Source organism: Stenotrophomonas sp. GD03958 (genome assembly GCF_029839005.1).
GTDB lineage: Bacteria > Pseudomonadota > Gammaproteobacteria > Xanthomonadales > Xanthomonadaceae > Stenotrophomonas > Stenotrophomonas hibiscicola.
Genome location: NZ_JAOBZT010000031.1, coordinates 1 through 44,386 on the forward strand (window position 1 = coordinate 1; position 44,386 = coordinate 44,386).

The following is a 44,386-nucleotide window of genomic DNA, read 5'->3' on the forward strand; positions in this document are numbered from 1 at the left end:
AACCCTGGTCTTGCCGTGTGCGCAGGACAGCGCACACGAGCAAGCGGCGACCGAGCTTACATGGACGTACTTGCAGCGTCCCCCTCAACCGGACCCACCCCGCCAACCCACGGAAAGCCAGCTTTTGACGTTGACGTTGCTCCGGCTTGTAGCGGGTGCAGGGCTGCAAAGCCCTGCAACAAAACCCTCCTTGACCGTAGCCCGTCCGCCACGGAGAATTCCGCGATTAATTCTCATTTGCTGTTGCGCAGGATGCGGGCGGCAGCCTTCGGGGCCCCCTCCTTCGATGTTCAAGAACGTCCTGTTCCAACTGCACTGGCTGCTGGGCATCACCGCCGGCGCCGTACTGGCCGTGATGGGCCTCAGCGGCGCCGTGCTGTCCTTCGAGGATGAGCTGCTGCGAGCGGCCAACCCCGGCTTCGCCGAGATCGCTGAACACCATGCTGATGGCCAGCTTCCGCTCGAACTCAGCGAACTGGCACCGCTGCTGCAGGCCGGCGGTGATCGCCCCCTGCAGCGCCTGCGCGTGGATGCCACCGGCCAGCGACCGTCGGTGGCGCGCTTTGCTGGCGGCAAGGAACACTGGGTGTACTTCGACCCCTACAGCGGTGAGCGCTTCAGTGCCTTGCGTGGGCAGGCGTTCTTCGACTTCGTCGAGGACCTGCACCGCCACCTCGCCGCGGGCGAGCGCGGCAAGTGGATCACCGGCAGCTGTGCGATCGCGCTGCTGTTCTTCACCCTGTCCGGTCTTTACCTGCGCTGGCCGCGCCGCTGGTGGCACTGGCGCAGCTGGCTGGCGGTGGAATGGAAACGCAGCGGCCGTGGCTTCCTGTGGAGCCTGCACTCGGTGGTCGGCACCTGGATGCTGCTGATCTACCTGATGAGTGCGCTGACCGGCCTGTGGTGGTCCTTCGACTGGTATCGCAGTGCCGCCAATACGCTGCTGGGCGTCGCACCGGCCGCCAAGCACAAGGTCGCCACCGGCGCCGCCCTGAACCTGGAGCGCATCGAAGCCACGCTGTATGCCCTGCCCGGCGTGCACACCGGCTACATCGACCTGCGCCTGCCGGAGAAACCGGGGCAGGTACTGAATGTGCGCGTGATGGCCGGTGACCCGTCGCAGCGCGGTGGGCGGCATGACCGCGCGCACGATCTGCTGCAGCTGGATCCGGCCAGCGGGGCCATCCTCGATTCACGCCCCTACGCGCGCCAGGGCACCAGAGGACAGCTGGCCACCAGCGTGTTCGCATTGCACTCGGGCAGTTACTTCGGCATGCCCGGGCGGGTGGTGGTGATGCTCAGCAGCCTGGGCATGAGCCTGTTCTTCATCACTGGCTGGCTGCTGTACCTGGACCGGCGCCGCAGCCAGCGCGCTGCGCGCGGGCTGCGCAAGTCGCTACCAACAACACCTGCAGATGGCGATGGCACGCCGTGGCTGGTGGTGCATGCCAGCCAGAGCGGACTGGGCGAACAACTCGCATGGCGCGCTGCCGCGCAGCTGCAAGCATCCGGCCATGCAGTGCAGGTTCTGCCCCTGGCCCGCGTCGATGCCGCGCGGCTGGCACGCACCGCACAGGCATTGTTCGTGCTGAGCACCTTTGGTGATGGCGAACCTCCGGATGCGGCGCGGGGCGCTGCGCGACGGCTGCTGGCACAAGCGCCGGATCTGTCGGGCCTGCAGTTCGGCCTGCTCGCCCTGGGTGACCGCCAGTACCCGCATTACTGCGGCTTTGGCCGCCAATTCGATGGCTGGCTGCTGGGCAACGGGGCACGTGCGCTGTTCGAGCGCATCGATGTCGATGCCGCTGCGATACCGGCGCTGCGCCAGTGGCAGCAACATCTCGGCGCGCTGACCGGCATCGCCACCGATGACAGCGTGTTGCCGACCGCGACGCAGATGCACGAGTGGCGCCTGCTCGGCCGTGACCGCCTCAATCCAGGCAGCGTGGGCGGCGCCATCTGGCACATCCGTCTTGCGCCACCGGCCGATGTGCAGTGGCAGGCGGGCGACATCCTGCACATCGCGCCCCGCCACAACGCGCGGCACGCCGTTGCGGTGCTGAAGGCACATGGGCTGGATCCCCAGCAGCCGCTGCTGATTGACGGCCAGCCGCGCACGCTGTTGGCGCTGGCCAGCGAGCGCGAGCTGCCCGATGCCGATGCTGCGCTGGCGGTGCAGGATGCCTGCCTCTGGCTGGCAGGGCTGCCACTGCTGCCGGGGCGCGAGTACTCCATCGCATCCTGTACGGATGACGGTGCGGTCGAACTGGTGGTACGGCTGGTCCATGACGAAACCGGACGCACCGGCCTGGGTTCGGGCTGGCTGTCGCTGCATGCGCCTGTCGGTGCCAGCATCGTGGCCCGCGTGCACCGCAACCCCGGTTTCCATCGCGTTGGCGGTGCGCCAATGGTGCTGATCGGCAATGGCACCGGCATCGCGGGCCTGCGCAGCCTGCTGCGCGAAGCCGCGCATGCAGGTGAGCACGGGCACTGGCTGCTGTTCGGCGAACGCCAGCGCGCGCACGACTTCCTGTTCGCCGATGAGATCGAAGGGTGGCAGGGCGATGGCCATCTCGCGCGGGTGGACCTGGCGTTCTCGCGCGATGGTAAGGGCGGCTATGTGCAGGATCGCCTGCGTGCAGCAGCCGATGCCCTGCGCGACTGGATGCAGCGTGGTGCGGTCATCCACGTCTGCGGTTCGCTGCTGGGCATGGCCGAAGGTGTGGACCAGGTGCTGCGCGAAGCACTGGGTGATGAAGAAGTGGAAACGCTGCTGGAGACCGGGCGCTACCGTCGCGACGTGTATTGAGCCACAAGGGTAGTACCGGCCGCCGGCCGGCATGATCAGGGCGTGCCGGCCAGCGGCCGGCACTACCGGAGCACGATCAGGCCGCAGCGCGCGCCTGTGGCATCGACTGCAACTGGAACGCGCCCACCGCTTCGGCCAGCGCGTGTACCTGCGCCTGCATCTGCGCGGTGGAGGCACCAGCCTCTTCCACCAGGCTGGCGTTGCGCTGGGTGCTGGCTTCCATCTGCACGATGGTCTGCTTCACCTGCGCGATGCCGGCATGCTGGTCCTGCGATGCACTGCGGATACCGGCCAGCAGCTCGGCCAGCTGCTGCACGCTGCCAACGATCTCGCCCATCGTGATGCCCGCCTGCTCGGCCTGCTGGTTGCCCTGGCCAACACGCGCCACCGAATCCTCGATCAGTCCTTTGATCTGCTTGGCCGCTTCAGCACTGCGCTGGGCCAGCAGGCGCACTTCCGCAGCCACCACGGCGAAGCTGCGGCCCTGCTCACCTGCGCGCGCAGCTTCCACCGCGGCATTCAGCGCGAGGATGTTGGTCTGGAAAGCGATGCCATCGATCAGCTGGGTGATGTCGCCGATCCGCCGCGAGGCCTCGCTGATGCCATGCATGGTTGCGACCACCTGGCCGACGGCCTCGCCACCGCGCTGGGCCACCGCGGCCGCCCCCTGCACCAGGGCATCGGCGCGGCCCGCGGCATCGGCATTGCGGCCAACGGTGTCGGTCAACTCGTGCATCGACGCTGCCGTCTCTTCCAGGTTGGCCGCCTGCTGTTCGGTACGCTGCGAAAGATCATGGTGACCGGCAACGATCTCACCCACACCGGTGTCGAGGCTGGACGTCGCCTGCTGGATGCGGGTGACGATGCGGCCCAGTTGCGCGACCGTGGCGTTGGCATCGTCGCGCATGCGTGCGAACACGCCCTGCAGCTCACCTTCCATGCGCACGCTGAGGTCACCACGGGCCAGCGCCGCCAGAAGCGCCTGCAGATCGCCGAGGTTGGTCTCGAAGGTCGCCAGCAGGCGGTTGATGCTGGTCGACAACGTGCGCACGAAGCCCTGTTTTCCCTCCAGCGCGATGCGACCGTGCAGCTCGCCCTGTGCGGCGGCGTCGACCAGTGCTGCCACTTCGGTTTCCAGCAGCGTTTCCAGCGCGCGGCTGCGCCACTCCACCGCCACGCCAAGGAACTGAGCTTCGTCGATGATGGCATTGGCGATCAGCTGGTAGCGCACGCCGGCATGGCCGATCTCGCGCTCCTCGCGCTGGCGTACGCCGGCCAGGCTGGCCAACGCCGGATGCAGGCTTACCGCGTCGCTGCCCACCAGCGCTTCGTTCGTCAGTTCAAGCAGCTGCAGCAATGCCGGGTTGGCGTAGGCGACCTGCCCTTCCGCATCGATCACCATCAGGCCGGTCTGCGCGCTGTCCAATGCCTGGCGCACGCGGGTGTTGCCGCGCGCCACCGCGCGCTCGGTCTCGATGCGTGCGCGCAGGCGCTGCTGCATGTCGACCAGGCGCTGGGCCAGCTGGCCGATCTCGTCGTTGGCGTTGTAGACGCGCAGGGTGGTGTCGAGGCGGTCGTCGGCGATGTCGCTGGCGAAGCGCAGGGTGTCCTGGATCGGCCGGCGCACCGCACGCAGCACCAGCACCAGGCTGGTGATCAGCACGCCGGCCACCAGCAGCAGGGTCAGTGCGAACAGCACGCTCATGGTGCGCGCGCCGGCCTGCTGGCGTGCCTGCGCCTCGGCCAGTGCCGCCACCTGTGCCTGCTGGAATGCGGCCAACGCCGGCGCTACGCCCGCGGCGGTATCCAGCAGCGACTGCGCTTCAACATCCAGGCCGACGCGGGCAGCGGTATACCCCAGCAATGCGGCCTGATACGCCTCCATCCCGGTGCGCAGGGTGTCCTGCACATCCGCAGGCAGGCCCGCCAGTGCGAGGTCGAACGGCAGCTTCTCCTCGCTGGCGCGGTCGGCGTGGGTGGAATCACCGTCGAGCAGCAGCAGTGCCTCCTGCCTTCGCATCTTCTGCAGGGACAGCGCCAGCGCGGGCCGTTGCTGCACATCCACCTGCGCCTGCAGAGTGTCGGCGGCCTGCTGCAGCTGCGCAGCGAGGCCGGCATCACCACGGCCCATCTCGTCGACCCGTTCGAACAGGGCGGCCACACCCTGCGAGAACGCGTCGGCGGCTTCGGTCAGCGCCTGCAGAGCCTTGCGCCGGCCAGCATCCATCGGCATCGCGCGCAGCGCCTGCAGATCGGTCTGCAACGCCTTCTGCGTGGCCAACAGCTGCGCGCGGTCGGCATCATCGAAACTGCGTGCATACTGGGCCTGCAGGCGACGCGCTTCGGCCACCCGCGTGGACAGGCTGGCAGCCAGATCGCTGCCGCGCTGGTAGCTGGCCTGGCTGCGCGCAGCCAGTGCGTTGGCATGGCCAGTCCAGGCGTAGACAGCAGCGATCGCCACCAGGCCCAGGCCGCAGATCCACAGTGTGGCCTTGAGCTTGTTGGCCACGCTGAGCCGATGTGGCTGCAGCCAGCGCAGCAGGCCGGGGGACGCCGAGTGCATCGCAGCGAGGCGCGTGCGCAGGGACCGGAGGTGGGGGACGACGGCCGACATGACGGGCTCCAGGCGGAAAGACGCACCTGTATCGGCCGGACTCAAGGCAACTTTAGACCTTTCGTCGTCCGAGCCCAGCGATGACTGGCGGACGCGGACTTTCTACCGGGTGCAGGCGACGCTGGCGTGACACGACCACCACCCTTGACCTCAACCCCGGTTGGGGGAGCACAGTGGACGCCCTTCCCCCGTCCGGTGCCTCCATGACCACGCTCGATGTCCCCCGCTACCTGCAACGCCTGCAGCTGGATGCACCGCCACCGCTGACGCTGGCGGGCCTGACCCTGCTGCAGCAGCGCCACAACGCACTGCTGCCGTTCGAAACCCTCAGCTGCCTGCTGCGCGATGCAGTACCGATCGACCTGGACAGCGTGCAGCGCAAGCTGCTCGACGACCGTCGTGGCGGCTACTGCTTCGAACTCAATGGCGGCCTGCTGGCCCTGCTGCAGGCACTGGGCTTTGATGCGCAGCCGCTGAGTGCGCGCGTGCTGCTGGCAGCGCATGACGGCGAACTGACCGCGCGTACCCATCTGCTGCTGCGCGTGCATGTGGATGGGGACGACTGGCTGGTGGATGCCGGATTCGGCAGCCTGACCCCGACCGTACCGCTGCGGCTGCATGATCCGCAGCCGCAGGCCACGCCGCATGAGCGCTATCTGCTGCAGCGTCTGCCTGACGAGGGCGACTTCGTGCTGTCAGCCGAATCCAGCGACGGCTGGCGGGCGATGTACCGCTTCGATCTGCAGGCGCCTGCACCGATCGACAACGTGGTGGGCAACTGGTACGTATGCACCCACCCCGATTCCAGCTTCCCGGGCCAGCTACGCGTGTCGCTGACCGGACCGGACTGGCGCCGCACCATCGGCAGCGGCAACTACACCGAGCACCGCCCCGGGCAGGCGCCGGACAAGCGCCCGCTGCATGATGTGGGTGATGTGCGCGACGTACTGCAGCAGCGCTTCGGCATGCAGCTGCCGGACGACCCGCGACTGGACCCGGCCATCAATGACTGGCTGCAGCGCTCACGCGCCGCAACCTTGTAGCGCCGAGCCCATGCTCGGCTGAGCTTGGGCTGCTGGGTCAACAGCAGCCGAGCATGGGCTCGGCTCTACGCAACCGCGCGCGCCTGCAGCGTAATGCGGTTGCCTTCGCTGTCGCGGATCTCGGCCACACGCCAGTCGCCCGCATCGGCGGGTCCGAAGCGCAGCTCGGCGCCCGCTTGCAGTGCTCGCCCCAGGCTCGCATCCAGGTCATCGACGCCGATGTAGACGCGCGCCCCCTGTTCGGAAGGCCGGTAGTCCGCGCCGTGCACCAGCGCGATGCTGGCACCGGCGGCCTCATCGGAGAACGGCAGGTAGGCCATCCGGCAGCCGTGCAGCACGACAGGTTCGTCCACCGCGACCTGCAGCCACCGCTGGTAGAACGTGATGGCACGGTCCAGGTCACTGGCCGGGATTTCCACATGCAGGATCGGGTTCACTGGCACTCCTTGCTCGGTCCACTCAGATGATGCGCAGGGTAATCGCCTTCAGCACCGCACGGGTGCGATCGCGGGTGCCCAGCTTGTCGAGTATGGCGGACACGTAGTTCTTCACCGTGCCCTCGGCCAGGAACAGGCTGCGCGCGATCTCCTTGTTGCTGTAGCCACCGGCCAGCAAGCGCAGGATCGCCACCTCGCGTTCCCCGAAGGTATCGGTGGGCGGTGCTTCATCGTGGAAGCGGTAGCGGGCGCGTACCGGCTCGGTGCTGACCGGCAGCAGCAGGGTTTCGCCAGCGGCGACGCGCTCGATCGCCTCGCGCAGGTCTGCGGGTGCGGCGTCCTTGAGCAGGAAGCCCTGTGCGCCGGCCTCGCTGGCGCGCAGCAGCAGGTCACTTTCATCAAAGGTCGTCAGCAGCAGCCACGGCGTGGCATCGCCGCGCGCGCGCAGCTGGCGCACTGCCTCGATGCCGTCCATCCCGGGCATGCGGATGTCACTGAGCACAACATCCACGCGCTGGGTGGACAGCGCGTCCAGCAACGCCTGGCCCTCCGCGGCCTCCAGCGCCACGTCCACGCCCAACCCCTGCAACAACGCACGCAGCCCGGCGCGGACCAGCGCCTGGTCGTCGGCCAGGGCAACACGGATCGCGCTGCCGTTCATGCCGGCACCCAGGCGGTCAGGTGCATGCCGCCCTGTGCGGTGCGGGCCAGTTCCAACTGGCCACGCACTGCGGCCAGGCGCTCACGCATGCCGGCGATGCCGTTGCCCTCGCGGATACGTTCGGCGCGCTGGCCGTCGTCACGGATGTCGATACGCAACCGGGAATCCTCCTCGTTGATCGTCAGCCATACGGTGTCTGCGTTGCCATGCCGGGCGGCATTGGTCAGCGCTTCCTGTACCAGGCGCAGCACGGTCTCGGCCATCAGCGGGTCAACCACGCGCACGCACTCGCCGATCTGCAGCTGCAGCTTCGGGCGCGGGAACGGCGCGGCCAGCGCGTGCAATGCGGTGGCCAGATCGAGGCCGCGATCATCGCGCATCGATTGCACCACCTGGCGGATGTCGGTCAGCAACTCGCCGGACAGCTGCTCGGCCAGCACCAATCCTTCGCGCCTGGCCAACACAGGGTCGGCCGCAAGGGCACGCAGGTTCAAGCGCATCGCGGTGAGCTTGTGCCCGGCCACATCGTGCAGTTCGCGCGCCAGGCGCAGGCGCTCGGCATCGCGTGCGCTGTCGGCCAGCAGCGCGCGGGTGGCCAGCAGGTCGGCGTTGACGCGGGCCAGGTCATCGCGGGCCAGCGCCGTGCTGCGGGCATAGTGTGCGGTCAGTGCGGCAAAGGCCTGGAAGCCGCCATAGAGCAGCACCACCAGCAGCGGCTGGCTGAAGCCGCTGTAGCGCAGCACGAGATACATGGCGAGGTTGGCCAGCAGTGCAACAGCCAGCACGAAGCGCGGTGGCCAATGCTCGGCCAGCTGCGCCACCAGCACCACCAGCAGTACCGGTGCGGTGCCGGTACGCGGCTGCAGCGCAACCAGCACGACCGCCAGCAACGCCTGCAACACCGCCGCGACAGCGCGCACGCGGGATGGCACCGACGACCAGCCGTGCACCACGAACAGCAGCAGGAACACGGCAAGCAGCAGCAGGCTCAGCCCGGCACCGTTGCGCTGCACCGCGAATGACAGGCCCACCACCAGCACGGTGGCCAGGCCGGCGAGGCTGAGGGGACGCAACAGATGGCGGAACAGGCTGGGCATGGCCAGATGCTGACCGCCGCGCACGCCGGCGGCAATGGGTCCGGCGCAGAAAGTGACTTCTGGCACGTCGAATCGATGACCACTGGCCCTGAACCCGGTGCAGCGCCGCACGCAGACTGGCGCCACACCGCCACACACACTTCCGGAGCCACTGCCATGATCCGCACCGCCCTGCTCAGCATCGCCCTGACTGCCCTGGCCCTAGCCGGCAGTGCCCACGCCGCCGACCTGGCCGTGACCGTGCACGACGTCCGCGTGCAGACCGGCACCCTGCGCGTTGCGCTGGTCGACAGCGCCGCCGCCTGGGACGGCAAGGCCAGGCCCGTGCAGGCCCAGCAGGCGGCGCCCAGCGGCGACAGCGCCCACTTCACGTTCAAGGGCGTTCCGGCCGGCAACTATGCCGTGCTGCTCACCCACGACGAGAACGACAACGGCAAGCTCGACACCAACCTGGTCGGCATGCCGGTGGAGGGCTACGGCTTCAGCAACAATCCGCAGGTGATGCGCAAGCCGACCTTCGACGAGGCGCGCGTCGACGTACCGGCCGCCGGCACCGCCATCGACATCACCCTGCGCTGATTCCTGCATCCAGACCCGAGGCCACCATGGACCGTCGCCGCTTCCTTCGTACCCTGCTCAGCAGCAGTGCCTGTCTGGCCCTGGGCACCACCGCGCTGCGCAGCGCTCCCGCCTTCGCCGGCGACCCGGCGCGGTTCGCGCAGGGCATGCAGGAACATCCTTGGCTGCTCGGCTGGCGTAGCGTCGGCAGCGAAAGCCTCGGTCCGGCCACCGTGCAGTTGCAGGGAAAGCTGCCGTCAGGCCTGGCCGGCACGCTGTACCGCAACGGTCCGGCGTGGACCGAGCGCGATGGCTTCCGCTACGACCACTGGTTCGACGGCGACGGCATGGTGCATGGCTGGCGCTTCAATGGTGATGGCAGCCTGACCCATCACGGGCGCATGGTTGCCACGCCGAAATTCACCCGTGAACAGAAGGCCGGCCGCTTCCAGTATCCGGCCGCCGGCACCAGCATTCCCGGTGCGCTGGCGGTACGCAACAACGATGATGCCAACGTGGCCAACACCTCGGTGACGATGATCAATGGCCGCCTGTTCGCCCTGTGCGAATCCGGTTCGGCGTTCGAAGTGGACCCGGATTCACTGCAGACGCTTGGCCCCGTCACCTGGCGTCCGGACCTGGCGGCGCTGCCGTTCTCGGCGCACCCGCTGACCGACCGCGACGGCAGCCTCTGGAACTTGGGCTCGATCAGCCTGATGGGGGGCCATGGCCTGCTGGTCTGGCACATCGGTGCGGACGGCCAGCTGCGCAGCGCCAATGTGATCGAAACACCCGAGCATGGCTACCTGCATGCCTTCGCGATGACCGACCAGCACCTGGTGTTCGCGATGATGCCGTTCGATTTCACCGGCGCAGGTGGCAGCTTCTTCGAGCGCATGCAGTTCGCACCGCAGCGTCCGGTGCGCATCGCGGTGGTCGCCAAGGATGCGCCGGACAAGGCGCAATGGTTCGAGGCCCCGTTCGCGGCGATCTACCACTTCGGCGACGCGTTCACCCGCGATGGCGGCATCGTGCTGCGCGCAGTGCGCCACGACGACATCAATGAGGCGCGCTCGCCGATGAAGGAAGCGATGGCCGGTGATGGCGCACACGCGGCCAACAGTGGCGCCAGCCTGGTCGAGCTGCATCTGGACCTGCGTCGTGGACGGGCCCGCTGGCAGACGTTGGGCATCAGCGCCGTGGAGTTCCCGTTGTTCGACCCGCGCTCGGCGAACACACGTGGCGCACGGCTGTATGCGCCGACCATCGACGGCACGGCCACTGCGCCGTACTTCAACGCGGTGGCCGCGTTCGAGATCGAGCACGGGCGCCGCCAGCTCTGGAACTACGGGGCGGACATCATGGCCGAAGAGCATGTGTTCGTACCGCGCCCGGGCAGCCGCAACGCCGATGACGGCTGGCTGATCGGCACCCTGCTCGATCCGGTGAACCAGCGCAGCGGTCTGGCCGTGCTGGATGCGCGCCATGTGGATGACGGTCCGCTGACCCAGGCGTGGCTACCGTATGCGGTGCCACTGGGCTTCCACGGCACCTTCGCCGCGCGCGGCTGAGTCCACGCCACGCGGACACCGTTGTTGGCATGCTGGGTCTCCCTGCCCCGTGGAGTCCTGCATGTCCCTGGCCGACCACCGACGTACGCTGGCACCGCACGGTTTCCTGCGCGTGGCGATCAACCTGGGCAACCCGGTGCTGGCACAGGGCGATGCGCGCTCACCGCGCGGCCCCTCGCTGGAACTGGCTACCGCGTTGGCGCAACGGATGGGGGTGCAGGCACGCTTCACCTGCCACGATGCCGCAGCCTCGGTGGTCGCCGCAGCGGGCGAAGACGGCTGGGATCTGGCCTTCCTGGCGATCGATCCGGCGCGTGCCGACCGCATCGCCTTCAGCGCTCCGTATGTGGAGATCGAAGGCACTTACCTGGTGCGCGAAGACAGCCCGGCGCAGCAAGTGGCCGACCTCGACCGCGACGGACTGCGCATCGCGGTGGGGCGTGGCGCGGCCTATGACCTGTTCCTGAGCCGGGAACTGCGCCATGCCACGATCGAGCGGGCGGACACCTCGGCAGCGGCCATCGCCCTGTTCGACCAGCACCGCCTGGATGCCGCCGCCGGTGTACGCCAGCCGCTGGCGGCCTGGGCGAAGGCACATCCCGGCCATCGGGTGTTGGCCGATCGCTTCACCGCGATCCAGCAGGCAGTGGCGGCACCGGCCTCACGCCCCGCCGATGCACTGCGGGCGCTGTTTGAGGAAGTGGAAGCGATCAAGGCGGGCCCGTTGCTGGAGGAAGCGTTCGCGCGTGCCGGGCAGGCGGTCACCCTTGTGCAGTGACTGTAGAGTCGAGATCGAGCACCGCGCGGCGTTACAGATGCGCGTCCGCCATGTGCTGCACATGCTCGGCGGCCTGCGCATGCAGCCAGTCGCGGAACGCGAGGAAGCCGCGATGGCTGGCCGAGCGCTGCGGGTACACCAGCCAATGCGGCCACGCCGTCTTCAGGCGCTGGCTGGACAGCGCGACCAGCTGGCCGGATTCCAGCAGCAGGCGTGCCCGGGTCACCCGGCCAAGGGCCACGCCTACGCCATCCAGTGCGGCGCGATGGTGCGCCTCCGAATCATCCAGCACCGCCACGAAGCGCGATGGCGGGCTCTGCCCGCTCAACGCGAACCAGGCGCCCCACGCGCCGTCTGGATCACCGAGCAGCGGCCACTGGGTCAGCGGTACACGGTCGATGCCCCCCATGCGCTCGATCAGCGCGGGGCTCGCCATCGGCACCAGCCACTCGTCGAACAGCGGTTCCACCACCAGGCCCGGCCATTGCCCGCTGCCCAGCCGCAGCGCGGCGTCGAACTGGCGCTGCCGCTCGAAATCAATCAGGCGCTCACTCGACTGCAGGTTGATCTCGATCTGCGGATGCTCAGCCACGAAGTGACCCAGGCGCGGCACCAGCCAGGCCGATGCCATCGATGGCACCGCACTGATCGTCAGCACGTGCTCGGCACGCGCGGCATAGGGCTGGAAGGCTTCGTTTATCGCATCCAGATGCGGCCCCACCTGCTCGAGCAGGCGCTGCCCCTCAAGGGTAAGGGTGATACCACGCGGCTGGCGGATCAGCAGCGGCTGCCCGAGCCGTTCTTCCAGCTGCCGCATCTGGTGGCTGAGCGCGCTGACGGTCAGGTTCATCGACGCCGCCGCGCGCGACAGGTTGCCAAGCCGGGCGGCAGCCACGAAGCCCTGGAGGGCATGGAGCGGAGGGCGGGACATAAGGCTTGAAATTCTCTCAAGTCATGCTTGCGGAAATGTCGCTTTTTGCCCGTCCATGCTGCCCGTATCGTGCAATCCACTCAAGTGGAGGCACGCTCATGAACATCTTCGGCGGCTTGTTGTTCCTGCAGGGCCACGTGGCCAGCGCCGAGCTGGCACGCCAGCTGGCCAGCCCGTCCACACCTGCCCCGCAGTGCGCGCGGCAACCGGCCGCGCCGGTTCAGCCGCCGCGAACCCGTTGAAGGCTCCTCAACCTGCATACCAGCGTTGGACGTGTTCAGGCAGCCACGGGATCGGATCGATGTCCAATGCCCGACAACCGTCGAGGGTGTCACGCAGCGCGCCCTCGCCGGGGCCACCGGGGATCCGCAGGCCTTCCTCTTCGGGAAGCTGCACCGCCGCCCAGTCGTGCAACCGGTCCATGCGCAGGCGAAGCGCGGCTCGCAGCCACCCCTTCAGTGGATAGCAGCGATAGCCCTGTTCGCCCAGGCCGGCAACCGCAAGCGACAAAGCGTGGTTGGCACCACGTACCCATTCGGTGCGGCCTCCGGCCTTGTCCTGGACCGTCATCGGCGCCGGCGCGCGGTGCGCCTTGAACGGCGAACGCAGCTGCAGCTCCAGATCCCGCGCGTCGCGCTCGCTTTCCGCTTCCACCAGTGCACCGGCGTCGAGGTCGAAGAACTCGAACCAACGCCGGTGCAATGCGCTGATGCGTCCGAGCGGATCACGTGAGAAACCGATCTTCGCGTAGTCTTCCCACGCACAGGGGAAGACGTAGGCGAAGACACGACCGTCGATGCGGATATCCGACTGCATGTGCGCAGGCTGCCTCGACAACAGCCCGGGTGCAACCGGGCGTTACCGTGGACGCTGCAGCGCCTCCTGCACCGCCGCAGCCACGTCGGTGTTGTCGATGTAACTGCCGTCGTTCCAGCGAACGTGCTGACGGTAGCCGGCATCAACGCCGCGCACGCGCTTGCCCAGCAGTTCCGACCCCGCGCCCTTGGCCCACAATGGCACCAATGCATTGGAATGGTTGCCGGTGGGACGGAAACTGATCCCGGGCATGCGGCCGCGACCGTTGTTGCGTACCGGCGCGAAAGCGACGTCCTGTGCATCCGGGCCCATCGGCATGCTGTTGTCGTGGTCGGTGGTGACGATCAACAGGTTGCGCTCCCAGCCACCGTTGCGCTCGATCCAGTCGACCACCGCCTCCACCGCGTCATTGAACTCCACGGTCTCTTCGATCAGCCGGCCATGCTGCGGCTGATCGCTGCACTGGCCGTAATGCCATTCGGTGCCGCACGCACTGGTATGTGCGGCCCAGTCGGTGGCGCCGCCTTCCACCATCAGGAACAGCCCCTTGGACGAGCGCTGCTGCAGGAACTGCAGTGCGCCACGCGTCATGGTCGCCAGATCGGGCACGCTGTCGATCTTCCTCACTCCCGAAGGCGTGCCTGCATCCTTGCCCAGCACCTGCAGCTGGCGCGCCTGCTGCAGCGTGTTGGCCACGCGCGGTACACCGATCAGCGGCCGGTCGGCCGGCAACCGTCCCTGCGCCAGTGCGGCGAACGCTTCCTTGCTGCGGATCAGGCGCCACGGTCCCGCCGGATTGCCGCCGATGGTGCTGCCCGCTTCCAGCTGCTGCCAATCCTGCTGCGACACCCACTCCCATGGATTCGCACAGCCCTCCGCCTTCGCCGCGTCCGTACCTTCATGGCAGGCGCGGCCGTCGACGCTGTAGCCCGGGCCGCCCGTGCCCATCACCAGGTCCATGTGGCCCTGCGCCAGCATCTGATGTGCGATGGCGTGATAGTTGCTGCGCGATTCGTTCTGCGCCGCGAACGCGGCCGGCGTGGCATGCGCGAACGGCACCGAGGTGACCACGCCGGTGGCCATGCCCAGGCGCTTGGCGCGCAGCGTATTGAACTCGACCGGCTGGCCATCGTTGTTGAAGTTGATGGCGTTGTTGTAGGTCTTGATCCCCGAGGACAGCGCAGTGCCCGCCGCCGCACTGTCGGTAGCCACCGCGGCCAGGTACTGGTAGCCCGCAAAGGGCAGGTCCTGCGCAGGAACCGGCGCGTCATCCCAGGCCTTGCCCGGGTCGTAGCCAAGCGTCTGCGCGTTGTCACCGGTCGGCTGGCTGCTCGCGTTCAACGGAAAGGTGGTCACCGCCAGGCGCAGTGGGAAATCCGCATAGGGTGCGCCTTCACGGCTGCCGTACTGCCAGTAGGCGGCGGCGTCCCAGGTACCCCAGCCGGCACCGTCGTTGATCATCACGATCACATTGAGCGGACCGGCTTCGGTGCTGGAAACAGCCTCGGCGCGCACGTTGGGCTGGCAACCGCCAAGTGCGGCCAGCGCGAGCAGCAACGAAGAATGAAGCCAGCGGCGTGGAATGCGTGCAGTCATCGGATGTCCCGTCGGGCCATCGGCGGCCCACAATGACGATACGTTATATCGTTTCAATATTTCAGCTTCGTGCAGTCGCCGCACACTATCCTCCTGGGTTCCCACTGCCATCGTTGCTTCCATGCCGTCTCCTGCTCCTGCGCGTGCACCGCTGTCGTCCATCACCCTCGATGCGGCAACTTTCGCGGTGATTCACCAGCACAACGCGGATATCGCCAGGCAGCCGGCCTCGCTGACCAAGCTGATGACCGCCTACGCGGCTTACGAATGTGTCGAGGAGCGCGGGCGCTCGTGGGGCGACGAAGTCACCATCGCCGCCGACGACGTGCATGCGGTCGCCGACGATGAAACGCGCATGGGCCTGGTGCCCGGCGAAACGGTCACGCTCGCGCGCCTGCTGGAAGGGTTGATGATCGTCTCCGGCAATGACGCGGCGCTGGCCATCGCGCGCCACCTGGACGGATCGCAGCCTGCGTTCCTGGAGCGCATGAACCGGCACGCACGCCAGCTCGACCTGCGCAGCAGCTGGTTCGCCAGCGTCTCCGGCATCACCACGCCGCGCCATGCATCCAGCGCGCGCGACATGGCAGTGCTGGCCGCCTGCCTGCTGAATGACCATCCGCAGATACTGGCAATCACCGCGCAGCGCGCGTTCGTGCATGGCAGCTTCAGCCGCAACAACCAGAATGCGCTGCTTGGCGATGACGGCGTGGATGGATTGAAGACCGGCTACACCCAGGCAGCAGGCTTCTGCCTGGCCGCCACCGCATGCCGGGCAGTGCCCGGGCGGGATCAGCCGGTACGCCTGATCACCGTGGTGCTGGGTTCTGAAAGCCGCGACGCGCGCGATGCCCTAGTGCGCGATCAGCTGGCGGCAGGATTCGCCACGCTGGCCAGCAGCACTGCCGGGGCCTGACGCCCGAAGCCGCTCAGCGCCGCTTGACCGTCGCCACGATCAGCCGCTGCAGCTCGGCCTCGGCGTTGGTCTTGTCCAGCGCGCCTGCCGCCACGGCTTCAGACAGGGCTTCAGCCGCACCGAGAATCGCCCAGCGCCCAGCAAGTGGCACCGTGCCACCGGCGGCAAACGGACCCAGCCATACGTCGCAGTTGTCGATGAAGTCCTGCTGGTAACGCCGCCGCACCTCGTGCAGTTCCGGCGCTCCCACCAGCGCGGCGAGGATGCCCTGCACTTCACTGCCCTGGCTGAGGATGCAGTCGATGTAGCCGGAGGCGATGGCCGCCGCACGGTCGGCCAGCTGCGCGCGGGCGCGGCCGATACGCTCGTGGAATACCACCGTCTGGCGCCCGTCATAGTCATCGTAGAGCGCGGCCAGCAGGCCGTTGCGGGTCACGAAGTGATCGTAGGCCACCGGCTTGGTCACGCCCGCCGCCTCGGCCAGCCGACCCAGCGTCAACGCGTCGGTGCCTTCTTCGCCAACCAGCGCCCAGGCCACGTCCAGCAACTGCCGGGCGCGTTGCTCGCGGGTCAATCGGCGGCGCGTGGGAGCGGCGTTGGCAGGCATCGGCGGAACACGGCGATCAGCGCATCGGGGTGCCTATTTTACGACCGATCGCCAGCGCGGTCTGCAGATGCGTTCCGGCCGCACCGGTATCGGCATCCAGCAGCAGGTCGGACGTCAGCACGCGCGCGCCGCAGTAGTCGAAGATGCCCATGTCGATCTGCGTCTTCATCGCCGCATCGTAGCCACGACGTTCAACCATCGCTGCATCGGCGCCGCCCAGCCCCACCAGATGCACGTTCAGGCGCTGCAGCTTCTTCACCAGCTTGCCCTGCGCATCCTGTGCGTAGGCCCATTCGTTGGTGAAGACCCGGTCGATCCAGCCCTTCAGCAGTGCCGGGAACGACCACCAGTACAACGGGAACACCAGCACCAGCGTATCGGTCGCCTCCAGCCGTGCGTGCTCGGCGGCGATGTCGGCCGGTACGGCGCCAGTGCTGCGGAACAAAGCCTGGTCCTGAGCGTTGAAGCGTGGATCGAAGCCTTCGGCCATCAGATCGGCGTAGGCCACAGTGTTGCCGGCGTCGGCCGCAGTGATGGCATCGCCGATGCGATGCGCCATCGCATGGGTCAGCGAACCGGGTTCAGGGTGGGCGATGACAATGAGGCTGTGCATGGGGGTCTCCAGGAATCAATACCTACCAATAGTAAGTAGTGATTTCCAGGATACCAGCGCCATCGATGGGACGCTGTTTTCGCATCCACCGTATAGTGCGGCGGTGCCCCGTGAGACACCCGAACATGGATCGACGCCTGCCCTTGACGATGCTGATGCTGATGCTGATGCTGCTGTCGCTGTTGCTGTTGCTGCCATCCGCCTTCGCAGGTGAACTCAGTCCCAGTGATGCGAAGGCTCTGCGCGAAGATGTGCGCGCCATGATGGCTGTATACGCCCGCGGCGATGCGGACTTCCTCATCGAACGCACCCATCCCAGCCTCAAGCGACTGGCCGGCGGCGATGACGCCTTCCAGGCGATCACCCGTGATGCGTTGAAGAAGCAGCACAACGACGGTGTAGTGATCATCAGCGAAGATGTAGGTGTGCCGACCCGGACCTATGCTGCCGGAGAGGAAGAAGTCTGCTTCGTGCCACGCCAATCCCTGATACGGGTGCGTGAAACCCCAATGCGCAGCACCACGTTCATGGTGGCCGTGCGCCGCGTTGGTGGTTCCGGCTGGACGTATCTGGATGGCACCGGGCTGCAGGGCAATCCAAACCTGCTTCGCCAACTGCTGCCAGCGCTGGAACCCGACGTGACCTTACCCAAGCGGGAGATCGAGGCGCTGTAGTCGCCGGCCCCTCCCGCCTTGCACGGCGTGGATCTAGCGGAACAGCGCGTTCAAGGCCGTGCCCGACGCCGCCTGCTGCAGGCCATCGAAGCGTCCGTCCTGCACGATCGGCTGGGTCGCCCGCATCAACCCAGCCCACGCGGCACGCGCCAGCGCACCGCCCAGGCTGACCCGGCGAACGCCAAGTGCGGCGATGTCCTGCAGGCTCAGTGCTGTGGGTCCAGCGACCAGCAGGTTCACCGGCTTCGAGCCCGCGGCGGCGACCACCGCGCTGATCTGTTCGCGCGTGCTGATGCCCGGTGCATACAGCACATCCGCGCCGGCCTCGGCATAGGCGCGCAGGCGCCGCAGGGTGTCCTCCAGATCCGGCACGCCAACGAAGAAATTCTCGGCCCGCGCGACCAGCAGCACATCGACCCCCGCGCGGTCGATGGCCGCACGTGCTGCACACAGTCGCTCGACCGCCTGCCCGATCGGCCGCAGCGGTGCATCGGCCACGCCGCTGGCGTCCTCGATCGACAGCGCCGCGATACCGGTGTCGACGGCCGCCGCCACCGCCTCGCCCACTGCCTGTGGCGTGGCGCCGAAGCCATCACCGAAGTCGGCATTCAACGGCAATGGGGTCGCTGCCGCCATCAGCCGCAGATGTTCCAGTGTGGCCTGCAGCGAAACCGCCCCATCCGGCCGCCCTTCACTCCAGGCGCAGCCGGCACTGGTCGTGGCCAGTGCCTGGAAGCCCTGCCGCTGCAGGTAGCGGGCGCTGCCCACGTCCCACGGATTGGGCAGCACGAAGCAACCCTGCGCGTGCAGCTGGCGGAAAAACGCGCGCTTTTGCTGTGTGTCGGCATCGGGCGAGATCATGGAAGGGCTCCGGGGCGGCAGACCTGCACCCTAGCCCGCCCAGCGGCCACGCTCAACGACAACGGGGCGCACCTGCATGAGGTGATGCCCCCTGCTTATTGGACGCTGTGGATGCGGGTGCCCGAGCGTGCTTGCCTGCCCACACGATGCCGCCACGGAGCCCTTCATGCACCCGGACCCGCAGACCCTCACCTACGCCGGCGATGATGACGCCCACTGGGCCGACCTGCTTTCGCCGGCACGGCGCCGCCTGATCGCTTCGGCGGGTCTGGCCGCTGGCGGCCTGGCCAGTGCCTCGACCGCCGCCGCAGCACCGCGCGGCAACGACGCGGTGAACACCACCGAGCCTGGCCGCCCCGGCTTCCGTGCCATCGTGCCGCCAGCACCGGAAGGGCGCAGCCCCTGGGGCCAGGCCACGGCCAGCGAACCGACCCCGCGCCCGGCCAGCGTGCGTCCCGGCGAGGCCACCCTGCCCGTGACCCCACGCGCCTACACCGACATCAAGAGCTATCACGCTCACATCTACTTCGATGAGGACAGCTTCGAAAAGGCCGCGCTGCTACGGCGCTGGGCCGCCGAGCGGTTCCCGGTGGAGCTGGGCAACTGGAACCTTGAGCCGCGTGGGCCGCATGTCACGCCCTCGTTCTATTTCGGCTTTACCAACGACCTGCTCCCCGTGCTGGTGCCCTGGCTGCAGCTCAACAGCCTGGGCCTGACCATCCTGATCCACCCCAATACCGGTGATGGCCGCGCCGACCACCTGTATTACGCGTTGTGGGTAAACCGCGCGCAGCCGGTGAATGCCTACAACTGGCCGGCACCGAAGCCTGGAGAACGGGAACCGCTGGAAGAGGTGTTCCCGAACGTGGTGCCGACGGTGCCGCTGGAGTCCTGACCCGCCTTTCCGGTGGGTGCGTAGCTTGCTGCGCAACCTGGGCCTGCCCTTCGGTGCGTACGTAGCTTGTTGCATATGGAACTTCCTTCATCCACGCATGGCGTGGATCTACTGACCGGCGGCCCCGTCGCCCGCGCTTGGCGCGGATCCCCCGGCGTGGCCCTTGCCGCCATCGTCGGCCTACGTGCATCCATCCCCCGCCCGCAAGGCATTCAGCGCGCCTTGATCCGCCGCCCCGCATAGGGCCGCAAGCGCTTCCGCAGATTTCAAACGGTCGATTGAAACGCTGCAAACTTCGCCGAACTGGACAGCATCCGCCGGTTCCGCCAGACTGCCGCCCTTTCCCGTCTTCCGGATCCCATGGCGAAGCTGCTGGTCCTGCACGGCCCCAACCTCAACCTGCTCGGCACACGCGAGCCGGAGGTCTACGGCCACACCACGCTGGCCGACATCGACCAGGCCCTGGCCAGCCAGGCATCGGCCGCCGGACACGCGGTGGAGAGCCTGCAGTCCAATGCCGAGCACGTGCTGGTGGACCGCGTGCAGGCCGCACGCGACGACGGAACCGCTTTCATCCTGATCAACCCCGCCGCCTTCACCCACACCTCGGTTGCCCTGCGCGATGCGCTGGCCGCGGTGGCGGTGCCGTTCATCGAGATCCACCTGTCCAACCCGCATACCCGCGAACCGTTCCGCCAGCACAGCTACTTCAGTGACAAGGCGGTGGGCGTGGTGTGCGGCTTCGGTGCCGACAGCTACCGCTACGCGATGGACGCGGCGCTGCTGCGGGTATCCGCCACCTGATTGTCGACCCGGGCGCCCACGGCGCTCTCCTCACCTAGATAGAAACCAAAGAGGCCCTCATGGATCTGCGCAAAATCAAGAAGCTGATCGACCTGCTGGAAGAGTCGAACCTGGCTGAAATCGAAATCAAGGAAGGCGAAGAGTCGGTGCGCCTGTCGCGTGCCCCGGTGGCCGGCTATGCCGCCCCGGTCGCCGCCCCGGTGTATGCCGCTCCGGCCGCTCCGGCGGCGCAAGCGATGCCGATGCAGTCGCCGACCGAAGCCTCCACCGGCGGCACCGCCAAGCCGGGCCCGGCACTGCCGGAAGGCCACGTGCTGCGCTCGCCGATGGTCGGCACCTTCTACGCCTCGTCCGCCCCGGACAAGCCGGCCTTCGTCACCGTTGGCCAGCAGGTCAAGGAAGGCGAGACCCTGGCCATCATCGAAGCGATGAAGATGTTCAACCCGATCGAAGCCGACACGTCCGGCACCATCGTCGCCATCCTCGGCGAGAACGGCCAGCCGGTCGAATTCGACCAGCCGCTGTTCGTGATCGGCTGAGGGGCACGCCATGCTCGACAAAGTCGTCATCGCCAACCGAGGGGAGATCGCGCTGCGCATCCTGCGCGCGTGCCACACCCTCGGCATTCGCACGGTGGCCGTGCACTCCACGGTCGACCGCAACCTCAAGCACGTGGCCATGGCCGACGAGTCGGTCTGCATCGGTCCGGCGCCGTCGCCGCAGAGCTACCTCAACATCCCGGCCCTGATCGCCGCGGCGGAAGTCACCGACGCCCAGGCCATTCACCCGGGCTACGGCTTCCTATCGGAGAACGCCGACTTCGCCGAACGCGTGGAGGAGTCCGGCTTCATCTTCATCGGCCCCAAGGCCGACACCATCCGCATGATGGGTGACAAGGTCGAGGCCATCCGCGCGATGAAGGCCGCCGGCGTGCCGTGCGTTCCCGGCTCGGGCGGCCCGCTGGGTGAGGACATCGTCGCCAACACCAAGATCGCCCGCGAGATCGGTTACCCGGTCATCATCAAGGCGGCAGGCGGTGGCGGTGGTCGCGGCATGCGCGTGGTGCACGCCGAAGCCTCGCTGAAGACCTCGATCGAAACCACCAAGAGCGAAGCCAAGGCCGCGTTCGGCAATGGCGAGGTTTACATGGAGAAGTTCCTGGAGAATCCGCGCCACGTGGAAATCCAGGTGCTGGCCGACGGCCAGGGCAACGCCATCCACCTGGGCGAGCGTGACTGCTCGATGCAGCGCCGCCACCAGAAGGTGGTGGAAGAAGCGCCGGCACCGGGCATCACCGCCGAGCAGCGCGAGCAGATCGGCAAGGTGTGCGTGGAAGCCTGCATCCGCATCGGCTACCGCGGCGCCGGCACCTTCGAGTTCCTGTACGAGGACGGCCGCTTCTACTTCATCGAGATGAACACCCGCATCCAGGTGGAGCATCCGGTCACCGAAATGGTCACCGGCATCGACCTGGTGGCCGAGCAGCTGAAGATCGCCGCCGGCCAGAAGCTGTCGATCAAGCAGAGTGACGTGGTGCTGACCGGCCATGCCATCGAATGCCGTATCAACGCCGAGGATGCAGAAACCTTCGTGCCGAGCCCGGGCACCATCACCGGCTTCCATCCGCCGGGCGGTCCCGGCGTGCGCGTGGACACCCACATCTACAGTGGCTACCGCGTGCCGTCGAACTACGACTCGATGATCGGCAAGCTGATCGTGCACGGCCCGGACCGCGAAACCGCCATTGCCCGCATGCGCGTGGCACTGAGCGAAATGGTGGTCGATGGCATCAAGACCAACGTCGCGCTGCAGCAGCGGATCATGCGCGACAAGGGCTTCCAGGCCGGTGGCCAGAACATCCACTACCTGGAAAAGCGCCTGGCCGAACGCAAGAACAAGCCGATCGCACTGACCTGATCGGCGCCGCGTGCTGGACATGAAAAGGGCGGGGATATCCCCGCCCTTTTCCGTTGCTGCAGCGCCGAGCCCATGCCCGGTGCTACAGCAGGCGCATCAGCGCTTGTCGGCAGCTTCGGCCGGGATCTGCGAGTTCGCCAGCGGACGCACGCCGTTGGGCGAGGTCGGGTCGACGATCACCATGGTCTCGGTCGAACCATCCGGCCACACCACCTGGAAGGTGCTGCCCGCCGGCAGCGACGCAAACGGCATGCCGCTCTGCGCCCGATAGACCGCGGCCACCTGGCTGGCACCGGCACGGCGCACGTCTTCCTGCGCCTTCACAGTAGTCAGTTCCACCTTCGACAGATGCCGGTAGCGATCTTCATAGGTATCGATCATCAACAGGCCAACGGCGCCGGCCGAGTAGGCCACGAACAGGGCCACCCAGAACCAGAACTTGGCCCCGTGCAGGAATCGGCGGTAGTTCATTGCTCGTTCCTCTTTCCAACCAATCGCTTGATCCATTCCTTCATCTTCCCAGCGCCCTGCCGCGATACCGCAGCGTCATACACGAAATCCCGGAAATCCTGCGTACCATCCTGCGAACAGATCCCTCCGTTCGCACAAAAACTGTTGACCAGCACACTGTCTGCCCCACACGGTAGACCGAGTTCGCAGGCCGCGAGCCGCCATGCGAGTTCACTCAGCTGCTCGCCCGCCACCAGCCCGCTGAGCGCGCGGTCACCCGAGGCACGCACGCCCATCCCCGGTGCGATGGCCATGAAGGCCTCCGGGTCACGCGAGGTGCGCACCCGTTCAACCAGGTCACGGCGGTACTCGGGGCTGTCCTGCAGCGGTTCGCCCTCGGCGAACAGCGCAGCCTCGGCAGCCAGGTTGCCCTGTGCAGCCGCCTTGCGCCGTTCGGACAGCACCAGGGCCGTGCCCAGCTTGTCGCCCGGCACGAACCCGCCGCAACGCTGCGCGACGCGTTCGCGCGCCTGCACCATCGCCGGTGCGGCAGTCAGGCCCAATCCGGCCAGCACGTTGTTGTCCAGGCGGTAGCCACCCGGATCGACCGCATACTGCGCGCAATAGTCGTAGACACGGCTGAGCATCCAGCGCGCCTCGTGATTGCCTTCGTCCGCCTGCGCACGCAAACGCTGCGCATAGGCGTAGAGGTCGGTGGCCTCTTCGAGATCAGCGCGGATATCCAGGGGCAGCCCGGACGGCAATGCACCGCCACGCTCGAAGGGTGCCAGCCGGCGCGCGAGCGCCTCCGGCATCACCGGCAGCGGTGCCGCACTGTCAGTGGCCGCCCCCCCAACCGCCAGATCCGCCGAGGCTACCGAAGAAGCCGGAGCATGGCCGCTGGCCCGATAACCGGCCACGCCCAGCACGGCCACGGCCGGCAGCACGAGCAACCAGGTTTTCAGGGTAGGAGCGAAGGCCATCGGCGGCGGCGGGCGATACGGCACACAGGAAAGCACGAAGTTTAGCAAGGCCCGACGGGCCTGTCTGAACGGGCTTCGTTCATCCGGGCACAGCATCTCAGGCAATACGGAGACGCTCCGATGGTCTAGCATGGCCCCCTTTCCCGCGATTGCCCCCACCACCATGCCGTTCCTGGAACTGACCCTGCGCTGCACCGAAGCCACCCAGCCCCGCTATGAAAATGCGCTGGAGGACGTGGGTGCACTGGCCGTGACCCTGCTCGATGCCGAGGCCGATACCAGCAACGAACAGGCCATTCTCGAACCAGGCGTGGGCGAGACCCCGCTGTGGGACACCCTGGTGCTGAGCGCGCTGTTCCCCGCCGACAGCAACGCGCTGTTGCTGCTGGCCGCACTGGAAGCCTTCGATCCAGAACTGGACTGGAGCAGCGGCAGCTTCCGCGCGGTCGAGGATGAAGACTGGGAACGCGCCTGGCTGGACCAGTTCCAGCCGATGGATTTCGGCAGCCGTACCTGGATCGTGCCGTGGAATCACGAACTGCCCGACGCCGCACAGGCCGCCGACGCCGCCGTGGTACGGCTGGACCCGGGCCTGGCGTTCGGTTCGGGTACCCACCCGACCACCGCACTGTGCCTGCGCTGGCTGGACCAGTTGGCCGTGGATGGCCTGCTGCAGGGCCAGCGCGTGCTCGACTTCGGTTGCGGCTCGGGCATCCTTGCACTGGCCGCGCTGAAGCTGGGCGCCGCTGAAGCCATCGGCGTGGACAACGATCCGCAGGCGCTGGTCGCCACCGCCGACAATGCCGAGCGCAACGGCGAACAGGCCCGCATGCACGTGTACCTGCCGCAGGACGAACCGGCCGCGACCTATCCGATCGTGGTCGCCAACATCCTCGCCTCGGCGCTGGATGCGCTGGCCGAACTGCTGGCCGCACGCGTCGCCGCCGGCGGCCGCATCGCCCTGTCCGGCATCCTGCATGGCCAGGAAGGCGAACTGCTGCAGCGCTACGCGGCCTGGTTCGATGATCTGCAGGCCACCCAGGACGGCGACTGGATGCGCATCACTGGCGTGCGCCGCGCCTGATCGTGGTTGAATGACCGCTGGATCCGAGCCCGCGCCCTGAGCATGTCCGAGCCGAACCCACCCCGCCGCCCCCTGGCCACCTTCCTGCGCAAGACCCCGGAAGGTGAGGTTGCGCCTGCGTCCGATCCGCGCATGCAGGATCAAACCGGGCAGACAACGCCTGTGGAGCAGGTGCAGGCCGAGCCCAGCAATCTGGCGCAACCACCGGCCACACAAATGCGACACGACGATGACGCTGTCATCGTTGCTGAAGCTGCAGCCATCGAACCGGCGCTGGCCGCGGTGCAGGCAACGGCGGTCACCAGCGATGCCCCCAGCTTCCTCGGCAGCGCACGCCAGCGCACGCTGCCAGCCCCCCGCTGGCACTGGCTGCTGGTCGCCGGGCTGGCGTTGTTGCTGGTCCTGCAGAGTGTGCTGGCCGACCGTGCGCGGCTGGCTGCCGACGCCGGCAACCGCGTATGGCTGGGTGCACTGTGTGGCGTGCTGCGCTGCAGCCTGCCCGCCTGGCACGAGCCCGCTGCATTCACCATGACCAGCCGCGAAATCCGCCCCTTGCCAGGCCAGGCCGGCGTGCTGCAGGTGCAGGCCAGCATCCGCAATGATGCGCGCTGGGCACAGGCGTGGCCGGACCTGCGGCTGTCATTGTCCGATGCCGATGGCCGGGTGATCGGCAGCGGCGTGTTCACGCCCGCGCAATACCTGGGTGAGAGCCCCGGCGCAGCCCTGCTGGAACCGGGCCAGAGCGCGCGCGTCGCGTTCCGGGTACAGGAGCCCGCTGCGTCCACCGTCGCATTCACCTTCGACTTTCTCTGACCGGGGGCAGGCGACCAGCCGTGGCAGGCCGGGCACGCTCGCGCTAGACTGGCCGCCACCACCTCGTCCGGCCGCGCGCTCCGCGCGCACGGGCCAACCGAATCGGGAACCCCCTTGAACGCTGTCCTTTCTCGTCCTGACAACAGTCGTGGCGCTCCCCGGCCACCGCTGCGTGAACACGTCGCCCAGTCCGTGCGCCGCTACCTGCGTGACCTTGATGGCTGCGATGCGGACGATGTCTACGAGATCGTGCTGCGCGAGATGGAGATCCCGCTGTTCGTGGAAGTGCTCAACCACTGCGAAGGCAACCAGAGCCGCGCCGCGGCGATGCTGGGCATCCACCGTGCCACCCTGCGCAAGAAACTGAAGGAATACGGCATCAGCGCGTAAGCGCGCGCGTGGGTGGCGCCAGCTGCTGGCGGGCAACCCAATGATGCACGATGGCACGATGTTGCAGTTGCCGGCCAGCGGCCGGCACTACCGGTAGATCCACGCCATGCGTGGATGGAAGCCGGCAGAATCAACCGCCGCCGCCCGCCTTCCAGTAATACCGCACCACGTGGAAGAACACCGGCGCGGCAAAGCACACCGAATCCAGCCGGTCGAGCATGCCACCATGGCCCTCGATCATGTGGCCCCAGTCCTTGATACCACGATCACGCTTGATCGCCGACATCACCAGGCCGCCCCAGAACCCCATCAGGTTGATCAGCAGCGACAGGCCGAACGCCTGCAGCGGCGTGAACGGGGTGATCCACCACAGCGCTGCGCCCAGCGCGCTGGCACTCAGCACGCCACCGACGAAGCCCTCCACCGTCTTCGATGGCGACAACTTGGGCGCGATCAGGTGCTTGCCCAACAACTTGCCCCAGATGTACTGCAGCACGTCCGAGGACTGCACCACGATCACCAGGAAGGCGAACAGCAAGACGTTGCGCGACGGATCATGGCCGGGCACGTGCAGGTTCAGCAGCAGCGGCACGTGCGAGATGCAGAACACGCAGATCATCAGGCCCCACTGCACCTTCGCGGTCCGCTCCAGGTAGTGCGTGGTATCACCGCCGATGGTCGACAGGATCGGCAGGAACAGGAACGCATAGACCGGAATCAGCAGCGTGTACATGCCGTACCAGTCGATCCACACCAGGTAGTACTGCCACGGCAGGACGATGTAGAACGCGGCCAGCAGCGCGTAGTAGTCGCCCGAGCGGGTCGGCGCCAGCGTGATGAACTCGCGCAACGCGAACAGCGAGATGATCGCGAACAGCACGATCACCCCGGCACGTCCGAAGAACAGCGCCAGCCCGACCACGATCGCCATCACCCACCAGGCGCGTATGCGTGACACCAGGTTGGCGATGACTGCACTGGGCTGGCCGCGCTGGCGCCAGCGCAGGGTCTCGGCCACCAGCGTGGCCAGCACCAGCACTGCCCCCACACCGGCAAACAGCAGGCCGGTCTGCTGGCCGACACTCTGCGTTGCCAGATCGCCAGATACATCCAGCACGAAACTCATGCACGACCTCCATTCGGCGCCAGGTCCAGCAGCGCCTGTCGGCTGCGGGCCAGGAAGGCGGCCTTGTCCTCGTCAGCCTGCAGCCGCAGCGGCGTACCGAAGGTGGCCGTGCACAGCAGCGGCAGCGGCAGGAACCGGCCCTTGGGCATCACCCGCTTCAGGTTGTCGATCCACACCGGCACGAACTCCAGTTCCGGTCGTTGCCGTGCCAGGTGGTAGATGCCGCTCTTGAACGGCAGCAGCGGCTCATCGCCCACGTTGCGCGTGCCTTCCGGAAACAGGATCAGCGAGCAGTCTTCGTCCACGGCCTCGCGCAGTACCTGCAGCGGATCCTGCTGACGATGCCCGGCCTCGCGCTCGACCAGCACACCGTTGAACACCGCGTCGATCAGGTAGCGACGCAGGCCGTCGCGCTGCCAATATTCGGCCGCGGCCACCGGGCGCACCTGCCGTCGCAATGCCGGTGGCATCGACGACCAGATCAGCACGAAGTCACCATGGCTGGCATGGTTGCCGTAGTACACGCGACGCTCGCTGGACGGCGCACAGCCGATCCACAGCGCGCGGGCGCCGGTCACCACATGGATCGCACCACTGCAGGCGCGGGCAATCAGTTCGGCAAGCATCGGTCCCTCCCGTTCACGTCTGCGGCCACAACACGGCCACCACCAGCAGTACGAACTGCACTGCGGTCAGCAGGTACTGGCGCAGCAGCAGGCGGCGCATGCCGGCCCAACGCGCATCCCAGCCGCGCAGTTGTGCAGCGCGCGAGGCACGGCGCAGGCCACTGTCGTGCAGCAGCTGATCGGTGCGGCGCGCGGCGGCTTCGTCGTGCAGGCCCTCATCGCGCAGCAGCTGCAGCAGGTTGGCATCCAGCCCCACACGCCACGCGTGGTAGGCCTGTGCGATGCCCGCGGCAACACTGAGCAGCAACAGCCCGGCAGCGATCATCGCCAGCCCCGTCTCGATGCCGAGCAGCAGCAACGCCACCAGCAACAGGCCCAGCGACAGGCATGCCGGCCAACGCCCCTGCCGCAGCAGCAGCTGCATGGTCGCCAGATCGGGAACAGTGCTCATGCGCGCGCTCCTGCTGCAGCGGTGATGGCATGCAGATGCGCCGCGCCCAGCACGATGCCGGGGCGTGCCACACGCACGATCGCGACCGCAGCGTCAGCATCGGCCGCACGACCGCTGCGCAGCAGCCAGGTGGCCACGCTGGCCGCACTGCGCGAATAGCCCAGCGCACAGCACACCAGCAACGGCCCGTGCGCATGGAGCCGCTCGATGGCCTCGACTGCCTCGCGCAGCTGCTCCGGCGTGGGCACTACCAGGTCCAGCATCGGCACACTGGCGTACGCCGCGCCTGGCGCGCGGCAGGACAGCTCGGCACAGGCATCCACCACGCCCGACAGTGGCGGCGGCAACGCGCCGTCGGGAATGCGCCCCAGCCACACGCCGTCCATCACCGGCACCGGCCGCGGCACACGCCGCGTCCATAGCCGCGAATTGATCCAGGCTGCACCCAGGTACGGCGCCAGCAGCCAGCGCGCGGCCACGGTCAGGCGACCATCGGCGCGTTTCTGGAACACCGCCGTACCCAGCCCGGCATAGGCCAGCGCCACCAGCAGCAGCGACACCACCGGCCACAGCAGCCAAAGCGCCGTGCCCCCCAGCACCACCACCGGCACCAGCAGCACCCCCGCGCCCAGCAGATAGAACGAGGCCAGACGCCAGCGCTTTGGATCACGCGCCGTGCGCCAGGCCCGCAGTGGCGGCGTGCCCTGCTCGGGCCACAGCCAGACGCACAGCCAGCCGGCCAGCAGGCCGGTCGGGATATCGATGAAATGATGCTGGAACGTGGTCAGCACCGAGACGCCGATCAGCAGCGCCCACACATGCAACACCCAGCGCCACACGCCGTGCAGATACTGCGCGAACTTCACCCACAGCACGATCAGCAGCACGATGTGCAGCGACGGCGCCTGGTTGAACGGCTTGTCGAAACCCAGCAGCACATCGAACAGCCAACCGAACACGCCGCCGATCTCCGGCCGCTCGAAGCTGAAGCGCAGTGGCCACAGCAGGAAACAGGTCACCGCGATCAGCTGTGCACTGAGCAGCCGCAGCGCGTGCCGGTCCAGTTCGAGGCGCTGACGGCACAGGAAGAACGAGACCGCATAGAACAGGTCGATCGACCAGTACGGCACAATCGTCCACGGCACGAACGGGATGCGTGTCTCCCACGCGAACGCCATCACCGGCAACGCAGCGTGGCGACCGGCCATCCAGTTGGCGAAGCCATAGCTGGCGAAGAAGAACGGGCCCAGCAGGGCCAGCCACAGCAGGGCGCGCCGCCAGGGGCGCCCTTCCGCGGCCAGCGGGGTTGCAGCGAGTGTCGCCATCACGCGGTCCGGCGTGCCAGCGACACGGTGAAGATGCCGAAGTCGTCGATACGCTGCGCCACCTTCTCGAACCCGGCCAGGCGTACCAGCTCATCCATCTCCTGCTGGGTACGGCGACGCATCACCCACGCCGCGCCGCCACGGTGGCTGGTCAAGGCCCGCGCGATGAATTCCAGCTGCGGGTGCCAGGGCTGGCCGGTGTAGGCCAGATAGCCGCCCACTGGCACTGCCGCAGCGATGCCCTGCAGCGATCGCAGCACCGCATCGTTGTCGGGGAACAGCTCGTACAGGCCGGACACCACCGCCAGCGTCGGCGCCGGGTCCACCGTGGCCAGCTGTGCCGGGTCGAACGCATCGCCCTGCTCGAAGCGCGCAATGTCGGCCGCACCGAGGCGCTCGATCAACGCCTGGCCCTGGGTCACGTTCAAGTCGCTGAAATCACGCAACACGATGCGGTCGGCGCGCTGTTCGTCCTGGCCCAGCGCTTCCAGCACATAGCGGCCATGGCCGGCGGCCACGTCCAGCACGCGCACCGGCGTGCCCTGCCCGCGCAGGCGCTGGGCAGCATCGCGCAGCAGTTCCTGCAGGTGCTGGCCACGGATGCGGATGCCGCGCCAGCCGATTGCGTCCAGGTAATTGCGGTCGACCATGCGGCCCAGCGGGCCCTTGCCGCGCGCTTCGTTGCGATAGATGTAGTCAAGCGTGCTGCCGGAATCGAAACCGGTCCGCAGGCCCAGCGCAATGCCTTCGGACAGCGTGCCAGCGAAGCGCAGGCCGCCGCGCACCACACGCCAGCGCAGGTCGGCCAGGCTGTTGCGCTCCGGTGGCCAGGCCAGGATCTCCGATTCCTCGAAGGTCGGTCCATGACGGTGCGCGTCGCGCCGTGACAGCTCGCGCAGCGGCTCGGCAAAACGCGCCTGGATGAAGCTGCGGATGCGCGCCAGTGCTGGTGCACGATCGCGCTCGCCCAGCGTGTCGTGGAAGAAGCCCGGCAGGTGCACGCGCTCCTTGATCGGGCTGGACAGGCGCTCGTAGAAGCGGTCCTGCGGGCCGCGATGCACCACGAAGTCCGAACCGGACACCAGCAGCTGCACCGGCACGCTGATGGCCTGCGCATCGGCGACGATGCGGTCAGCCGCTTCGTACAGGCCCAGCAGCACGCGCACCGAGATCGGCCGGGTGATCAGCGGATCGGTACGGTAGCTTTCCACCCGCGCCGGATCGTGGGTCAGCCACTGCGGCTTGACGTAGCTGTTGACGAAGAAGTTGCCGCGCAGCTTCTGCATCAAGGCCAGGCCCGGGCGTGCGAACGGCACGTACAGCTTCACCTTGAACGCCGGCGAGGCCATCACCAGCGCGCGCAGGCGTGGCGCGTAGTCGTGCACCCAGGTGGCGGCGACCACGGCACCCACGCTCTGCGCGATCACCACGATGTCTTCCACCGCGATCCCGTGCTCGGCACCGATGTGGGCAATGAAGCTATCGAGGTCGCGCACCAGCGCCGGGAAGCCCGGTGCATCGCCACGTGCGCCCGGCGAACGGCCATTGCCGCGCGCATCCCAGGCGAAGAAGGCGGTGTCGGGCAGGTCCAGCTCATCGACCAGGTCGGTGACCCGGCCGGAGTGCTCATGGCCGCGGTGCAGCAGCACGATGGCCTTGGTGGCCGGCGTTGCGGTGGTGCCCGCCCAGTACCGGTAGAACAGCGGTACCTGGTCGAAGCTGTGGAATTCCCGTTCCTGCGCCTGACGCATGCAATCTCCTGATTGTCTTCTTGTATCTGCTTGATTAATTCGGCGAAACCGCTGCTTCCCGCAGTCCCCGACGGACGCGGTTGACCATCGTCAGCACGCACAGCACCGCCATGACCGCGGCCACGCCAGTGACCGTCATCGCGCCAACCCACTCAAACGCCAGCAGCAAGCCCAGCGCACCGATCACGAACGCGCGGTCGCTCTTGCCCATCGGGCCGTCATAGCGGCGGCTGGCACCGACCATCAGCCCCAGCACCCCGGCGTACTCGCTCAGGGCCGCGGTCCAGGCCAGCAGCCACAGCATCTCGGGGCGCACGCCCGGCACGCTGAGCAGGCTCAGGTACAGCGCCGCATCGGCAATCACATCGCACAGCTCGTTCAGATAGGCGCCCAGCCGCGACTGCTGGCCGAACTCGCGGGCCAGCATGCCATCCACCGCGTTGAGCGCCATGCGCAGCAGCATCCACAACGGCAGCAGCAGGTACAGCAGGGGCTGGGCCGGCGCGCAGCACCAGACGGCGGCGGCCACCAGCAGCGAGACCACGGCAGCGGCCACGGTCACCGTATTGGCAGTGATCCCCATGCGGTACAGGCCGCGTACGGCTGGACGCAACAGGTCCTGGAAACGTCCTTTCAATGCATAGATCGACATGATCCGTACCCGCTGATCCTTGGCAGTGCGGGCACAGCCTACCCCATCGTTGGCAGATTCCGACAACCCTGCTCTGGTCCGCAGGCCAGCCCCCGGATCGGGCCGGATCGGTGTGCCCGACCCGGCCTTGCGTCGATCGCCATGGCAAATTACCCCTTCCAGCGCCCGCCACCGGCCCCCACCGCCTACAATATCGGCCCCGCTCCGCTGCCGATTCTGTCCCATGACTGCCGATCTGTTGCCCGTCCGCCGGGCCCTCCTCTCCGTTTCCGACAAGACCGGCCTGGTCGAGCTGGCCACTGCGCTGGCCGCACGCGGCGTGGAGCTGCTGTCCACCGGCGGCACCGCCAAGGCGATCCGCGATGCGGGCCTGGCCGTGAAGGACGTGGCCGACGTCACCGGTTTCCCGGAAATGATGGACGGCCGGGTCAAGACCCTGCACCCGATGGTGCACGGCGGCCTGCTGGGCCGTTCCGGCCTGGATGATGCGGTGATGGCTGAGCACGGCATCGGTGCCATCGACCTGCTGGTGCTGAACCTGTACCCGTTCGAATCGGTCACCGCCAAGGCCGACTGCACCCTGGCCGACGCGGTCGAGAACATCGACATCGGCGGCCCGGCCATGCTGCGTTCGGCGGCCAAGAACTTCGCCCGCGTGGCAGTGGCCACCGACCCCTCGCAGTACGCCGAGCTGCTGGCCTCGCTGGACGCCAACGACGGCCAGCTGTCGGCCAGCACCCGCTTCGCCTTCTCGGTGGCTGCGTTCAACCGCGTCGCCCAGTACGACGCGGCCATCAGCAACTACCTGTCGGCGGTCACCGCCACCGACGCCGCCGTGCCGGCGCGTGCCGAGTACCCGGCGCAGATGAATTCCACCTTCGTGAAGGTGATGGACCTGCGCTACGGCGAAAACCCGCACCAGAGCGGCGCGTTCTACCGCGACCTGTACCCGGTGCCGGGCACCCTGGCCACGTTCCAGCAGCTGCAGGGCAAGGAACTGAGCTACAACAACCTGGCCGACGCCGATGCGGCGTGGGAATGCGTGCGCCAGTTCGATGCACCGGCCTGCGTCATCGTCAAGCACGCCAACCCGTGTGGCGTGGCCGTCGGTGCCGGCAACGGCGATGCCTACGAGCTGGCCTACGCCACCGACCCGACCAGCGCCTTCGGCGGCATCATCGCCTTCAACAAGCCGCTGGACGCCGCCACTGCCAAGGTGATCCTGGACCGCCAGTTCGTGGAAGTGCTGATTGCCCCGGACTACGAGCCGGCCGCGCTGGAATACGCGCAGAAGAAGGCCAACGTGCGCGTGCTGCGCATCCCGCATGGTGATGGCCTGAACAACTTCGACAGCAAGCGCGTCGGCTCGGGCCTGCTGCTGCAGTCCTCGGACAACCGCGGCATGACCCGCGACGAGCTGAAGGTGGTCAGCAGGCTGGCGCCGACCGACAAGCAGTTCACCGACCTGCTGTTCGCCTGGAAGGTGGCCAAGTTCGTCAAGTCCAACGCGATCGTCTATGCCAAGGACAACCGCACCATCGGTGTCGGTGCCGGCCAGATGAGCCGCGTCTACTCGGCCCGCATCGCCGGCATCAAGGCCGCCGATGCGAACCTGGTGGTCGAGGGTTCGGTGATGGCCTCCGATGCGTTCTTCCCGTTCCGGGATGGCATCGATGCCGCTGCCGCCGCCGGCATCAAGGCGGTCATCCAGCCGGGCGGCTCGATGCGCGATGCCGAAGTGATCGCCGCCGCCGACGAACATGGCCTGGCGATGGTGTTCACCGGCGTGCGCCACTTCCGCCACTGATCCGCATCACGAAGCCGGGCCCTGCCCGGCTTTTCTCTTCCGTACCCGAGAACCCTGTCCCATGAAGATCCTCGTCATCGGCTCTGGCGGCCGCGAACACGCCCTGGCATGGAAGCTGGCCCAGTCCTCCCGTGTCACCGAAGTGATCGTGGCACCCGGCAACGCCGGCACCGCCAGCGAAGACAAGTGCCGCAACGTGGCGGTGAAAGTCACCGACATCGACGATCTGCTGGCGCTTGCCCAGGCCGAAGGCGTGGCACTGTCCGTGGTCGGCCCGGAAGTGCCGCTGGTGGCCGGCGTGGTCGACCGCTTCCGCGCCGCCGGCCTGCGCATCTTCGGGCCGACCGCCGCCGCCGCGCAGCTGGAAGGCAGCAAGGCCTACGCCAAGGACTTCCTGGCCCGCCACAACATCCCCACCGCGTTCTACGCCGTGCACACCGACGTGGACGCCGCGCTGGCCTACATCCGCGAGAAGGGCGCGCCGATCGTGGTCAAGGCCGATGGCCTGGCCGCCGGCAAGGGCGTGATCGTGGCGATGACCCTGGCCGAAGCCGAGGACGCGGTACGTGACATGCTCTCGGGCAACGCGTTCGGCGATGCCGGTGCGCGCGTGGTCATCGAGGAGTTCCTCGACGGCGAGGAAGCCAGCTTCATTTCGATGGTGGACGGCGTGCATGCGCTGCCGATGGCCACCTCGCAGGACCACAAGCGCGTCGGCGACGGCGATACCGGCCCCAACACCGGCGGCATGGGCGCCTATTCGCCGGCCCCGGTGGTGACGCCGGAGGTGCATGCACGGGTGATGCGCGAGGTGGTGAACCCCACCGTGCAGGGCATGATCGCCGACGGCATCCCGTTCACCGGCTTCCTCTACGCCGGCCTGATGATCGATGCCAGCGGCGCGCCGAAGGTGATCGAATTCAACGTGCGCTTTGGCGACCCGGAAACGCAGCCAGTGATGCTGCGCCTGCAGTCGGACCTGGTCGAGCTGGTGGAAGCCGCCATCGATGGCCGCCTGGACCAGATCGAGGCACAGTGGGATGCGCGCCCGTCGCTGGGCGTGGTGCTGGCGGCCAGGCCGTACCCGGAAGCGCCGATCACCGGTGACGTGATTTCCGGCCTGGACGACGTGCCGGCCACTGCCAAGGTGTTCCATGCGGGGACTGCATTGGACGCGCAGGGCCACGTGGTCAGTGCCGGCGGTCGCGTGCTGTGCGTGGCCGCACTGGGCGACAGCGTGCGCGACGCGCAGGCGAATGCCTATGCCGGCGTGGCCAAGGTGACCTGGGCCAACGAGTTCCACCGCAACGACATTGGTTGGCGCGCGATCGCACGCGAGGGGTGAGGCCTGGTAGATCCACCACGCAGCCTCCTGCATGGAACCAGATCACGGATTCTGGGAGTTTTCACCGTCCTCGGCATGGAAGCCGGGACGGTGCGCTTCGGAAAGAGGCGACGCACATCAAGCGAAGGAAATTACGCTGAGTGAATCCGCTATTTCGCCGAGTCAAGATAACGTTTCCAGTTCTCGAAGAGACGCGCAACATTCTGCTCATGTGAGTGCGCAGTCGGATCATACCCATCAGAAGCTGGCATGTACCTGACAAAGCTCTCCAGAGACTCCGGGTAATCAAAATCAGCGTAGATCCTCTCAACCTCTCCGAGCGGATCAGCAATCTCATCGCGCTTGGCGTAAGCGTCCGCGAGAAATGCAACAAGCCATCTTCTGAGAATCTCATCCTCGTTTGAGTTCTTATCGAATGCCGCCAACTGCGCAGCTACGCTATTACGCTCATCGGGAAAAGCCCCTTCAAGTCTTTCAATCAAGGCGTTCAGATTGAACTTCTCTTCCAGTTCCTTCTGCTCCGACGCGCAGTGCTTCACAACCTCAAAGTCAATCAGATGGCGCCCCAGTGCCCACGCCACCTCGGTCTGACTCCAGGGTCCATAGGGCTGAATACAGTCATACGTTCTCATGTAGACACTCACTTCTTGTTTGGTATTCCGTTCATGCTGCCACCTTCCAAAAATCTTTGATGGGTCAAGTCGCCAGCCTTGTCGACTATGTATTCAAATCGACCGGCCTTTCCATTGAGTTCACCTGGCAGCTGAGTCAGAGTGCGGACCACGCCGTCACCCCCTGTCAATGGAGTATGAACACCCGCTTCTGCAGCGGTCTCTCGCATAAAGGTCGCCGAATTGTGCCCAGCGTCGGCTTTGAGTGCACTTCCCACAGGTCGGGAATTCAAAAGTGCCCGACCTTCAACACTCAGAGCTTTGGATGCCGCCACACCTGCTCCACCGGCACCTGTAACTCCTGCGATATCAGCAGCGATACTGGTAGCTGCTGATACGACACTTGGATTGGCCATCGCAACCATGCCAGCTTCGATCAGCACTGGGGCAGCCATTGCCGCTGTAACAGCGATTGCAGCCGGTCTCATCGGCTCGTATACGGCGCCATTTCCGGCAGCAATATCCCTCCGATGCCGCTCAACGAATCGCTCTGCGGCCTGCCTTCCATCCGCATCGACGAACCTGTAGGGATTCCCGTTCGCGTACCGATACCTATTGAACTGCTCAACTGGCTTTTGGTGAGCGGTGACTGGGTCCACTGACAAAAACACACCCAGTTGTGGATCCATGTAGCGCTGTTGCATGTAGCTCAGCCCTGTGGCCGAGTCGCTCACATGTCCGGCGTACCCAGGTCCATCCGTGACCTGACCGCCTACCACGGCCCCGTAGGGCTCGTAGTCATATCGTTTGATGACGTTGCCGTTGGCATCGCTTTCGGCCACAACCGAGCCGAGGGCATCAGTGTGAATGTATGTGATCGTTGTCTGGGCGATTGCGGATGGTGACAGGCCAAGGCCCATCAGCAGCAAGCAGCACAGCCAAGCGCCTATAGCACCAAGCTTGCGAGTTCGATCTTCAAATGCCCCCCGAAGCGGGTCGACACACCGCCTGCAGTTCCCCCGAACCTGCGCATCATTCCAATCCATGAAAGAGCCTTGAAGCAAGGCTTGGCATTCATAGCACAGGAAGGCAGTCATCGGAGTCCAACTCCAGGACTGAGGCCAAAATGACCATTCTGAATTGGACCAGGCCCTGGGCTATAAACCTCGCGAGGGATTGAACGGCCACCGGAAGCGCATGACTGCCAGCCATGGGCTGGTACTACTGAATCCGCCGATCAGCGGCCGGCATTACCAACTGCCATGCCGGCCAAACGAAAAGCCCCGACCAACGCCGGGGCTTTTCATCAGAACGGGTTCCGGAAATAGGAACCGAACCTAAGATCTATGCCTTACGCGGTGAACAGCGCCTTCATCTTCTTCAGCGCGTTCGCCTCAACCTGGCGGATGCGCTCGGCCGACACGCCGTACTCGTCGGCCAGCTCCTGCAGCGTCACCTTGCTGTCGGCGTCCAGCCAGCGACGGCGGATGATGTCGCGCGAGCGAGCATCCAGTTCGGCCAGGCCTTCGCGCAGCAGCTGCATCTGGTTGTCTTCGCTGTCCTCGCGCTCGTAGGCCATCGACGGGTCTTCGTCATCGGCAACCAGGAACGCAGCCGGCGACGGCGGTGCGTGTTCGTTGTCCTCGTCGGTCGGCGCGTCGAAACCGATATCGCGGCCGGACAGGCGCGACTCCATTTCCATGACTTCGCGCTCGGACACGTTCAGGTCCTTGGCCACCGCGCTCACTTCCGCCGCGTTCATCCAGCCCAGGCGCGTCTTCGACTTGCGCAGGTTGAAGAACAGCTTGCGCTGCGCCTTGGTGGTGGCGACCTTCACGATGCGCCAGTTCTTCAGGATGAACTCGTGCATCTCTGCACGGATCCAGTGCACGGCGAAGGAGACCAGGCGCACGCCCATGTCCGGGTCGAAGCGCTTGACCGCCTTCATCAGGCCGATGTTGCCTTCCTGGATCAGATCGCCCAGGGCAAGGCCGTAGCCGTTGTAGCCGCGGGCCACGTGCACCACGAAGCGCAGGTGCGAATGCACCAGCTCGCGGGCGGCGTCCAGATCGTTGCCGTCGCGGAAGCGACGGGCCAGGTCCTGTTCGTCATCGACCGACAGCACCGGGATCTGGTGCACGGCACCGATGTAGGCGTCCAGCGAACCGAGCGCACTGGGAATCGGGAGATTGTTTGCCACAAGGGCAGTAGAGGTGTTCTGGCTCATATGCACCCATCTTAGCAGTCCGGGATTTGGACTGCTAAAGGAGGAAAAAGTTCCAGCATCCTATTGATGCAACACTGGTCCCAAACAGAGCCCTACCGTAGCGCGATTTGATGACAGTGGCGAGCGCGCTTTTCGGGATTCAAAATCCCTTGGAATTCAAGCAATTACCTGCCGGAAACCGGCCGATTCCGGTCAAGCGGAGCTGAACGGGCCGTTCTGGAGGCCCATTCAGGCCGGGAACGTTGTCCGGCGTTCAGGTCCGGCCGCCAGCCGGCGCTCAGAGCACCGAGCGCGGCGGCAGCGACCAGTCGATCGGGGCCTGGCCGCGACGCTGCAGGTACTCGTTGGCCATCGAGAAATGGCGGCAGCCGAGGAAGCCACGATGGGCCGACAGCGGCGACGGATGCGGGGCCTTCAGAACGCGATGGCGACGGGTATCAATGACCTTGCCCTTCTGCTGCGCGTAGGCACCCCAGAGCATGAACACCAAGCCTTCGCGTTCGCGGTTGAGCACGTCCACCACGTGATCGGTGAAGCCTTCCCAGCCACGGCCCTGGTGTGCGCCGGCCTTGCCCTCCTCCACCGTCAGCACGGCATTGAGCAGCAGCACGCCGCGTTGCGCCCACGGGATCAGGCAGCCGTGGTCCGGGCGCGGGATACCGAGATCGCTCTCGATCTCCTTGTAGATGTTCAGCAGCGACGGCGGCACCGGCACGCCCGGCGGCACCGAGAAACTCAGGCCATGCGCCTGGCCACGGCCGTGGTACGGGTCCTGGCCGAGGATCACCACCTTCACCTGCTCGAATGGCGTGGCGTCGAACGCGGCGAAGATCTGCGGGCCGGGCGGGAATACCGCCGCGCCACTGGCCTTGCGCTGGCGCAGGAAGCTGGACAGCTCGCGCATCTGCGGCTGCAGGAGGTAATCGCCGACATGCTGCTTCCAGCTCGGTTCCAGCTGGATCGTCGGGGTGTCCGCTACTTCATCAATCATTGCACCACTTCATCGAATCAGGGGTCCATCGTTCAACCGGGCCAGGCGAAGCTGGAACAGCACCTTGGTGACCAGCAGCCGTTCTTCGATCGGCTTGAGTACCAGGTCGTTGGCGCCGGACTGCAGCAGCCCGGTCTGGTTGTGCGGGTTGCCGTCGCCAGTCATCACCAGCACCGGCAGGCGGCGCTTGCCGTAACCGAAGTCCACGCGCACGCGCTGCACCACGTCGCGGCCGCTCAGTTCGCCCTTCAGGGTGACGTCGGTCAGCACCAGGTCGATGCGATGGCGGCTGCGGCCCAGCGACTCGGCGGTGAGCAGGGTGAACGCCTCTTCGGCGCTGACCACGTGCAGCACGTTCAACTGCTGGCGTTCGAGCATGCGCTTGGTGGCCTCGGCCACCACGCGGCTGTCCTCGATGTAGAGGATGGTCGCGCCGGGAATGGTCTGCGGCTGCACATAGCCGCGGATGAAGGTCGCCAGCGCCTCGTGGCCCAGCGCCTTGTCGAAATAGTCGGTGACGTACTCGGTGAAGCGACGCTGCTCCAGATGCTGCTGGGCATCGCCGGACACCACGATCACCGGCACGTAGGCCTGGCCGGCCGCTTCGCGGATCATCCGCGCCAGCGCCAGGCCGTCGCCATCACGCAGGGTCAGCGAGGTGGTCACCAGGTCCACCGGGCCCTGCGCCAGCGCCTGCTGCGCATCCTCGATGCTGTCGCAGCCAATCACCTCCACGCCCGGCAGGTCGCGCTGCAGGACGTCGGCGATCAGCTTGCGGACCAGCTTCGAGCCATCGACCACCATCACCCGCGTCGCGGGCCCTTCAAGGTGCTTCAGCGCTTGCGGTTGCATGCCGGTCTCAGGTGTCGGTCGGTCGGGTCTGGCGCAGGAAGTGGCCGGTGACCAGCCACGCACCCAGCCAGCCCAGCAGCAGCGTGCCGAGCAGGACCAGGCCACCGTGCAGCAGGTCCAGGCCGTGCAGCACGAACGGGCTGCCGTAGCTGCGCGAGAGTTCGGCCAGCGGCACGCGCAGCGCGGCACCGGCGGCGCCGATCAGGGCCAGCGCAACCGCGCCGGCGCCCAGGCCATACCACGCACCCAGGTACAGGAACGGGCGGCGGATGAAGCCATCACTGGCGCCGAGCAGCTGCAGCACGCCGATCTCTTCGCGGCGGGCCTGGATGTCCAGGCGCACGGTGTTGCCGACCACCAGCGCGGCACCCGCGCCGAGCAGCACCGACAGCACCTGCACCAGCCGCGCGCCGAACGCCAGCCAGGCATCCAGGCGCTGGCGCCACAGTGCATCGTGCTGCACCAGGTCGGCCTCGGGCAGGCTCTCCAGCGCGCGTGCCAGGCGCGCGTCGTCCTTGCCCTGGCCGGGGGTGATCACCAGCAGCGAGGGCAGCGGGTTGTCATTGAGTGCGTCGATCGCCTCGCCGAGGCCGGCGTCGCGCAGTTCCTGCAGGCCCTGCTCCGGCGTGCGCACGTTCACTTCGGCCACGTCGTCGCGGTCGCGCAGCTGGCCAGCCAGGCGCAGCGCGCCGGGGCCATCGACGTTGCCCTTGAGGAACACGTTGATGTCGCGTGATTGCTGCACGCTGCCGGCGAACTGCTTGAGGTTGTCCAGCGCGATCGACAGGCCCAGTGGCAGTGCCAGCGCCAGCGCCATGACCATCACCGTCAGCAGGGTCGCCCACGGCTTGCGGCAGGCACGGCCCAGGCTGAACACCACGCTGTGCACGTGGTGCTGGAACCAGACGCCCACGCGCGAGGGGGCGGCGGCTTCGCTGTTTTCGTTCTTCGCCATGGTTACTCCGCCAGGTCGTGCGGCGAGATGTCATCCACCAGCCGGCCGTGGTCAAGGATCAGCACGCGCTTGCGCATGCGGCGCAGCAGCGGCAGGTCGTGACTGACCACCAGCACGCTGGTGCCGCGCGCGGGCAGTTCGGCGAACAGGGCCATGATCTCCGCCGCCAGGGTCGGGTCGAGGTTGCCGGTCGGCTCATCGGCCACCAGCAGCTTGGGCTCGCCGACGATGGCGCGGGCGATGCCCACGCGCTGCTGTTCGCCGGCCGACAGCTGCGAGGGCAGCGCCTTCTCGCGATGGCCCAGGCCCATCCGCTCCAGCACCGAGCGCACGCGCTTGCTGATGTCGCCACGGCGGGTGCCGCGCAGGATCAGCGGCAGCGCCACGTTCTCGGCGATCGAGCGGTCCATCAGCAGGCGGTGGTCCTGGTAGACCGCACCCACCGCGCGACGGTGGCGGGGCACATCGCCGCCACGCACCTTCAGCAGGTTGCGCTCGTCGAACACCACCGCGCCACGGCTGGGCCGCTCGTCCAGGTGGATCAACTTGAGCAGGGTGCTTTTGCCCGCACCGGAATGGCCGGTGACGAACAGCATCTCGCCCGGCGCGACCTCGAAGCTGACATCGGTCAGCGCCTCGTGGCCACCGGCGTACTGTTTGCTGACATTGTCGAAGCGCAGGACACTCATGCCCCGATTATGCAGGACCGGCGCGACGTCGTGGAGACGATGGGTGCCGACCGGCCCGGCCTGGTGGGTGCCGACCGTTGGTCGGCACACCTTTCAAAGCCACCCGACCAACGGTCGGGTGCTACCCGCTGATCGGCAGCGCCGATCAGCTGCCCGACAGCATCCGGCGGATCTTGCGGCCGATGCGGGTCAGGAACGAATCGCCGGTATCAGCAGCCGTGCGCACCGGCTTGGCCACCACCTGCACCGGCGTGACCGGGCTGGCGCCATTGCCGGCGGCGTTCTGCACGCCCTCGGCACCCTCGACCGGACGACCGTGGCGACGGCGGCGGCGCTTGCGCGGCTTGTGCTCGCCGTCCACCGCACCTTCCGGTGCGCCTTCGGCACGCGGGGGACGCGGCGGACGCGGGGCCTGGGCAGCGGCGCCTTCGGCACCGGCGGCCGGCGCGGCAGCGCCCTGCTCGCCTACCGCGCGTGGCTTGCGCGGGCCACGCGAACGGCGTTCGCCGCTGCGCTCACCGTCACGGCCACCACGGCCACCACCACCACCGCCGGAACGGCCGCCACTGCGGCCACCGCCCCGACGCTCTTCCTCGGCGGCGCGGGCTTCGCGCGCTTCACGGAAGATCTGGCCGACGCTTTCGTTGTCCTCGCCTTCCTCGCCTGCAGCCGGGGCCGGGCGTTCCGGGCGCGGCAGCGGGGTCAGCAGTTCCTTGGTAACCGGCTCGGACGGAATCTTCTGCTCGATATAGGCCTCGATGTCCGGCAGGCCCATGGCGTAGCGCTCGCAGGCGAAGCTGATCGCGTCGCCCTCTTCACCCAGGCGCGCGGTGCGGCCGATGCGATGCACGTAGTCTTCGGCGTCGAACGGCAGGTCGTAGTTGTAGACGTACTTGATGCCGTCGATGTGCAGGCCGCGCGCAGCCACGTCGGTGGCCACCAGGATTTCCAGCTGGCCCTTCTGGAAGCGGTTGAGCAGGCTCTCGCGCTTCTTCTGCGGCACATCACCGGACAGCACGCCGACACGGTAGCCGGCCTTTTCCAGCGAACGCGCCACGCGCTCGACGAACACCTTGGTGTTGACGAAGACCATGGTGCGCGCGCCTTCGCTGCGCGACAGCAGGCCCAGCAGCAGCGGGATCTTCTCGTCGTCGGCCGGGAAGTAGATGCGCTGGCGCACGCGCGCGGCGGTGATGGTCTCGGCTTCGACCACCAGCTTCTGCGGTTCGTTCATGTGCTCGTAGGCCAGCTCCAGCACGCGGTGGCTGAGGGTGGCACTGAACAGCAGGGTCTGGCGGGTGGTGCGCTCGGGCATGCGGCGCAGCAGGAAGCGGATGTCCTTGATGAAGCCCAGGTCGAACATGCGGTCGGCTTCGTCCAGCACGCAGATCTCGCAGGCGTGCAGCGACACCACCTTGTGCTGCTTGACGTAGTCGATCAGGCGGCCCGGGGTGGCGATGATCACGTCCACGCCCTGCTGCAGCAGCTCGCGCTGCTTGTCGTAATCCACGCCGCCGTAGACCAGGGCGAAGCGCAGGCCCAGGTCGGAACCGAACTTCACCGCATCCTTGTGGATCTGGATGGCCAGCTCGCGGGTCGGGGCGAGGATCAGCGCGCGCGGATCTTCCGGCTTGCGATCGGCCAGCGCCGGACGCGTCAGCAGGCGGTTCACGACAGCGACCAGGAAGGCCAGGGTCTTGCCGGTGCCGGTCTGGGCCTGGCCGGCAACGTCACCACCGGGCAGCGCGACCGGCAGGGTCAGCGCCTGGATCGGGGTGCAGCGGGTGAATCCGGCTCCTTCAAGACCGGCCTGCAGGGCCGGATGCAGCTCGAAGGAGGAGAAGGTCAAATCGGTCAGCGGTTTGTCGCTCATGAGTCCGTCTTGGTATGGCCGCCGGCCCGTGGGGCGGCTGGCACTTCAGCGTCTGGGGGCACCGTCGCAAACTGCGGCCCCTGCGGCGGGTTGGCAGGCTGGGACCACCCGGTCCGCGCGCCGCACAATGCCCCAGTTTACCGCACTCGGGCAGGCAAACCGGAATGCGGCGTCTCATGGCATCCAGAGACGCTACCTTCACCCAGCCACACCGGACTTGAACGGCCTGCCCGGGTTCGCTGGTGTCGCCCACTGCCAGCCCCATGTACAGGAAGACAGTGAAATCCGACACATACCGGCGATCGAAGCGATCACGATACGCTGGGTTCCAACCGGCGCCTGTCCCTGCCCTGCGATAGGGGTACACTGCCGGCCGTGAGCGTCCAGGCATCCCGCCGAACGCACCGTGGCAGTGCGCCGCGAGGCAACGACGAGGGTCGCGCCACCGGGCATGGCCCAGTTCACCCACCTCCGGCATGGCCGGGTGCAATCCAAGACGAGAAACCAAGATGAGCGACAAGGTTGTACATGTCGGCGATGCCGACTTTGATAGCGCAGTGCTGAATTCCAAGGAACCGGTGCTGGTCGATTTCTGGGCCGAGTGGTGTGGCCCGTGCAAGATGATCGCCCCGGCGCTGGACGAACTGGCCGATGCCTACCAGGGCCGCGCCAAGATCGCCAAGGTCAACGTTGACCACAACCGTGCGCTGGCCGCCAAGTACCACGTGCGTTCGATTCCGTACCTGGTCGTGTTCAAGGACGGCGAGAAGGTCGGCGAGCAGATCGGTGCGGTGGGCAAGGCCCAGCTGGCCGGCCTGCTGGACAAGGCCCTGGCCTGATCCTGCGGTTCTCCGGCAGCCGCCGAACGCGGCTGCCGGCGGCGCCCCTGCGCCCATGATGAATGCTGTTCCCGGCGACCCTTGCATGGCGCCGCAGGCCGATGATAGTGTCGGCATATCCGGCCGCGTTCGCGTGCCGCACCCTCTGGACGCAGTTTCTTCCAGACCCATTCCCAACGTTCGCCGCCCCAGCCGGGCGCTCGCACCTTCAAGCGAGGAATAACGCTCTTGTCCGATAACACTTCCGAAACCGGCAGCGCCGATGCGCCCGCCGAAAAGCGTGTGCGCAAGCCCCGCGTGAGCAAGGCCGCCGCCCCGGCAGCCGCCGAAACCAGCGCCGCTCCGGCG

Annotated in this window: 44 protein-coding genes; 18 read left to right on the plus strand and 26 right to left on the minus strand. The window is 67.2% G+C overall.

Going from position 1 to position 44,386, the window contains the following annotated elements; translation table 11 throughout:
* The first annotated feature begins 286 nt into the window (after positions 1-286).
* Positions 287-2,809 (plus strand): sulfite reductase flavoprotein subunit alpha, encoded by a 2,523-nt coding sequence (locus tag N5C25_RS10915; RefSeq protein WP_058978790.1) that lies wholly within the window; start codon positions 287-289, stop codon positions 2,807-2,809.
* 76 nt (positions 2,810-2,885) lie between these two features.
* Here the strand turns inward: N5C25_RS10915 and N5C25_RS10920 are convergent, their stop codons facing one another.
* On the minus strand, positions 2,886-5,423 hold the full coding sequence (locus tag N5C25_RS10920) for a methyl-accepting chemotaxis protein (protein WP_058978792.1): 2,538 nt from the start codon (positions 5,421-5,423) through the stop codon (positions 2,886-2,888).
* Positions 5,424-5,626: 203 nt separating this feature from the next.
* Between N5C25_RS10920 and N5C25_RS10925 the strand changes: the two genes are divergently transcribed.
* Positions 5,627-6,466, plus strand: coding sequence for an arylamine N-acetyltransferase (locus N5C25_RS10925; RefSeq protein ID WP_279936932.1), 840 nt, complete (start codon positions 5,627-5,629; stop codon positions 6,464-6,466).
* Positions 6,467-6,531: 65 nt separating this feature from the next.
* On the opposite strand, the gene N5C25_RS10930 is transcribed toward N5C25_RS10925, so the two are convergent.
* From N5C25_RS10930 to N5C25_RS10940, 3 genes are read right to left on the minus strand one after another with little or no spacing between them, the layout of a single operon-like run.
* Positions 6,532-6,903: a VOC family protein gene (locus tag N5C25_RS10930; RefSeq protein ID WP_058978795.1), complete on the minus strand. Its 372-nt coding sequence runs from the start codon at positions 6,901-6,903 to the stop codon at positions 6,532-6,534.
* A 22-nt stretch (positions 6,904-6,925) separates the two neighbouring features.
* Complete coding sequence (locus N5C25_RS10935; RefSeq protein WP_058978796.1) at positions 6,926-7,564, minus strand: response regulator transcription factor; 639 nt, start codon at positions 7,562-7,564, stop codon at positions 6,926-6,928.
* Positions 7,561-8,661 (minus strand): histidine kinase, encoded by a 1,101-nt coding sequence (locus tag N5C25_RS10940; protein ID WP_058978797.1) that lies wholly within the window; start codon positions 8,659-8,661, stop codon positions 7,561-7,563. The genes N5C25_RS10935 and N5C25_RS10940 overlap by 4 nt, the downstream gene beginning before the upstream one ends.
* 156 nt (positions 8,662-8,817) lie before the next feature.
* Here N5C25_RS10940 and N5C25_RS10945 point away from each other — a divergent pair, with 156 nt between their 5' ends.
* The 3 genes from N5C25_RS10945 to N5C25_RS10955 all read left to right on the plus strand — a co-directional run bounded on the left by N5C25_RS10945 (position 8,818) and on the right by N5C25_RS10955 (position 11,568).
* Positions 8,818-9,240: a DUF2141 domain-containing protein gene (locus N5C25_RS10945; RefSeq protein WP_058979291.1), complete on the plus strand. Its 423-nt coding sequence runs from the start codon at positions 8,818-8,820 to the stop codon at positions 9,238-9,240.
* A 26-nt stretch (positions 9,241-9,266) separates the two neighbouring features.
* Positions 9,267-10,790, plus strand: coding sequence for a carotenoid oxygenase family protein (locus N5C25_RS10950; protein WP_279936933.1), 1,524 nt, complete (start codon positions 9,267-9,269; stop codon positions 10,788-10,790).
* A gap of 61 nt (positions 10,791-10,851) precedes the next feature.
* Positions 10,852-11,568, plus strand: a complete 717-nt coding sequence (locus tag N5C25_RS10955; protein WP_005411240.1) for an ABC transporter substrate-binding protein — start codon at positions 10,852-10,854, stop codon at positions 11,566-11,568.
* Between the two features lie 31 nt (positions 11,569-11,599).
* Here the strand turns inward: N5C25_RS10955 and N5C25_RS10960 are convergent, their stop codons facing one another.
* The gene (locus N5C25_RS10960; RefSeq protein WP_005411241.1) at positions 11,600-12,499 is read right to left on the minus strand and encodes a LysR substrate-binding domain-containing protein; all 900 of its coding nucleotides are present in this window, start codon (positions 12,497-12,499) and stop codon (positions 11,600-11,602) included.
* Positions 12,500-12,597: 98 nt separating this feature from the next.
* Between N5C25_RS10960 and N5C25_RS10965 the strand changes: the two genes are divergently transcribed.
* Entirely contained in the window at positions 12,598-12,741 is a 144-nt protein-coding gene (locus N5C25_RS10965) for a hypothetical protein (RefSeq protein ID WP_172958424.1), read from the plus strand.
* A 7-nt stretch (positions 12,742-12,748) separates the two neighbouring features.
* On the opposite strand, the gene N5C25_RS10970 is transcribed toward N5C25_RS10965, so the two are convergent.
* Both N5C25_RS10970 and N5C25_RS10975 read right to left on the minus strand, forming a co-directional pair.
* A complete protein-coding gene (locus N5C25_RS10970) occupies positions 12,749-13,315 on the minus strand; it encodes a GIY-YIG nuclease family protein (protein ID WP_033834050.1) in 567 nt (188 codons plus the stop codon).
* 42 nt (positions 13,316-13,357) lie between these two features.
* Complete coding sequence (locus N5C25_RS10975) at positions 13,358-14,911, minus strand: alkaline phosphatase (protein ID WP_251101991.1); 1,554 nt, start codon at positions 14,909-14,911, stop codon at positions 13,358-13,360.
* Between the two features lie 121 nt (positions 14,912-15,032).
* Here N5C25_RS10975 and N5C25_RS10980 point away from each other — a divergent pair, with 121 nt between their 5' ends.
* Positions 15,033-15,827 carry a D-alanyl-D-alanine carboxypeptidase family protein gene (locus tag N5C25_RS10980; RefSeq protein WP_251101990.1) on the plus strand — a complete coding sequence of 265 codons (795 nt, stop codon included), beginning with the start codon at positions 15,033-15,035 and terminating at the stop codon, positions 15,825-15,827.
* A 13-nt stretch (positions 15,828-15,840) separates the two neighbouring features.
* Here N5C25_RS10980 and N5C25_RS10985 read toward each other — a convergent pair whose 3' ends face one another.
* Together N5C25_RS10985 and N5C25_RS10990 are read right to left on the minus strand one after the other, a co-directional pair.
* Positions 15,841-16,434: a TetR/AcrR family transcriptional regulator gene (locus N5C25_RS10985; RefSeq protein ID WP_049448495.1), complete on the minus strand. Its 594-nt coding sequence runs from the start codon at positions 16,432-16,434 to the stop codon at positions 15,841-15,843.
* A 16-nt stretch (positions 16,435-16,450) separates the two neighbouring features.
* Entirely contained in the window at positions 16,451-17,047 is a 597-nt protein-coding gene (locus tag N5C25_RS10990) for an NAD(P)H-dependent oxidoreductase (protein WP_058978808.1), read from the minus strand.
* Between the two features lie 125 nt (positions 17,048-17,172).
* Between N5C25_RS10990 and N5C25_RS10995 the strand changes: the two genes are divergently transcribed.
* Entirely contained in the window at positions 17,173-17,721 is a 549-nt protein-coding gene (locus tag N5C25_RS10995) for a hypothetical protein (RefSeq protein ID WP_279936934.1), read from the plus strand.
* Positions 17,722-17,754: 33 nt separating this feature from the next.
* On the opposite strand, the gene N5C25_RS11000 is transcribed toward N5C25_RS10995, so the two are convergent.
* The gene (locus N5C25_RS11000) at positions 17,755-18,582 is read right to left on the minus strand and encodes an isocitrate lyase/phosphoenolpyruvate mutase family protein (RefSeq protein WP_279936935.1); all 828 of its coding nucleotides are present in this window, start codon (positions 18,580-18,582) and stop codon (positions 17,755-17,757) included.
* 166 nt (positions 18,583-18,748) lie between these two features.
* Here N5C25_RS11000 and N5C25_RS11005 point away from each other — a divergent pair, with 166 nt between their 5' ends.
* From N5C25_RS11005 to accC, 4 genes are all read left to right on the plus strand, one after another.
* Positions 18,749-19,477 (plus strand): DOPA 4,5-dioxygenase family protein, encoded by a 729-nt coding sequence (locus N5C25_RS11005; protein ID WP_279936936.1) that lies wholly within the window; start codon positions 18,749-18,751, stop codon positions 19,475-19,477.
* A 360-nt stretch (positions 19,478-19,837) separates the two neighbouring features.
* Positions 19,838-20,281: a type II 3-dehydroquinate dehydratase gene (gene aroQ / locus N5C25_RS11010; RefSeq protein WP_005411251.1), complete on the plus strand. Its 444-nt coding sequence runs from the start codon at positions 19,838-19,840 to the stop codon at positions 20,279-20,281.
* Between the two features lie 59 nt (positions 20,282-20,340).
* Positions 20,341-20,820, plus strand: coding sequence for an acetyl-CoA carboxylase biotin carboxyl carrier protein (accB, locus tag N5C25_RS11015; protein ID WP_019660824.1), 480 nt, complete (start codon positions 20,341-20,343; stop codon positions 20,818-20,820).
* Positions 20,821-20,830: 10 nt separating this feature from the next.
* Complete coding sequence (gene accC / locus N5C25_RS11020; RefSeq protein WP_019660825.1) at positions 20,831-22,198, plus strand: acetyl-CoA carboxylase biotin carboxylase subunit; 1,368 nt, start codon at positions 20,831-20,833, stop codon at positions 22,196-22,198.
* A 96-nt stretch (positions 22,199-22,294) separates the two neighbouring features.
* Here accC and N5C25_RS11025 read toward each other — a convergent pair whose 3' ends face one another.
* Positions 22,295-22,669 (minus strand): hypothetical protein, encoded by a 375-nt coding sequence (locus N5C25_RS11025; RefSeq protein WP_010481078.1) that lies wholly within the window; start codon positions 22,667-22,669, stop codon positions 22,295-22,297.
* On the minus strand, positions 22,666-23,631 hold the full coding sequence (locus tag N5C25_RS11030; RefSeq protein ID WP_021203258.1) for a hypothetical protein: 966 nt from the start codon (positions 23,629-23,631) through the stop codon (positions 22,666-22,668). The genes N5C25_RS11025 and N5C25_RS11030 overlap by 4 nt, the downstream gene beginning before the upstream one ends.
* A gap of 163 nt (positions 23,632-23,794) precedes the next feature.
* Here N5C25_RS11030 and prmA point away from each other — a divergent pair, with 163 nt between their 5' ends.
* From prmA to fis, 3 genes are all read left to right on the plus strand, one after another.
* The gene (prmA, locus tag N5C25_RS11035; protein WP_058979295.1) at positions 23,795-24,715 is read left to right on the plus strand and encodes a 50S ribosomal protein L11 methyltransferase; all 921 of its coding nucleotides are present in this window, start codon (positions 23,795-23,797) and stop codon (positions 24,713-24,715) included.
* 42 nt (positions 24,716-24,757) lie between these two features.
* On the plus strand, positions 24,758-25,528 hold the full coding sequence (locus N5C25_RS11040; protein ID WP_251101986.1) for a DUF3426 domain-containing protein: 771 nt from the start codon (positions 24,758-24,760) through the stop codon (positions 25,526-25,528).
* A gap of 114 nt (positions 25,529-25,642) precedes the next feature.
* Complete coding sequence (fis, locus tag N5C25_RS11045; protein ID WP_005419706.1) at positions 25,643-25,918, plus strand: DNA-binding transcriptional regulator Fis; 276 nt, start codon at positions 25,643-25,645, stop codon at positions 25,916-25,918.
* 130 nt (positions 25,919-26,048) lie between these two features.
* Here the strand turns inward: fis and N5C25_RS11050 are convergent, their stop codons facing one another.
* The 6 genes from N5C25_RS11050 to N5C25_RS11075 are packed head-to-tail and all read right to left on the minus strand — an operon-like array spanning position 26,049 to position 31,849.
* The gene (locus N5C25_RS11050; protein ID WP_010481069.1) at positions 26,049-27,044 is read right to left on the minus strand and encodes a phosphatidate cytidylyltransferase; all 996 of its coding nucleotides are present in this window, start codon (positions 27,042-27,044) and stop codon (positions 26,049-26,051) included.
* A complete protein-coding gene (locus N5C25_RS11055) occupies positions 27,041-27,670 on the minus strand; it encodes a lysophospholipid acyltransferase family protein (RefSeq protein ID WP_021203255.1) in 630 nt (209 codons plus the stop codon). Before N5C25_RS11055 ends, N5C25_RS11050 begins: the two co-directional genes overlap by 4 nt.
* Positions 27,671-27,683: 13 nt before the next feature.
* Positions 27,684-28,121, minus strand: coding sequence for a hypothetical protein (locus tag N5C25_RS11060; RefSeq protein ID WP_279936937.1), 438 nt, complete (start codon positions 28,119-28,121; stop codon positions 27,684-27,686).
* Positions 28,118-29,446: a phosphatase PAP2/dual specificity phosphatase family protein gene (locus N5C25_RS11065; RefSeq protein WP_279936938.1), complete on the minus strand. Its 1,329-nt coding sequence runs from the start codon at positions 29,444-29,446 to the stop codon at positions 28,118-28,120. Before N5C25_RS11065 ends, N5C25_RS11060 begins: the two co-directional genes overlap by 4 nt.
* Positions 29,446-31,197 (minus strand): bifunctional alpha/beta hydrolase/class I SAM-dependent methyltransferase, encoded by a 1,752-nt coding sequence (locus N5C25_RS11070; RefSeq protein WP_279936939.1) that lies wholly within the window; start codon positions 31,195-31,197, stop codon positions 29,446-29,448. The genes N5C25_RS11065 and N5C25_RS11070 overlap by 1 nt, the downstream gene beginning before the upstream one ends.
* A 34-nt stretch (positions 31,198-31,231) precedes the next feature.
* Positions 31,232-31,849, minus strand: coding sequence for a CDP-alcohol phosphatidyltransferase family protein (locus N5C25_RS11075; RefSeq protein WP_005411264.1), 618 nt, complete (start codon positions 31,847-31,849; stop codon positions 31,232-31,234).
* 223 nt (positions 31,850-32,072) lie between these two features.
* Between N5C25_RS11075 and purH the strand changes: the two genes are divergently transcribed.
* Together purH and purD are read left to right on the plus strand one after the other, a co-directional pair.
* Positions 32,073-33,656, plus strand: a complete 1,584-nt coding sequence (gene purH / locus N5C25_RS11080) for a bifunctional phosphoribosylaminoimidazolecarboxamide formyltransferase/IMP cyclohydrolase (protein WP_058978831.1) — start codon at positions 32,073-32,075, stop codon at positions 33,654-33,656.
* Positions 33,657-33,717: 61 nt separating this feature from the next.
* Positions 33,718-35,001 (plus strand): phosphoribosylamine--glycine ligase, encoded by a 1,284-nt coding sequence (gene purD / locus N5C25_RS11085; RefSeq protein WP_279936940.1) that lies wholly within the window; start codon positions 33,718-33,720, stop codon positions 34,999-35,001.
* 149 nt (positions 35,002-35,150) lie between these two features.
* On the opposite strand, the gene N5C25_RS11090 is transcribed toward purD, so the two are convergent.
* The 8 genes from N5C25_RS11090 to rhlB form a co-directional block, all read right to left on the minus strand.
* On the minus strand, positions 35,151-35,582 hold the full coding sequence (locus tag N5C25_RS11090) for a DUF2247 family protein (protein ID WP_164222562.1): 432 nt from the start codon (positions 35,580-35,582) through the stop codon (positions 35,151-35,153).
* Positions 35,583-35,641: 59 nt separating this feature from the next.
* Positions 35,642-36,709 carry an RHS repeat-associated core domain-containing protein gene (locus N5C25_RS11095; RefSeq protein ID WP_279936941.1) on the minus strand — a complete coding sequence of 356 codons (1,068 nt, stop codon included), beginning with the start codon at positions 36,707-36,709 and terminating at the stop codon, positions 35,642-35,644.
* Positions 36,710-36,963: 254 nt separating this feature from the next.
* Entirely contained in the window at positions 36,964-37,839 is an 876-nt protein-coding gene (rpoH, locus tag N5C25_RS11100) for an RNA polymerase sigma factor RpoH (protein ID WP_005411269.1), read from the minus strand.
* Between the two features lie 277 nt (positions 37,840-38,116).
* On the minus strand, positions 38,117-38,830 hold the full coding sequence (ung, locus tag N5C25_RS11105; protein ID WP_005411270.1) for a uracil-DNA glycosylase: 714 nt from the start codon (positions 38,828-38,830) through the stop codon (positions 38,117-38,119).
* Positions 38,831-38,839: 9 nt separating this feature from the next.
* Positions 38,840-39,682 carry a response regulator gene (locus N5C25_RS11110; RefSeq protein WP_043034539.1) on the minus strand — a complete coding sequence of 281 codons (843 nt, stop codon included), beginning with the start codon at positions 39,680-39,682 and terminating at the stop codon, positions 38,840-38,842.
* A gap of 7 nt (positions 39,683-39,689) precedes the next feature.
* Positions 39,690-40,637, minus strand: coding sequence for a permease-like cell division protein FtsX (ftsX, locus tag N5C25_RS11115; RefSeq protein ID WP_019660838.1), 948 nt, complete (start codon positions 40,635-40,637; stop codon positions 39,690-39,692).
* A gap of 2 nt (positions 40,638-40,639) precedes the next feature.
* Entirely contained in the window at positions 40,640-41,326 is a 687-nt protein-coding gene (gene ftsE / locus N5C25_RS11120; RefSeq protein WP_058978837.1) for a cell division ATP-binding protein FtsE, read from the minus strand.
* Positions 41,327-41,471: 145 nt separating this feature from the next.
* A complete protein-coding gene (rhlB, locus tag N5C25_RS11125) occupies positions 41,472-43,199 on the minus strand; it encodes an ATP-dependent RNA helicase RhlB (RefSeq protein ID WP_065183232.1) in 1,728 nt (575 codons plus the stop codon).
* Positions 43,200-43,708: 509 nt separating this feature from the next.
* Between rhlB and trxA the strand changes: the two genes are divergently transcribed.
* Complete coding sequence (gene trxA, locus N5C25_RS11130; RefSeq protein ID WP_005411275.1) at positions 43,709-44,038, plus strand: thioredoxin; 330 nt, start codon at positions 43,709-43,711, stop codon at positions 44,036-44,038.
* Positions 44,039-44,386 lie beyond the last annotated feature (348 nt).

Coding starts and splice junctions, on each gene's coding strand:
- N5C25_RS10915 (WP_058978790.1), top strand. CDS start 287: ATGTTCAAGAACGTCCTGTTCCAACTGCACTGGCTGCTGGGCATCACC.
- N5C25_RS10920 (WP_058978792.1), bottom strand. CDS start 5,423: ATGTCGGCCGTCGTCCCCCACCTCCGGTCCCTGCGCACGCGCCTCGCT.
- N5C25_RS10925 (WP_279936932.1), top strand. CDS start 5,627: ATGACCACGCTCGATGTCCCCCGCTACCTGCAACGCCTGCAGCTGGAT.
- N5C25_RS10935 (WP_058978796.1), bottom strand. CDS start 7,564: ATGAACGGCAGCGCGATCCGTGTTGCCCTGGCCGACGACCAGGCGCTG.
- N5C25_RS10940 (WP_058978797.1), bottom strand. CDS start 8,661: ATGCCCAGCCTGTTCCGCCATCTGTTGCGTCCCCTCAGCCTCGCCGGC.
- N5C25_RS10945 (WP_058979291.1), top strand. CDS start 8,818: ATGATCCGCACCGCCCTGCTCAGCATCGCCCTGACTGCCCTGGCCCTA.
- N5C25_RS10950 (WP_279936933.1), top strand. CDS start 9,267: ATGGACCGTCGCCGCTTCCTTCGTACCCTGCTCAGCAGCAGTGCCTGT.
- N5C25_RS10955 (WP_005411240.1), top strand. CDS start 10,852: ATGTCCCTGGCCGACCACCGACGTACGCTGGCACCGCACGGTTTCCTG.
- N5C25_RS10960 (WP_005411241.1), bottom strand. CDS start 12,499: ATGTCCCGCCCTCCGCTCCATGCCCTCCAGGGCTTCGTGGCTGCCGCC.
- N5C25_RS10965 (WP_172958424.1), top strand. CDS start 12,598: ATGAACATCTTCGGCGGCTTGTTGTTCCTGCAGGGCCACGTGGCCAGC.
- N5C25_RS10970 (WP_033834050.1), bottom strand. CDS start 13,315: ATGCAGTCGGATATCCGCATCGACGGTCGTGTCTTCGCCTACGTCTTC.
- N5C25_RS10975 (WP_251101991.1), bottom strand. CDS start 14,911: ATGACTGCACGCATTCCACGCCGCTGGCTTCATTCTTCGTTGCTGCTC.
- N5C25_RS10980 (WP_251101990.1), top strand. CDS start 15,033: ATGCCGTCTCCTGCTCCTGCGCGTGCACCGCTGTCGTCCATCACCCTC.
- N5C25_RS10985 (WP_049448495.1), bottom strand. CDS start 16,434: ATGCCTGCCAACGCCGCTCCCACGCGCCGCCGATTGACCCGCGAGCAA.
- N5C25_RS10990 (WP_058978808.1), bottom strand. CDS start 17,047: ATGCACAGCCTCATTGTCATCGCCCACCCTGAACCCGGTTCGCTGACC.
- N5C25_RS10995 (WP_279936934.1), top strand. CDS start 17,173: ATGGATCGACGCCTGCCCTTGACGATGCTGATGCTGATGCTGATGCTG.
- N5C25_RS11000 (WP_279936935.1), bottom strand. CDS start 18,582: ATGATCTCGCCCGATGCCGACACACAGCAAAAGCGCGCGTTTTTCCGC.
- N5C25_RS11005 (WP_279936936.1), top strand. CDS start 18,749: ATGCACCCGGACCCGCAGACCCTCACCTACGCCGGCGATGATGACGCC.
- aroQ (WP_005411251.1), top strand. CDS start 19,838: ATGGCGAAGCTGCTGGTCCTGCACGGCCCCAACCTCAACCTGCTCGGC.
- accB (WP_019660824.1), top strand. CDS start 20,341: ATGGATCTGCGCAAAATCAAGAAGCTGATCGACCTGCTGGAAGAGTCG.
- accC (WP_019660825.1), top strand. CDS start 20,831: ATGCTCGACAAAGTCGTCATCGCCAACCGAGGGGAGATCGCGCTGCGC.
- N5C25_RS11025 (WP_010481078.1), bottom strand. CDS start 22,669: ATGAACTACCGCCGATTCCTGCACGGGGCCAAGTTCTGGTTCTGGGTG.
- N5C25_RS11030 (WP_021203258.1), bottom strand. CDS start 23,631: ATGGCCTTCGCTCCTACCCTGAAAACCTGGTTGCTCGTGCTGCCGGCC.
- prmA (WP_058979295.1), top strand. CDS start 23,795: ATGCCGTTCCTGGAACTGACCCTGCGCTGCACCGAAGCCACCCAGCCC.
- N5C25_RS11040 (WP_251101986.1), top strand. CDS start 24,758: ATGTCCGAGCCGAACCCACCCCGCCGCCCCCTGGCCACCTTCCTGCGC.
- N5C25_RS11050 (WP_010481069.1), bottom strand. CDS start 27,044: ATGAGTTTCGTGCTGGATGTATCTGGCGATCTGGCAACGCAGAGTGTC.
- N5C25_RS11055 (WP_021203255.1), bottom strand. CDS start 27,670: ATGCTTGCCGAACTGATTGCCCGCGCCTGCAGTGGTGCGATCCATGTG.
- N5C25_RS11060 (WP_279936937.1), bottom strand. CDS start 28,121: ATGAGCACTGTTCCCGATCTGGCGACCATGCAGCTGCTGCTGCGGCAG.
- N5C25_RS11065 (WP_279936938.1), bottom strand. CDS start 29,446: ATGGCGACACTCGCTGCAACCCCGCTGGCCGCGGAAGGGCGCCCCTGG.
- N5C25_RS11070 (WP_279936939.1), bottom strand. CDS start 31,197: ATGCGTCAGGCGCAGGAACGGGAATTCCACAGCTTCGACCAGGTACCG.
- N5C25_RS11075 (WP_005411264.1), bottom strand. CDS start 31,849: ATGTCGATCTATGCATTGAAAGGACGTTTCCAGGACCTGTTGCGTCCA.
- purH (WP_058978831.1), top strand. CDS start 32,073: ATGACTGCCGATCTGTTGCCCGTCCGCCGGGCCCTCCTCTCCGTTTCC.
- purD (WP_279936940.1), top strand. CDS start 33,718: ATGAAGATCCTCGTCATCGGCTCTGGCGGCCGCGAACACGCCCTGGCA.
- N5C25_RS11095 (WP_279936941.1), bottom strand. CDS start 36,709: ATGACTGCCTTCCTGTGCTATGAATGCCAAGCCTTGCTTCAAGGCTCT.
- rpoH (WP_005411269.1), bottom strand. CDS start 37,839: ATGAGCCAGAACACCTCTACTGCCCTTGTGGCAAACAATCTCCCGATT.
- ung (WP_005411270.1), bottom strand. CDS start 38,830: ATGATTGATGAAGTAGCGGACACCCCGACGATCCAGCTGGAACCGAGC.
- N5C25_RS11110 (WP_043034539.1), bottom strand. CDS start 39,682: ATGCAACCGCAAGCGCTGAAGCACCTTGAAGGGCCCGCGACGCGGGTG.
- ftsX (WP_019660838.1), bottom strand. CDS start 40,637: ATGGCGAAGAACGAAAACAGCGAAGCCGCCGCCCCCTCGCGCGTGGGC.
- ftsE (WP_058978837.1), bottom strand. CDS start 41,326: ATGAGTGTCCTGCGCTTCGACAATGTCAGCAAACAGTACGCCGGTGGC.
- rhlB (WP_065183232.1), bottom strand. CDS start 43,199: ATGAGCGACAAACCGCTGACCGATTTGACCTTCTCCTCCTTCGAGCTG.
- trxA (WP_005411275.1), top strand. CDS start 43,709: ATGAGCGACAAGGTTGTACATGTCGGCGATGCCGACTTTGATAGCGCA.